A 55,561-nucleotide genomic window follows, 5' to 3' on the forward strand; every position below is an offset into this window, starting at 1 on the left:
GTATTTCCCGCCCCGCGCAATTACCCCCCCCCGCGGGCTTTTGCGGCGGGGGGTCCGGGGCGGACCCCCCGGGCACCGGGCGAAGGGGGGGGCGGGGAGACGAACCCCCCGCCCCGCCCCCCCCGGCGGGTCGGCTACTTCGCCGAGGCCCGCTTCGACGCGCGCGCCGGCTTGGCGGCGGCCGGCTTCTCCGCCGGAGCCTCCGCCTCGGAAGGCGCCGCCTCGGCAGCCGGCGCCGGAGTCTCCGTCGACAGCCGGGAGACGCCGAACTTCAGGGACGCCTCGTACGTGTTGTCCGGGTCCAGCCGGCGGAGCTCCTCCGCCAGCAGCTCGGCCGTGTCACGCCGCTTCAGCGCCACCGCACGGTCCGGCTGCCCCGGCATGCACAGCGTGGCCAGCGAGCCGTCCGCGCGGTCCAGGACGATCGAGCCGTCCTTGGTCTCCATGCGCACGGCGGTCAGCCCCGGCCCCCCTGACAGGGTCCGGTTGACCGGGACCCCGAGACGGTCCGCCAGCCACATGGCCAGCAGCTCGCAGCTCGGGTTCTCGTCCTCGCCCTCGACGGTCGCCGAGACGACCGGCGACAGCGTCACCTGGTCCAGCGCGGCGGCCAGCATCGAGCGCCACGGCGTGATCCGGGTCCAGGACAGGTCCGTGTCACCCGGGGCGTACGCCTCCGCCCGGGCACCGAGCGCGTTGATCGGGTGCTCGGAGGAGTAGGTGTCCGTGATCCGGCGCTGCCCCAGCGCGCCCAGCGGATCGCCCGCCAGGTCCACCGGAGCGCCCTCCGGCCACCAGACCACCACGGGGGCGTCCGGCAGCAGCAGGGGCAGTACGACGGACTGGGCGTGGTCGACCAGTTCGCCGTGCAGGCGCAGTACGACGGTTTCGCCGGTACCGGAGTCCGCCCCGACACGGATCTCCGCGTCGAGCCGGGCTTCGCGGCGGCTGCGCGGGGAGCGGCTGACCCGCTTGACCACGACGACGATCCGCGAAGGGTGTTCGTGGGAGGCGTCGTTCGCCGACTTGAGCGCGTCGTACGCGTTCTCTTCGTCGGTCACGATCACCAGCGTGAGGACCATGCCGATGGCCGGCGTGCCGATGTCCCGGCGCGCCTGCACCAAGGCGGCGTTGATCTTGCTGGAGGTGGTCTCCGTGAGGTCGATCTTCATGGCCGGCGCCAGCTCCGTCCGTCTCGTGCGAGCATCTCGTCCGCCTCGACCGGCCCCCACGTGCCCGCCGGGTACTGCGCGGGCTTGCCGTGCTTGTCCCAGTACTCCTCGATCGGGTCGAGGATGTTCCAGGACAGCTCGACTTCCTGGTGACGCGGGAAGAGGTTCGCGTCGCCGAGGAGGACGTCGAGGATGAGCCGCTCGTAGGCCTCGGGGCTGGACTCCGTGAAGGACTCGCCGTAGGCGAAGTCCATCGTGACGTCCCGGACCTCCATGGAGGTGCCGGGCACCTTGGAGCCGAAACGGACCGTCACGCCCTCGTCCGGCTGGACCCGGATGACCAGGGCGTTCTGCCCCAGCTCCTCGGTCGCGCCCGATTCGAACGGCAGGTACGGCGCCCGCTTGAAGACCACCGCGATCTCGGTCACCCGGCGGCCCAGGCGCTTGCCCGTGCGCAGGTAGAACGGGACGCCCGCCCAGCGGCGGTTGTTGATCTCCAGGCGGATGGCCGCGTAGGTGTCGGTCTTGGAGTTCGGGTTGATCCCGTCCTCCTCCAGGTACCCCTTGACCTTCTCGCCGCCCTGCCAGGCCGCCGAGTACTGGCCGCGCACGGTGTGCTTGCCCAGGTCCTCGGGGATCTCGACGGCGCTGAGCACCTTCAGCTTCTCCGCCACCAGGGCCTTGGGGTGGAAGGAGCCGGGCTCCTCCATCGCCGTGAGCGCCAGCAGCTGGAGCAGGTGGTTCTGGATGACGTCACGGGCGGCGCCGATGCCGTCGTAGTACCCGGCCCGGCCGCCGATGCCGATGTCCTCCGCCATGGTGATCTGCACGTGGTCGACGTACGACCGGTTCCAGATCGGCTCGAACATGGTGTTGGCGAAGCGGAGCGCCAGGATGTTCTGGACGGTCTCCTTGCCGAGGTAGTGGTCGATCCGGAAGACCTCGTCCCGGGGGAAGACCTCGTGGACGACCTGGTTGAGCTCCTCGGCGCTCTTGAGGTCGTGGCCGAAGGGCTTCTCGATGACGGCACGCCGCCAGGAGCCCTCCTTCTGCGCCAGCCCGTGGTTCTTGAGCTGCTGGACCACCTTGGGGAAGAACTTCGGCGGCACCGAGAGGTAGAAGGCGAAGTTGCCGCCCGTGCCCTGGGCCTTGTCGAGTTCGTCGATCGTCTGCTTGAGCGTCTCGAAGGCCGCGTCGTCGTCGAACTCGCCCTGGACGAACCGGCAGCCCTGCACCAGCTGCTGCCAGACCTCCTCCCGGAAGGGGGTGCGCGAGTGCTGCTTGACGGCCTCGTACACCTCCTGGGCGAAGTCCTCGTCCTGCCACTCGCGGCGGGCGAAACCGATCAGCGAGAAGCCCGGGGGCAGCAGGCCGCGGTTGGCGAGGTCGTAGACGGCGGGCATGAGCTTCTTGCGCGACAGGTCACCCGTAACGCCGAAAATCACCAGGCCGGACGGTCCCGCGATGCGCGGGAGCCGCCGGTCCTGTGCGTCACGAAGCGGGTTCGCTCCGTTCACCGACAAAATACTCAGTCCTCCGCGGGGGTGAGGCGCTTGAGCTCCGCCTCGGTCGACTTCAGCAGGTCGTTCCAGGCCGCCTCGAACTTCTCGACGCCCTCGTCCTCGAGCAGCTGCACCACATCGTCGTACGAGATGCCCAGCTTCGCGACCGCTTCGAGCTCGGCGCGCGCCTGCTCGTACGTGCCGCGGATGGTGTCCCCGGTGACCTCGCCGTGGTCGGCGGTGGCCTCCAGGGTCGCCTCGGGCATGGTGTTGACGGTGCCGGGGGCGACCAGGTCCACCACGTACAGGGTGTCCTTGTACGCCGGGTCCTTGACGCCGGTGGAGGCCCACAGGGGGCGCTGCTTGTTGGCGTGCGCCCGGTCCAGGGCCGCCCAGCGGTCGGAGGAGAAGACCTCCTCGTACGCCTCGTAGGCCAGACGGGCGTTGGCGAGGGCCGCCTTGCCCTTCAGGGCCTTGGCCTCGTCGGTGCCGACGGAGTCCAGGCGCTTGTCGATCTCGGTGTCCACGCGGGACACGAAGAACGAAGCGACCGAGTGGATCAGGGAGAGGTCCAGGCCGGCGGCCTTGGCCTTCTCCAGGCCCGCGAGGTAGGCGTCCATGACCTCGCGGTAGCGCTCCAGCGAGAAGATCAGCGTCACGTTGACGCTGATGCCCCGGCCGATGACCTCGGTGATCGCCGGCAGGCCGGCCTTGGTCGCCGGGATCTTGATGAGCGTGTTCGGGCGGTCCACCAGCCAGGCGAGCTGCTTGGCCTCGGCGACGGTCGCCGTGGTGTCGTGCGCCAGGCGCGGGTCGACCTCGATCGAGACCCGGCCGTCCTGACCCTCGGTGGAGTCGTAGAGGGGGCGCAGGATGTCGGCGGCGTCGCGGACGTCCGCCGTGGTGATCATGCGGATGGCCTCGTCGACGGTGACCTTGCGGGCGGCGAGGTCGGCGAGCTGCTGCTCGTAGCCGTCACCGCTGCTGATGGCCTTCTGGAAGATCGACGGGTTGGTGGTGACACCGACCACGTGCTGCTGGTCGATCAGCTCGGCGAGGTTGCCGGACGTGATGCGCTTGCGGGACAGGTCGTCCAGCCAGATCGCCACGCCCTCGTCGGAGAGGCGCTTGAGTGCGTCTGTCATCGGAATTGCATCTCCTACTGGTTTTTGTACCGGGTCAGCGCGCAGCGGCGTTGAGGGAGTCCTTCGCGGCTGCGGTCACGGCTTCGGCGGTGAGGCCGAACTCGCGGAACAGCACGGCGCCGTCCGCCGAGGCACCGAAGTGCTCCAGCGAGACGATCCGGCCCGCGTCCCCGACGTAACGGTGCCAGGTCAGGCCGATGCCGGCCTCGACCGCGACTCGCGCCTTGACGGAAGGCGGCAGGACGCCGTCCTTGTACTCCTGGGACTGCTCCTCGAACCACTCGACGCAGGGCATCGAGACGACCCGGGCGGGCACGCCCTCGGCCTGCAGCGCCTCGCGCGCGGCGACGGCGAGCTGGACCTCGGAGCCGGTGCCGATCAGGACGACCTGGGCGGGGCCGCCCTCGGCCTCGAACAGCACGTAGCCGCCCTTGGCCGCGTCCTCGTTGCGCTCGTAGGTCGGCACGCCCTGGCGGGTGAGGGCCAGGCCGTGCGGGGCGCCCTTGCCGAACACCTTGGTGTGGCGGCGCAGGACCTCGCGCCAGGCGATGGCGGTCTCGTTGGCGTCGGCCGGGCGGATCACGTTGAGGCCCGGGATGGCGCGCAGCGAGGCGACGTGCTCGACCGGCTGGTGGGTCGGGCCGTCCTCGCCGAGGCCGATGGAGTCGTGCGTCCACACGTACGTCACCGGCAGGTGCATTAGGGAGGACAGGCGGACGGCGTTGCGCATGTAGTCGGAGAACACCAGGAAGGTGCCGCCGTAGATGCGGGTGTGGCCGTGCAGCGCGATGCCGTTCATCACGGCGGCCATCGCGTGCTCGCGGATGCCGTAGTGGACGGTGCGGCCGTAGGGGTCGGCCTCCGGCAGCGGGTTGCCCACCGGCAGGAACGAGGAGTTCTTGTCGATGGTGGTGTTGTTGGAGCCGGCCAGGTCGGCCGAGCCGCCCCACAGCTCCGGGATGACCGCGCCGAGCGCCTCCAGGACCTTGCCGGAGGCCGCGCGGGTGGCGACGCCCTTGCCGGTCTCGAAGACGGGGAGCTTGTCCTCCCAGCCCTCGGGAAGCTCGTTGGACTCGATGCGGTCGAAGGAGGCGGCGCGCTCCGGGTTGGCGGTGCGCCAGGCGGAGAAGTCCTTCTCCCAGGCGGCGCGGGCCTCGCGGCCGCGGTCGGCCAGGGCGCGGGTGTGGGCGAGGACCTCGTCGGAGACCTCGAAGGTCTTCTCCGGGTCGAAGCCGAGCACGCGCTTGGTGGCGGCGACCTCGTCGTTGCCGAGGGCCGAGCCGTGGGCGGCCTCGGTGTTCTGGGCGTGCGGCGCGGGCCAGGCGATGATCGAGCGGGCCGCGATGAAGGACGGGCGCCCGGTCTCGGCCTTGGCGGCCTGGAGGGCGGCGAAGAGGGCCTTCGGGTCGAGGTCGCCGTTGGCCTGCTGCTCGACGCGCTGGACGTGCCAGCCGTACGCCTCGTAGCGCTTCATGGTGTCCTCGGAGACGGCCGTCTCCGTGTCACCCTCGATGGAGATGTGGTTGTCGTCCCACAGCAGCACCAGGTTGCCGAGCTTCTGGTGGCCGGCCAGCGCGGACGCCTCGTGGGAGATGCCCTCCTGCAGGCAGCCGTCACCCGCGATCGCGTAGACCATGTGGTCGAACGGGGAGGCGCCCGTGGCGGCCTCCGGGTCGAACAGGCCGCGCTCGTAGCGGGCGGCCATGGCCATGCCCACCGCGTTCGCGACGCCCTGGCCCAGCGGGCCGGTGGTGGTCTCGACGCCGGCGGTGTGGCCGTACTCCGGGTGGCCGGGGGTCTTGGAGCCCCAGGTGCGGAAGGACTCGAGGTCCTCCAGCTCCAGGCCGAACCCGCCGAGGTAGAGCTGGGTGTAAAGGGTGAGGGACGAGTGCCCCGCGGAGAGCACGAAACGGTCGCGGCCGACCCACTGCGGGTCGGACGGGTCGTGCCGCATGACCTTCTGGAAAAGCGTGTACGCGGCGGGGGCCAGGCTCATCGCCGTACCGGGGTGTCCGTTCCCGACCTTCTGGACCGCGTCGGCGGCCAGGATGCGGGCGGTGTCGACGGCCCGCTGGTCCAGTTCGGTCCACTCGAGCTCTGGGGTGGTCGGCTTGGTGCTCACCTGTGCAGGGCTCCTCTCCACATGTTGTTTTCCCGGTGACGAACGGTGACACCGGGGCGATTCCGAGCCTACCCCCGCCAGCGCGTGCGGCTATTCGAGTGCAGGCAGTGCGTCGCCCTCCCGGTGTCCGGTGTTCACCTGGGATCCGCCGCCGATGATCTTGCCGGCGGTCCGATCGGCTCAACACGAGGCGACCCCCGCGCAGGGCGGGGCAAGAGCTACGTCTACAGTGGCGTGGTACGCGCAAGCCTTTACCGAGCCTTCATTTACTGGAGGCATCGCTTCGGAAGCTTGCTGGATTCTCTCTCAGGGGTGTGCGTGACGGCCGTCGAATCCCGTCCAGCGGGGGTGCTCGGGACGAGCCCCGGTCACCGGCCGTTCGGGGCCCGGGCCATGGCTTTCGTGGCTTTGACCAAGCCGCGGATCATCGAACTTCTGCTGATCACCACAGTGCCGGTGATGTTCCTCGCCGAGCAGGGCGTGCCGTCGCTGTGGCTGGTGCTCGCCACCTGCTTCGGCGGCTACCTGTCGGCGGGCGGCGCCAACGCGCTCAACATGTACATCGACCGCGACATCGACGCCCTGATGGACCGTACGTCGCAGCGGCCGCTGGTGACCGGCATGGTGAGCCCGCGCGAGTGCCTGGTCTTCGGCATCACGCTCGGGGTCGTGTCGACCCTGTTCTTCGGCCTGCTGATCAACTGGCTGTCGGCCGCGCTCGCCCTCGGCGCGCTCCTCTTCTACGTGGTCGTCTACACGATGCTGCTGAAGCGGCGGACCGCGCAGAACATCGTCTGGGGCGGGATCGCCGGCTGCATGCCGGTGCTCATCGGCTGGTCGGCCGTGCGCAACGAGGTCTCCTGGGCCGCCGTCATCCTCTTCCTCGTCATCTTCTTCTGGACGCCGCCGCACTACTGGCCGCTGTCCATGAAGGTGAAGGACGACTACGCGCGGGTCGGCGTGCCGATGCTGCCGGTCGTCGCGGGCAACAAGGCCGTGGCGCGCCAGATCGTCATCTACAGCTGGGTGATGGTCGCCGTCTCGCTGCTGCTGACGCCGCTGCACTACACCGGCTGGTTCTACACCTCCGTCGCGCTGCTGGCGGGCGGCTGGTGGCTGTGGGAGGCGCACGCGCTGAACGCACGGGCCAAGGCCGGGATCACGGGCGCGAAGCTCAAGGAGATGCGGCTGTTCCACTGGTCGATCACCTATGTGTCGCTGCTGTTCGTGGCCGTGGCCGTGGATCCCTTCCTCCGTTGACGCTTCCTCCCTTGATTACCCGCCGGTAGCATGCGGTCCATGGCAGACACCGCAGACACCGCACAGACCGCAGAGGCCGCGGACAAGAAGCACAGCCGCACGGCGGCGAAGCTGGCCCGGCAGATCGGCGCGTTCGCCAAGCAGCACGGCGGCGCCGAGGGCCAGCTCGCGCACATCGGCCAGGCCGGCACCCGGATCGTCCTCGTGGGCACCGACGGCGGCTGGGGCGACCTGGTGGCCCCCACGTACGCCGTGGCGCAGCTCGCCGCCGAGAAGGCCGGGCTGACCCTCCACGAGGACTTCGACGGAGAGCTCGCCGCGCGCGTGAAGACCGGTCCGTACGAGTGGACCCGCATGGCCGGGATCCAGGTGGGCGGACCGGCCAACCCGACCGCCTGAACCGGCCGGTCAACGACCGGGGCAATACTTCATACCCCGCTCACCCGTTAGGACGTGTGGAAGCCGCTTCCTCACGTCCGCAACGGGATGACCGGATGATCGAAACGCCGCCCCTGGTGGACCAGCACTGCCACGGAGTCCTCCGCACGGAGCTCGGACTCGCCACCTTCGAGGCCCAGCTGGTCCGCTCGGCCGGCCCGCCCGCCGCTGGCACCACCTTCTTCGACACCCAGGCCGGCTTCGCCGTACGCCGCTGGTGCCCGCCCCTGCTGGGCCTGGAGCCGCACTGCGCGCCCGCCCGCTACCTGGCCCGGCGGCGCGAGCTCGGGGCCGCCGAGAGCGCGCGCAGACTGCTGCGGGGCTCCGGGGTGGGTGCGTACCTGGTCGACACGGGAGCACCCGGGGACGACCTCACCGGGCCCAAGGAGCTGGCCCTCGCGGGGGACGCCGAGGCCTTCGAGGTGGTCCGGCTGGAATCGCTCGCCGAGCGGGCCGCCGACACCTCGGAGACCGTCGCCGCCTTCCTCGCCAACCTCGCCGGAGCCGTCCACCACGCCGCCTCGGGCGCCGTCGCCTTCGGCTGCGGGCCCCACGCCGGGTACGCCGCCGCGCTGGCCGCGCACCCGCAGCCGCCCGGCCCCGGCGAGGTCCGCGGGGCGGCCGGGCGGTGGCTGGCCGCGCGGGCCGGGGGAGGGCCGGTACGGGACCCCGTGCTGCTGCGGCACCTGCTGTGGAGCGCGGTGACCTGCGGGCTGCCGCTCCAGCTGCACACCGGCGGGGCCGCACCGGAGGCGCTGACCGGGGTCGTCCGGGCCACGGCGGGCCCGGGGTCACGGCTCGTCCTGCTCGCGGGGTACCCGCACCACCGGCACACGGCGCGGCTCGCCGCGGCGTACCCGCACGTCCACGCCGACCTCGGGCCCGCCCTCGCCCGCACGGGGGCGCGGGCGGCGGCCGTGCTGGCCGAGCTGCTGGAGCTCGCGCCCTTCGGGAAGCTGCTGTTCTCCAGCGGCGGTCGAGGCCTGCCCGAGCTGCACGCGGTCGGCGCCCTGGTGTTCCGCGAGGCGCTCGGCCGGGTGCTGGGCGGCTGGGTGGCGGAAGGGGCCTGGTCCTGGCGGGACGCCGACCGGGTCGCGGCCATGCTCGCGGCGGGCAACGCCCGCCGCGTCTACCGGCTGGACGAGGGGGGCTAGGGGGACGCCCCCTAGACCGCCGAGAGCTGTGCGTCGTCGCGGGCCGGGGCGTCCGCCTGTTCGTCCGAGCGCTCGCGCAGGCTCAGGGCCAGGCGCAGCACGGAGACCCACACCAGGCAGGAGCCGAGCATGTGGGCGGCGACCAGGGCCTCGGGCAGCGAGGTGAAGAACTGCACGTAGCCGATGGCGCCCTGGGCGAGCAGCACGACCAGCAGGTCCCGGGCGCGCGCCCGGGTGTCGGCGGGGGCGTCGACCACCCGCAGCACCAGCCACATCGCCACGCCCAGCGCGCACACCAGCCAGGCGGCGATCGCGTGGACGTGGGCGGTGGTCGCCCAGTCGAACGGCATCCGCTTGATCTCGCTCTTGTCGCCGGCGTGCGGCCCGGAGCCGGTCACGACCGTGCCCGCCGCGATCAGCACCAGGGTGGTGGCGATCAGGGCCCACGACAGCTTGCGCACCGGACCCGGCACGCGCGGGCGGGGGGCGCCGTCACCCTCGCGGGTGCGCTGCCAGGTGATCGTCGTGACCGCGAGCAGGGTGGTCGCCAGCAGGAAGTGCCCGGCCACGCTGTACGGGTTCAGACCCGTCAGCACGGTGATGCCGCCGAGGACGGCGTTGCCCATGACGAGGGCGAACTGGGTCCAGCCGAGCTTCGTCAGGGAGCGCCGCCACGGCTTGGCGGAGCGGGCCGTGAGGATCACGCCGCCGACCGCCGCGCAGAGCACGTACGTGAGCATCCGGTTGCCGAACTCGATGGCGCCGTGGAAGCCCTGCGCCTCGGTCACGATCAGGCTGTCGTCCGTGCACTTGGGCCAGGTGTCGCAGCCGAGACCGGAACCGGTCAGCCGTACCGCACCGCCGGTGACGACGATGACGACGCTCATCAGGACCGCGATGGCGGCGGCACGCTGGACGATCCGGGGTGACGGGGTCCAGCGGGCGGCGAGGTATGCGAATGGGTTCAACACGGCGCCTATCGTATGCGCCGCTTTGTGCAAACTTTCACGAGGGGGTGGCTGCGGGTGCGTCGGGCCCGACGACCAGGCGGAACCTGGCTCCGGCCGGGTCGCCCTCCTCGTGCCACCACACCCGTACCCGCCACAGGGCGGCGTCGCCGGGGTACTGCGGGGAGGCCATGAAGCCCCGCACCACCTCCGTCCCCACCTCCTCGGCGGTGCGCTGCCGCACCTCCGCCGAGCCCCGCCAGGGGGCGGGCACCACGGCCCACAGCCCGTCGGCGCCGCGCACCTCGACGCGCCACACCGCACGCCAGGGGGTGACCTCCAGCATGGTGGCGACCTGCTCGGCCTCCAGCCCCAGCCGGGCGGCCACGTCCTCCTCGGACGCCCCCTGGATCCGCGCGGCCACCACCGCCTGCGGGAGCAGCCGCTCGGGCAGCAGCCCGCCGGTCCGCAGCCCGGCCAGGGAGTCGAACGACAGGTAGCGCAGCCGCAGCTCCAGCTGGCGGCCGATGTGGTCGAGGGCCTCCTCCGCCTCCTGGGCCTCCTCGGGCCCGGGGGAGGCGAGCAGCAGCCGGCGGAACCCGGCCTCGGCGTCCACCGCCCAGGCGACGGCGTCGGCGGCGAGGCCCAGCTCCGCCAGGCGGTCGCCGAGGAACACCTTGGCCTGGGCGAGCCCGCGCCGGTTGACGGGGTCGTCCTGGTCGAGCCCGGCCCACACCTCGACGGCGGCCCGGGTCAGGTCACGGGCCCGCTCGCCGGCCGCCCGTTCCATCGCGCCCGGGCCCTCCTCCGCGGCCTCGCCGAGCGGATGCCGGGGCAGGCGGGCGGCGTCGCTCAGCGGCCAGGCCAGCCAGACCCCCTGGTTGATCAGCCCCCGGGCGTACCACCGGGCGTACTCGGGCGCGTGCCCCGCGGCCTGCTGCGCGTGCCGCAGGCCCTCCTCGATGGCGGCCAGCGCCCCCGCCCGGTCCCCGGCGGCGAACCGGCGCCCGGCGAGGTCGCCGAGGCGCAGCCCCAGCCGGGCCGCGCACTCCGGATCGGTCCGGGCGGGCTCGCGCAGCGCCCCGATCAGCTCGCCGAGCAGCCGGTCCGCCTCGCCGGGATCCGCCTGCGCGGCCCCCGAACGGATCCGCGCCCACTGCCCGTCCAGCCGTAGTACGGCCTCCCGCTGCACCATGCTCGTCGTCCCCCGGCGTCGCCCGTCCGCTTCCCGTGGAGGTGGTCGGCCTCCCGCACGCCCAACGACCCGCGGCGGTGATTCACTCCCGCCGGACGGGCCGCGGGGCGGAGAGCATCGTCACCCCGTCCCGGCGGAACCGGGGGCCGCCGACGCGGCGTCGGTTCCGCTCGGGGGCGGCTGTGCCCTACTCCCAGCGGAACCACTTCGCGGCCGCGCCCAGCCCCAGGACCGCCCAGCCGGCCAGTACCGCCACGTCGCCCATCGGGAGCCCGGACCCGTGCCGGAGCACCTCGCGCAGCCCGTCGGACAGCGCCGAGACCGGCAGCAGCCCGAGGACGGCCTGGGCCGCGCCGGGGAACTTCTCCAGCGGCACGATCACCCCGCCGCCGACCAGCAGCAGCAGGAACACCAGGTTGGCGGCGGCCAGCGTCACCTCGGCCTTGAGGGTGCCCGCCATCAGCAGCCCGAGTCCGGAGAAGGCGGCGGTACCCAGCAGCACGAGGGCCGCCACCGCGAGCGGGTTCCCGTGCGGGGACCAGCCCAGCGCGAGGGCGATCACCGTCAGCAGGGCGATCTGGAGCACCTCGGTGACCAGCACCGACAGGGTCTTCGCGGCCATCAGCGCCCAGCGCGGCAGCGGGGAGGCCCCGAGCCGCTTGAGGACCCCGTAGCGGCGGTCGAAGCCGGTGGCGATGGCCTGGCCGGTGAAGGCGGTGGACATCACGGCGAGCGCGAGCACGCCCGGCGCGAGGAAGTCCACGGACTTCCCCTCCCCCGTGTCGACGATGTCGACGGCGGAGAACAGGGTCAGCAGCAGCGCCGGGATGATCACGGTGAGCAGCAGCTGCTCACCGTTGCGCAGCAGCATCCGGGTCTCCAGCGCGGTCTGCGCCCAGATCATCCGGGTGACCGGCGCGGCCCCCGGCCGCGGGGTGAACGTACCGGCGCTCATGCGCGCAGCTCCTTACCGGTCAGTTCGAGGAAGACGTCCTCGAGGGTGTGCCGTTCCACCGTGAGGCTGCTGGGCATCACCCCGTGCTGGGCGCACCAGGAGGTGACGGTGGCCAGCAGCTGCGGGTCCACGTCGCCGGTGACCCGGTAGGAGCCGGGGGTGAGCTCGGCGGCCTCGGTGCCGTCGGGCAGGGCCTTGAGGAGGGAGGCGAGGTCGAGGGCGGGGCGGCCGGAGAAGCGCAGGGTGTTCTCGGCGCCGCCGCGGCAGAGCTGCTCGGGGCTGCCGTGGGCGATGACCTTGCCGGCGTCCACGATGGCCACCTCGTCGGCGAGCTGCTCGGCCTCGTCCATGTGGTGGGTGGTGAGGACGACGGCGACCCCGTCGGCGCGCAGCTCCCGTACGAGGTCCCAGGTGGCGCGGCGGGCCTGCGGGTCCAGGCCGGCGGTGGGCTCGTCCAGGAAGACCAGCTCGGGGCGGCCGACGACGGCCATGGCCAGGGAGAGCCGCTGCTGCTGGCCGCCGGAGAGCCGGCGGTAGGGGGTGCGGCCGCAGCCGCCGAGGCCGAGGCGCTCGACCAGGGCGTCGACGTCCAGCGGGTCGGCGTACAGCTTCGCCATGTGGCGCAGCATCTCGACGGCGCGGGCACCGGAGTAGACGCCGCCGGACTGGAGCATCACGCCGATCCGCGGGCGCAGGGCCTCCGCCCGGGCCACCGGGTCGAGGCCCAGGACGCGGACGGTGCCGGCGTCGGGGCGGCGGTAGCCCTCGCAGGTCTCGATCGTGGTGGTCTTGCCCGCGCCGTTGGGGCCGAGGACCGCGGTGACCGCGCCGCCGGGGACGGTGAGGTCCAGGCCGTCGACGGCCGTCTTCGATCCGTACCGTTTCACCAGTCCGCGGATCTCCACGGCGGGGTCGTTGCTCATGCGGGTGAGTCTACGGAGCGGTAGGGGCTCCCACGGGTGCCGGGGGAAGGTTCCCCCTTCCCCTGCATCGCCGCTGGCCAGGGGCGGTGGAGCCGACCCCTTTCGATCACTCTCCGTGGACAGATTAGGTAACCCTTAGTGATGGAGGACACCAGCAGTGGCGTCCGTCACGGCTTGTCGGGGCTCCGGTAATTACGCAACAATGGCGTTGTGAAATACGGCGAACGGACGAGCGAGGCCCCCCAGGGGGAGCTCGCGACCGGAGAGCGGTCAACCCGCAACCGGGTCGCGAGGTCCATCCTGGACCACGGTCCCTCCACCGTCGCCGACCTCGCGCAGCGTCTCGGCCTCACCCAGGCCGCCGTCCGCCGCCACCTCGACACGCTCGTCGCCGACGACGTGGTCGCACCCCGTGAGCAGCGTGTGTACGGCGCACGCACCCGGGGCCGGCCCGCCAAGGTCTTCGCGCTCACCGACTGCGGGCGCGACGCCTTCGACCAGTCCTACGACACGCTCGCCGCGGACGCCCTGCGCTGGATCGCGCAGTCCGTGGGCGGCGGGGAGAAGGGCGAGGCGGCCGTGGCCGCCTTCGCGCGGGCGAGGATGGCCTCACAGGCGGAGACCTACCGGGAAGCCGTCGAGGCGGCCGCGCCCGCGGACCGCACCGAGGCCCTCGCGAAGGCGTTGACCGTGGACGGGTACGCTGCTACGGCGAAGAGCGCTCCCGGTCCGCACAGCGGTGAACAGCTCTGTCAGCACCACTGCCCGGTCGCGCACGTCGCCGAGCAGTTCCCGCAGCTCTGCGAGGCGGAGACCGAGGTCTTCTCCCGCCTGCTCGGGACGCATGTGCAGCGCCTCGCCACGATCGCCCACGGCGACGGGGTGTGCACCACGTTCATCCCGCGAAGCGCGGCACAGCACGACACATCAGCATCTGCAAGTACGGCCGGGAGGAACCCCGCATGACCACGGAGACTGCTCACCCTGAGCTCGATGGCCTGGGCAACTACGAATACGGCTGGGCCGACTCCGACGCGGCCGGCGCCGCTGCCAAGCGGGGTCTGTCCGAGGAGGTCGTCCGCGACATCTCGGCGAAGAAGTCCGAGCCGGAGTGGATGCTGAACCTCCGCCTCAAGGGCCTCAAGCTGTTCGGCAAGAAGCCCATGCCGAAGTGGGGCTCCGACCTGTCGGGCATCGACTTCGACAACATCAAGTACTTCGTGCGCTCCACCGAGAAGCAGGCCGAGTCCTGGGAGGACCTGCCGGAGGACATCAAGAACACGTACGACAAGCTCGGCATCCCGGAGGCGGAGAAGCAGCGCCTCGTCGCCGGTGTCGCGGCCCAGTACGAGTCCGAGGTCGTCTACCACCAGATCCGCGAGGACCTGGAGCAGCAGGGCGTCATCTTCCTCGACACCGACACCGCGCTCAAGGAGCACCCGGAGCTCTTCCAGGAGTACTTCGGCACGGTCATCCCGGTCGGCGACAACAAGTTCGCCTCGCTGAACACCGCCGTGTGGTCGGGCGGCTCCTTCATCTACGTCCCCAAGGGTGTCCACGTGGACATCCCGCTCCAGGCCTACTTCCGCATCAACACGGAGAACATGGGCCAGTTCGAGCGGACGCTGATCATCGTCGACGAGGACGCCTACGTCCACTACGTCGAGGGCTGCACCGCCCCGATCTACTCCTCGGACTCGCTGCACAGCGCCGTGGTCGAGATCATCGTCAAGAAGGGCGGCCGCTGCCGCTACACGACCATCCAGAACTGGTCGAACAACGTCTACAACCTGGTCACCAAGCGCGCCGTGGCGTACGAGGGCGCGACCATGGAGTGGATCGACGGCAACATCGGTTCCAAGGTCACCATGAAGTACCCGGCCGTCTACCTGATGGGCGAGCACGCCAAGGGCGAGACCCTGTCCATCGCCTTCGCGGGCGAGGGCCAGCACCAGGACGCCGGCTCCAAGATGGTCCACATGGCGCCGAACACCTCCTCGAACATCGTCTCCAAGTCGGTGGCGCGAGGCGGCGGCCGCACCTCCTACCGCGGCCTGGTGGAGATCGGCGAGGGCGCCGCGGGCTCCAAGTCCAACGTGCTGTGCGACGCGCTCCTGGTCGACACCATCTCCCGCTCGGACACCTACCCCTACGTCGACGTCCGCGAGGACGACGTGACGATGGGCCACGAGGCCACCGTCTCCAAGGTCTCCGACGACCAGCTGTTCTACCTCATGCAGCGCGGCCTCACCGAGTTCGAGGCCATGGCGATGATCGTGCGCGGCTTCGTCGAGCCGATCGCCAAGGAGCTGCCGATGGAGTACGCGCTGGAGCTGAACCGGCTGATCGAGCTGCAGATGGAGGGCTCGGTCGGCTAGTCCCGACCGTCCCGTCCCCTCCGCAGCACATTCTTTGACGCAGGAAGAGAGCAGAACGACAGCCATGGCTGAGGCTCAGAACATCGCCGCGGGCTCCACGACCGCCGGCGCGATCGCGGTGGCCGCCGAGTCCACCGTCGCCACCCGGATGAGCGCGCCCCCGTCCTTCGACGTGGCCGACTTCCCGGTCCCGCACGGCCGCGAGGAGGAGTGGCGGTTCACCCCGCTCGCCCGCCTCAAGGGCCTGCACGACGGCACCGCGGTCGCCAACGGAACCATGAAGGCCCAGATCGACGCCCCCGAGGGCGTCACCGTCGAGTCCGTCGAGCGCGGCGACGAGCGGATCGGCAAGGCCGGCACCCCCGTCGACCGCGTCGCCGCCCAGGCCTTCTCCTCGTTCGCCAAGGCCACGGTCGTCACCGTGCCCAAGGAGACCGTGCTCGCCGAGCCCATCCGGGTCGCCCTGCACGGCGAGGGCGGCACGACCTTCGGGCACACCGTCTTCGACATCAAGCCCTTCGCCGAGGCGATCATCGTGATCGACCACACCGGTGACGGCGTGCGCGCCGCCAACGTCGACATCCTCGTCGGCGACGGCGCCAAGGTGACGTTCGTGTCCGTCCAGGACTGGGACGACACCGCGGTCCACACCTCGCAGCACAACGCCCTCATCGGCCGCGACGCCAGCTTCAAGTCCGTCGTCGTGACCTTCGGCGGCGACCTCGTCCGCCTGCACCCGCGCGTCACCTACGCGGGCCCCGGCGCCGAGGCCGAGATGCTCGGCCTGTACTTCACGGACGCCGGCCAGCACCAGGAGCACCGCCTCCTGGTCACGCACGACGCCCCGCACTGCAAGTCCAACGTGGTCTACAAGGGTGCGCTCCAGGGCCAGGACGCCCACGCGGTCTGGATCGGCGACGTCCTGATCGAGAAGTCCGCCGAGGGCACCGACACCTACGAGATGAACCGCAACCTCGTCCTCACGGACGGCGCGCGCGTCGACTCGGTGCCGAACCTGGAGATCGAGACGGGCGAGATCGTCGGCGCCGGCCACGCCTCGGCCACCGGCCGCTTCGACGACGAGCAGCTGTTCTACCTGCAGGCCCGCGGCATCCCCGCCGACGAGGCCCGCCGTCTGGTCGTGCGCGGCTTCTTCGCCGAGCTCGTCCAGCAGATCGGTGTCGCGGACATCGAGGAGCGCCTCATCGCGAAGATCGAGGCCGAGCTGGCGGCGGCCGTCTGATGACGTACGTCAAGGCCTGCGCGCTGAGCGAGCTGGAGGAGAACACCCCCAAGCGGGTGGAACTCGACGGCACGCCGGTGTCCATCGTCTCCACCGAGGGGGAGGTGTTCGCGATCAACGACATCTGCTCGCACGCGAACGTCTCGCTCTCGGAGGGTGAGGTCGAGGACTGCATGATCGAGTGCTGGCTGCACGGGTCGGCCTTCGACCTGCGCACCGGCAAGCCCTCCGGTCTGCCCGCGACGCGCCCCGTCCCCGTTTACCCCGTAAAGATCGAAGGGGACGACGTGCTCGTCTCCCTCACCCAGGAGTCCTGAGGTACCCATGGCAACGCTTGAAATCCACGACCTGCACGTCTCCGTCGAGGCCGAGAACGGCGCCCGCGAGATCCTCAAGGGTGTCGACCTGACGGTCAAGCAGGGTGAGACGCACGCCATCATGGGCCCCAACGGCTCCGGCAAGTCCACCCTGGCGTACTCCCTCGCCGGTCACCCGAAGTACACCATCACCGGTGGCACCGTGACCCTCGACGGCGAGGACGTCCTGGAGATGTCCGTCGACGAGCGCGCCCGCGCCGGCGTCTTCCTCGCCATGCAGTACCCGGTCGAGGTCCCCGGCGTCTCGGTCTCCAACTTCCTGCGCACCTCCGCCACCGCCATCCGCGGCGAGGCCCCCAAGCTGCGCACCTGGGTGAAGGAGGTCAAGTCCGCCATGGAGCAGCTCCAGATGGACCCGGCCTTCGCCGAGCGCAACGTCAACGAGGGCTTCTCCGGCGGTGAGAAGAAGCGCCACGAGATCCTCCAGCTGGAGCTCCTCAAGCCGAAGATCGCGATCCTCGACGAGACCGACTCCGGCCTCGACGTCGACGCCCTGCGCATCGTCTCCGAGGGCGTCAACCGCGTCCGCGAGACCGGTGAGGTCGGCACCCTGCTGATCACCCACTACACGCGCATCCTGCGCTACATCAAGCCCGACTTCGTGCACGTGTTCGCGAACGGCCGCATCGCCGAGTCCGGCGGCGCCGAGCTCGCCGACCAGCTGGAGAACGAGGGCTACGACAAGTACGTGAAGGGTGGCGCGACCGCGTGACACAGCTGCCTGGCCTCCTCGACATCGAGGCGATCCGCAAGGACTTCCCCCTGCTGGATCGTGTGGTCCACGACGGGAAGAAGATCGTTTACCTGGACAACGCGGCGACCTCGCAGAAGCCGCGCCAGGTGCTCGACGCGCTGAACGAGTACTACGAGCGGCACAACGCCAACGTCCACCGCGGCGTGCACGTGCTCGCCGAGGAGGCCACGGCGCTGTACGAGGGCGCCCGCGACAAGGTCGCCGCCTTCGTCAACGCGCCGAGCCGCGACGAGGTGATCTTCACCAAGAACGCCTCGGAGTCGCTCAACCTGGTCGCGAACATGCTCGGCTGGGCCGACGAGCCCTACCGGGTCGACCGCGACACCGAGATCGCCATCACGGAGATGGAGCACCACTCCAACATCGTGCCGTGGCAGCTGCTCGCGCAGCGCACGGGCGCGAAGCTGAAGTGGTTCGGCCTCACCGACGACGGCCGGCTCGACCTGTCCAACATCGAAGAGGTCATCACGGAGAAGACGAAGATCGTCTCCTTCACGCTGGTCTCCAACATCATGGGCACGATCAACCCGGTCGACGCGATCGTCCGGCGCGCGCAGGAGGTCGGCGCGCTGGTGCTGATCGACGCCTCGCAGGCCGCTCCGCACATGCCGCTGGACGTGCAGGCGCTCGGCGCCGACTTCGTGGCCTTCACCGGCCACAAGATGTGCGGCCCGACCGGCATCGGCGTCCTGTGGGGCCGCCAGGAGCTCCTGGAGGACCTGCCCCCGTTCCTCGGCGGCGGCGAGATGATCGAGACCGTGTCGATGCACGCCTCGACGTACGCCCCGGCGCCCCACAAGTTCGAGGCGGGCACGCCCCCGATCGCCCAGGCCGTCGGCCTCGGTGCGGCCGTGGACTACCTGACCTCGATCGGCATGGACAAGATCGCGGCGCACGAGCACGCGATCACCGAGTACGCGGTCAAGCGCCTCCTGGAGGTCCCCGACCTGCGGATCATCGGCCCCACCACGGCCGAGGACCGCGGCGCGGCGATCTCGTTCACCCTCGGTGACATCCACCCGCACGACGTGGGCCAGGTCCTGGACGAGCAGGGCATCGCGGTCCGCGTGGGACACCACTGCGCGCGCCCGGTCTGCCTGCGCTACGGAATTCCGGCGACCACGCGGGCGTCTTTCTACCTGTACTCCTCTCCCGCCGATGTCGACGCGCTGATCGACGGGCTGGAGCACGTACGGAACTTCTTCGGATGACGACGAGTCGGACGACAAGAGGCTGACGAGGACGCTGTGAAGCTGGATTCGATGTACCAGGAACTGATCCTGGACCACTACAAGCACCCGCACGGGCGTGGCCTGCGCGACGGTGACGCCGAGGTGCACCACGTCAACCCGACGTGCGGCGACGAGATCACCCTGCGCGTGAAGTACGACGGGGAGACGCTCACCGACGTCTCCTACGAGGGCCAGGGCTGCTCCATCAGCCAGGCCAGCGCGTCCGTGCTGAACGAGCTGCTGGTCGGCAAGCAGCTGACCGAGGCGCAGAAGATCCAGGACACGTTCCTGGAGCTGATGCAGTCCAAGGGCAAGATCGAGCCGGACGAGGAGATGGAGGAGGTGCTGGAGGACGCGGTCGCGTTCGCCGGCGTCTCCAAGTATCCGGCGCGTGTGAAGTGTGCTCTGCTGAGCTGGATGGCGTGGAAGGACGCGACCGCCCAGGTACTGGGTGACGCGGAGAGGAAGACGGCATGACCGAGAACGCGACGCCCGAGGCGTCGATCAAGCCGGCCACCGAGGAGGAGGTCCGCGAGGCCCTCTACGACGTGGTCGACCCCGAGCTGGGCATCGACGTCGTCAACCTGGGCCTGATCTACGGCATCCACATCGACGACGCGAACATCGCCACCCTCGACATGACCCTCACCTCGGCGGCCTGCCCGCTGACGGACGTCATCGAGGACCAGGCGAAGTCGGCGACGGAGGGCATCGTCAACGAGCTCCGCATCAACTGGGTCTGGATGCCCCCGTGGGGCCCGGACAAGATCACGGACGACGGCCGTGAGCAGCTGCGCGCGCTCGGCTTCAACGTCTGACCCACGCGGTCACAGGAGGGCCCCCGGCACGGTCGTGCCGGGGGCCCTCCCTGCTTCCACGGGCCCTGCCCGTTCTTCCGGGTTCTTCCGGCGGACGGACGCAGTGCACCGGAAGTTGGTCATGGTGGCCGAATCTTCTCGACGGCCGTCACGGTGTGGCGCCCCGAGGGAGAGGACGTCACCTTGAAGAAGAAGCAGCAGCTCGGCATCGCGGGTACCGCGGGCATCGCCGCACTGATCGTCGCCGCGACGGTCGTGCCCGCGCACGCGGTCACCTACGGCACCCCGACCATCACGCTGTCCGCCGGCTACCTGTCGGGCTCCGTGAACGGGGTCGGCGACCAGACCGTCGACGTCACCGTCGGGCAGAGCGGCGCCGACGTCTCCGCGCTGACCGTCAGCGCCTCCGCCTCCAGCAAGACCTCCGTCGCCGGCACCGGCGACGTCATGGTCACCGGCTCCGGGGCGGTGCGCCGACTGGCCGTCGCCGCCCACGGCCGCGGCTACACCAACCTGACGATCAAGGTCACCGGGCTCGGCGGCAAGACCGCCACCAAGACCCTCTCCTACGCCGCCTCCGCCGCCGTCCAGAACCCGGCCGACGCCCGCTACTTCAGCGGCGCCTCGGACTCCTCGGCCGCCGTGGACGTCGGCGGCGGCTTCACCGTGGTCGCCGACGACGAGAACAACGTGCTGCGCCTGTACGACCGTTCCCGCTCCGACGCCCCCGTGCGCACCTGGGACTTCAGCTCCCAGCTCGGCGTCACCAAGGAGGTGGACATCGAGGGTGCCACCCGGATCGGCAACACCGTCTACTGGACCGGGTCGCTCGGCAACAACAAGGACGGCGAGTACAAGGCCCCCCGCAACACGGTGTTCACCACCACCGTCAGCGGCTCCGGCTCCGCCACGCAGCTCGCGTACGGGCGCTCGTACAAGCACCTGCGCGAGGACCTCGTCGCCTGGGACGCGGCGAACGGGAACCGCTACGGCTTCGCGGCGGGCACGGCGACGGGCCAGGCACCCAAGCAGATCGACGGCTTCAACGTGGAGGGCCTGGAGTTCGCCCCGGGTTCCACCACCACCGCCTACGTGGGCTTCCGCGCCCCGCTCGCCCCGGCGGTGCCCGGCGGCAAGGCGCTGCTGGTCCCCGTCACCAACTTCGACAAGGTCCTCTCCAACGGGTCGGCGGCGACGTTCGGTTCCGCGGTCGAGCTGGACCTCGGCGGGCTGTCGGTCCGTGACATCCGCAAGAACGCGCAGGACCAGTACCTGATCCTGGCCGGCTCCTGGGCGGCCGACGACAACTCCGACCCCTACGCGCTCTACCAGTGGGACGGCGTCGCCGGCCACGCCCCCGTCAAGCGGGCCGACCTGCCGACCACCGACCCGGGCGGCTGGGAGGCCATCGTCGAGGTCCCGGACCTGTCGGTACCGGGCGCGCGCGTCCAGCTGATCACCGACAGCGGCTCGGCCGACCTCTACGGGGACGGCATCGAGGCCAAGGACCTCACGCACCCGGAGTTCAAGAAGTCCCGCGCCGCCTGGTTCACCCTCTCCTAGGGTCTGCGCGAGGTCAGGCGTCCGCCGCGAACGCCTCCGCGAGGTGTTCGCGGCGGATCCGCCGGTCCACGTAGAGCAGGCCGGCCGGCAGCTGCGGGAAGGCCGGCAGCAGCACCAGCGCCGACAGGGCGCCCGGCAGCCCGAGCCACAGCAGCAGCCCGTACGCCGCCGCCCCGGTGAACACCACCGCCGGGGCGGTCACGGCCAGGGCCCGCCACCACGCGCCGCGCACCAGCTGCGCCGAGCGCCGCAGCGCCGCCACCGGGCCGAGCCGCTCGTACCCGGCGGCGGTCGGCGCCAGCGAGGACAGCACCCCGAGCCACAGCGCGACGGGGAGCAGGGGGAGCACCGCCAGGGGCGGCACCCCCAGCGCGAGCAGCACCGCGAGCGGTCCCGCCGCGGCCAGCAGGGCCAGCAGCTGGGCACCGAGCACCGCGGGGGTGCGGGGCAGCGCGGCGAGCAGCAGCCCCGGCGCGGTCACGGGGCGGCCGAGCACCGCCGGGCGCAGCAGGGCGGCGATCAGGGCGGTGGCGAGGGCGCAGGTGAACAGCAGGAACAGGCCCGCCGCCGGGAACAGGGTCCAGACGAAGATCCGGCTGCCCGACCTCGGGCTGAGCGAGGCCAGGGTGGCCGCGCCGGCCGCGGCGGTGACCAGCAGCCCCGCCATCAGCTGCCCCAGCAGCAGCGCGCCGCACAGCGTGCCGCCGTAACGGCGCAGGGCGGTGAGGGCGCCGCCGAGGATGTCCGAGGTGCCGAGCGGGCGCAGGGGCACCACCCCCGGCCCGGGCCGGTGCGGGGGCAGCAGGCCGCCGCCCCGGTGGGTCCCATGATGCATCGCCATGAGCGGCCCCCTGTCCCCTGCGTGGGGACACCGTAGCTCCGATGCGCGCCGGTGTCCCGGGGTCTGCGTGTGTACATGTGTACGCATCGATGCGTACAGTCGTACGCATGCCGTACGTACTGCTTGCCCTGGCCATAGTCTCCGAGGTCGCCGGGACCACCGCGATGAAGTACAGCGAGGGCTTCACCCGGCTGTGGCCCTCCCTGGGCACCCTGCTGGGCTACGTCATCGCCTTCACCCTGCTCGCCCAGACCCTCAAGTCGATGTCGGTGGGCACGGCGTACGCGATCTGGGCCGGGGTCGGCACCGCCGCCATCGCGGCGATCGGCATGGTGTTCATGGGCGAGGCCGCCACCGCCGCGAAGATCGCCGGGATCGCGCTGGTCATCGCCGGGGTGGTCCTGCTCAACCTGGGCGGGGCGACCCACTGATGGCCGCCCCGGTGCGCCGGTACGACCCCGAGCGCCGGCAGCGGATCGTCGACGCCGCGATCCGGGTGGTCGGGGCCAAGGGGATCGCCGGCCTGAGCCACCGCAGCGTGGCGGCGGAGGCGGACGTACCGCTGGGCTCGACGACGTACCACTTCAAGACCCTGGACGACCTGCTGGTGGCGGCCCTGCGGCAGGCCGGCGCGGCGTACGCGCCGGAGCTGGTGCTGCGCCCGGGGGAGGACCTGGTGGGGGCGCTGACCCGCCTGCTGGGCGGGCTGCTGGGCACGGACCGGACCCGGGCGGAGCTGGAGTACGAGCTCTACCTGGAGGCCCTGCGGCGCCCGGCGCTGCGGCCGGTCGCCGCCGAGTGGTGCGAGGCGGTCGTCGCGGCGCTGGCGGACCACGCCGACGAGGTGACGGCGCGGGCGCTGGTGGCGGTGATGGACGGCATCACCCTCCAGGCCCTCCTGACGGACACGCCGTACGACGCCGAGTACGCCCGCGAGATCCTGGCCCGGGTCCTGCGTCCGGCCTAGCCGTTTTTACAGCCCCGCCGGCGTTTGAGGCGCGGGGTCCGGGGCGGAGCCCCGGGAAACGGTGAAAGGGCGGGGCGGGGAGACTGCCCCGCGCAGCGGCCCCCTAGCCCGCGGAGCGGACCGCGGCCAGTGCGGCGGCCACGCTCGCCTCGATGTCCCGGACCGGGTAGAACACCTCCCGCACCACCCGCTCCCGGTCCAGCACCAGCGTCAACCGCTTGATCCGGCTCACCCCCGCCGCGCGGAACGTCGGCAGCCGCAGGGCCGTGACCAGCCCCAGGTCCGCGTCCGACAGCAGGGGGAACCGCAGTCGCTCCGCCTCCGCGAACTCCCGCTGCTCGTCCGGCCGCTGCGTCGAGACCCCGTGCACGGTGGCGCCCGCCGCGGTGAACTCCGCCAGCTGGTCCCGGAAGGTGCAGGACTCCAGCGTGCAGCCCCGCGCGCCCGGGATCCCGCCCCAGCCGGGCGGGTAGGACTCGGCGCGGGCGTACGCGCCGGGGAAGCAGTACAGGACGGTGAACGGGGTGTCCGCCACCGGGTCGCGCAGCTCGCCGGAGCGGTCCGGCAGCAGCAGCTCCGGCAGCCGGGTGCCGCGCAGCGCGTGGACCCGTGCCGCTTCCTTCGAGGACTCCTCCGTCGTCGCGGTCATCTCTCCCTCTCCCAGGACCCAGGTGTCACCCCAGTCCTGGAGGGCCACCAGGACCGGCAGCAGCCCCCGCCCGCGCGGGGTCAGCCGGTACTCGTGCCGCACCGGGCGCTCCTGGTACGGCTCGCGCGTCAGCACCCCGGCCTCGACCAGCAGCTTCAGCCGCTCGGCGAGCACCTTCCGGGACACCCCCAGCTCCCGCTGGAGCTCCTCGAAGCGGTACAGCCCGCGCGCGGTGTCGCGCACGATCAACAGCGTCCACCAGTCGCCCACGACGTCGAGGGCCTGGGCGATGGAGCAGTCCGCGTCGCCGAGGTGCGTGCGCTGGGCCATGGGAACTCCTTTGTCCGTTGACCCCAGGCTGTCATGCTGACATAGTCCGTTCCCAAAAGGAACTTACTCCGTCGCGACAAGGGGGACACGGGTGTGCTGCAGGGGTTCAAGGACGTACCGCGGGTCGTGTGGCTGCTGGCTGCGGGGGTGTTCGTCAACGCCGTCGTCAGCTTCACCTTCGTCTTCGTCTTCCTCTACCTGACCGGCCCGCGCGGCCTCGGCGCCGCGCAGGCCGGCGTGGTCACCGGCATCGGCGGCATCGGCCTGGTGGCGGGCAACTTCACCGGCGGCTGGTACGGCGACCGCTTCGGCCACCGCCGCGTGCTGCTCGCCGCCTCCGCGCTCGGCGGGCTGACCCTGACGACCCTGCCGCTGCTGCCCACGCCGCTGCTGTACGTGGTGCTGCCGCTGGCGCAGTACGCGAACGGCGTGGTGCGGGCGGCCAACTCCGCGCTGGTGGCCGTCACCGTCCCCGAGGGGGCCCGCCGGCAGGCCTACGCCGTCGTCCGGTGCGTGTCCAACGGCGGCTTCACGCTCGGCCCGCCGCTGGGGGCCCTGGTCGCGGCCGGGCTCTCGTACGACTGGCTGTTCCTCGCGGACGGCCTCGGCACCCTGTTCTTCGCCCTCTGGACCGCCCGCGTCGTCCCGGCGCGCGGTGCCGCCCGCACCCCCGCCCCGGCCCCGGACGGGGGTCGGGGCCGCGGCGGGGTGTGGGCCGAACTGCGGGCGCGGCCCGCCGTCCTGGTGCTCCTCGGCGCGATCCTCGTCACGGACACCGTGTACCGGCAGCAGTACTTCACCTTCCCGGTCTTCCTCGCCGACCACGGCCTCGACGTGCGCGCCTTCGGGCTGGTCATCGCCCTCAACGGGGCCGTGATCCTGCTCCTCGAACTGCCCGCCGCCGTCGCCCTGCGCTCCAGGCCGCCGCTCGCGGTCACCGGCACCGGGCTGCTCCTGGTCGGCGCCGGGTACGCCGCGCTGACGGCCGGCGCGGGAGTGGCCACCGCCGTCGCCATGATGCTGCTGGTCAGCCTCGGCGAGATCCTCTACAAGACCACCGCCACCGCCTACGTGGCCGACGAGGCCCCCGAGCACGCCGTCGGCCGGTTCCAGAGCCTGTACGCCGGCGTCTCGGTCAGCGGGACCGTCCTCGCCCCGCCGGCCGGCGGAGCCCTCTACGCCGCGGCGCCCTGGCTGCTGTGGCCCCTGTGCGCCATGCTGGCCGCCGGGGCGGGGGCGGTGCTGATCCGCCTGTCGCGGCGGCAGGGCCGCGCAGCGGGGGCGGCCGGCGCCGGAGCCGCCCGGCAGGGCGCGCGGGAAGCGGCCCGGGAGGACGCCGGGGCGGCCGCCCCGGAAGCCGCCCGGGAGGCCGCCCGGCCAGCGGCCCGGGAGCCCGTCGCGGATCCCGTCGTGCGGGTCGGCGGGTCCGGGTCCGGGGCCGGGTCCGTCGCCCCCGGCGCGGGGCGGGGGTCGCGCGACGCGCGCCCGGCACATGAGACCGGTTCGCGGCCGCGGCCCGTCGCCGGTTAGGTTTCGGGCATGACTGCTACGCGTACCACCGGCGCCGTCGCCGCCGGACTTGCCACCCTCGCCGCCGACGGCACCGTCCTCGACACCTGGTTCCCCGCCCCCGAGCTCTCCGCCGAGCCCGGCCCGGCCGGCACCGAGCGCCTCACCGCCGAACAGGCCGTGGAGCTCCTCGGCGCCGCCGCGGCCAAGGCCATCCGCTCGGACGCGGTCCGCGGGGTCGAGGTCGTAGCCGTCCGCACCGTGATCGCCTCCCTGGAGGACAAGCCGCTCGACGCGCACGACGCGTACCTGCGCCTGCACCTGCTCAGCCACCGCCTGGTCAAGCCGCACGGCCAGAACCTGGACGGCGTCTTCGGCCTCCTGGCGAACGTCGCCTGGACCTCGCTGGGCCCGGTCCCCGTCGACCAGGTCGAGACCGTCCGGCTGAACGCCCGCGCCGAGGGCCTGCACCTCCAGGTCACCTCGATCGACAAGTTCCCCCGCATGACCGACTACGTCGCCCCCAAGGGCGTGCGCATCGCCGACGCCGACCGCGTCCGCCTCGGCGCGCACCTCGCCGAGGGCACCACCGTCATGCACGAGGGCTTCGTCAACTTCAACGCCGGCACCCTGGGCACCTCCATGGTCGAGGGCCGCATCTCCGCGGGCGTCGTCGTCGGCGACGGTTCCGACATCGGCGGCGGCGCGTCCACCATGGGCACCCTCTCGGGCGGCGGCAAGCAGATCATCTCGATCGGCGAGCGCACCCTGATCGGCGCCGAGGCGGGTATCGGCATCGCGCTCGGCGACGAGTGCGTCGTCGAGGCCGGCCTCTACGTCACCGCCGGCACCCGGGTGACCCTCCCGGACGGCCAGGTCGTCAAGGCCCTGGAGCTCTCCGGCGCCGACAACATCCTCTTCCGCCGCAACTCGGTCACCGGCGCCGTCGAGGCCCGCCCGTACAAGGCGAACTGGGGCGGCCTCAACGAGGTCCTGCACAGCCACAACTGACCCGCGCGGGGCCGCCGGCCCCGTCCGTCAGCGCCGAGTGCCCTCCCGGTCCGCCGGGAGGGCACTCGTGCGTCCGGGGCCGTTCAGCCGGGCTGGAGCGTCCAGCGGCGCGAGGGGTGCGTGTCGCAGGTGAACTGGACGAGTTCGAGGTTGTTGTCGCTCAGGGTGCCCCCGGCGACGGTGGCGCACTTGTCGGTCTGCATGTTGACGATCTGGTAGGACTCGCCGTCGAAGTTGGCGAGGCGCCAGCGGCGCGAGGGGTGCGAATCGCAGTCGAACTGGACGAGCTTCAGGTTGTTCTCGGTGGAGGTCCCGCCGGCGACGGTCATGCACTTCGCCGTCTTGCGGTTGACGATCTGGTAGGACTCGCCGTTCCAGTTGGTGATGCGCCAGCTGCGCGAGCGGTCCCCGTCGCAGTCGAACTGCACGAGCGGCACGTTGTTGTCGGTCGAGGTGCCGCCGGCGACGGTGGCGCACTTGTCGGTCTGGAGGTTGACGAGCTGGAAGACGCCCTGGATCGGTCCCGCCGGGATGCCGGGCGACGCCGGCCGCGCCATCGCGGGGGCGGGCAGCAGCATGAGGCCGCCGGCGGCACAGACCGCCGACGAGGTCAGGAAGCGGCGTGCCGGAGTGTTCTTGCGCATGGGAGGGCTCCCTCCTGCACTGCGGAGGAGGTGGGGGAAGGGGGGTGACAGCGCGGGACCGGAGGTCGGCTCCACGCTCCGGCGCCGCGAAGGCGGGCCGCCGCCGGGCCGTCGGCCGGGACGCGGCTGCCCCTCCCACTATCGGCGCACCCGATCGGGCCCGCAACCGAGGTCGCCGCGGCCGCGCGCGGGGCGCGGGGCGCGGGGCGCGGTCAGTGCAGCGGGATCGTCCGGATCAGGCCCGCGAAGGCCTCCTGCTCCGCCTGGGTCAGTTCCACCGACTCCATCGGGTGGGCGGACGCCGTGCGCTGGGACGGGATGACCGGCAGGCCCTCGTAGGCGTCCGGCTCCGGGTGGTGGAAGCGGCTGTCCCACAGCATGTGGCCCAGGCCGAGCACCCAGACGAGGGCGGCCACGAGCAGGACGGCGACGCCGATTTCCTGGGCGAGGGAGATGGAGGGGAACACACGGCCTCCAGGAGCGGGCGGTACAACAAGGACAAGATCGGGCGTGAGGGACACTCAACACCACAACCCACCCATATGGGCACCGGTGTGTCCAGCATCACGCCAGGGCCGAAAGTCCCCAACCTCCCCGCCGGGGTCCGCCCAGGGTTCCGCCGCGGCCGGAGGGCGGGAGAGGGGCCCGGCCGTGGCGGCGGCCGGGCCCCTCTCCGGGGGTGTTACGGGCGGAAGCGGAGCACCTGCGGGTCGTGGTCGCTGTTCTGGACCGAGAACTCGGCGTTGATGTGCACGCTGTCGTAGGCGTAGTTCTTGATCGCCGGGCTGACGAGGATCTGGTCCAGCACCTGCGCGTTGCCCTGGTAGACGTAGGAGTAACGTTCCGCCTTCGGCAGCGACTTGATCGCCGAGTACAGGACCCCGCCGTCCTCCAGCGCCTTCGCCGTGTTCGAGAACTCGAAGTCGTTGATGTCGCCGAGGGCGAGGACGTCCGCGTTCTTGTCGGCCGCGAGGATCTCCTTGACGAAGGTGTTCACCGCCTGCGCCTGGAGCAGCCGCTTGTCCTCCGACTTGCGCACCGGGGGCTGGTGCTGCGAGGTCAGGCCTTCGTCGCCGCCCTTCGAGCTGAAGTGGTTGGCGATCACGAAGACCGTGCGGCCGCGGAAGACGAACTCGCCGGCCAGCGGCTTGCGGCTGTCGGCCCACGCCGGGTTCGCCGGGTCGATCCGGCCGGGGGAGTGGGTCAGGGCGGCCTTGCCGTTCTCCTTGGCCACGCCGGTCGCGGTCACCGCGTCGCCCGCCGCGCGGTCGGTGAAGGAGACCCGGGCGGGGTTGAAGAGGAACACCTGGCGGATGTTGCCGCCGGGCTCGCCGCCGTCCTTGTTGTTCTCGGGGCTGATGGAGCGCCACTGGTAGGCCGGGCCGCCCGCCGCCGCGATCGCCGCGGTGAACTTCTCGATGGTCTCCTCGGCCGAGACGGTGCCGTCGTTCTTGGCGCCGTTGTCGTCCTGGATCTCCTCCAGGGCGACGATGTCGGGCGAGGCCAGGTTCTGGACGACCGCCTTGGCCAGGTTGTCGAACTTCTCCTGCGGGTCGCTCGGGTCGAGGTTCTCCACGTTGTACGTGGCCACCGCGAGCTCGCCCGGCGACTGGGCCTTGGTCTTCTCGGGCGCGAGGGTGCCCGCCTTGACCGTGCCGAGGGTGCGGGCCGCGAGGGTGTAGCCGCCGAACTGGTTGAAGTCCAGCGGGCCCTCGGTGGTGCCGGTCAGCCGGTCGCCGACGTTGGCCACCGGGAACGGCTGCTGCGCGAGCGGCGCGAGCTGCTGGACCTGGAGGCGGCCGGTGTTCTGGGACTCGTACGAGCCGTAGAGCGTGCCGCCGCGCTTGAGGGTGTTCTCCCAGCCCTTCACCGTCACCCACATCTCCGCGTACGGGTCGGTGGCGCCGACCACGCGGGAGTTGCCGATGCGGACGTTCATGCCCTCGAGGGACTCGTAGTAGTCCAGGGCGTAGCGCGAGGGCTCCAGGGTGAGGCCGTTGATGCTGCCGCCGGCGGCCGGGTCGCCCGCCGGGGCGTACTCCGCCGGGACGGAGTACTCGTTGACGACGGTGGCCTCGGGCAGCGCGTTGCCGGAGGAGAGCACGGTCACGGTCGGCTTGGCGATCTGGGTGACCGACTGGTTGCCGGAGGCGGCGCCGCCGGGGACGTACTCGCCGACCGTGCCCGAGACCTTGACGGCGTCGCCGACGGCCACGGTCGGGGCGGAGCTGGTGAAGACGAAGATGCCCTCGCTGGTGGCGGGGTTGTCGTCGGCGTCGGGGTCCTGGATCCAGAAGCCGCGCGAGCCGTAGGTGCGCACGCCGATGACGATGCCCTGCACGTCGGCGACGGCCTTGCCGTTCAGCGGCGATATCCGGGTGGTGCCCTGGATGTCGTGGATGCGTACCGGATCGGCGGACACGGCGCCTTCGGCCGCGTCGGCCGTGCCCGCGAGCAGGCCGGAGGCCAGCGCGGCGGCGACGAGGGCGGCGACGGCGGCGGAACGGGGATGCGATGAGCGCATGTGAGGGAACTCCGGTGTGTGGAGGAAGAGGGGGGTGGGATTTGACGGTCCCTTAACGTCTACGCGCGTCAATCTCCTGCGTGACCAGCGAAGTTGTCAAGGTCTCCAGGAAATACGACAGCTGACTGTGGGATGAACTGACGGTTCCGCTCCGCCGGGGCCGCTCCGGATGCGTCTACGCTGGATCGCCGCAACCGGTCTGACGGTCCCTCCGTGACCGCCCCGACCACTGCCGCTGCCGTTCCGCTCCACCCCGTTCAGTTCTGTTCCACCCCGCTCCGTGCAGATCCGCCCCGTCCGTCCCGCGCGCACCCGTCCGAGGAGAACCACCCCATGTCCGCAGAGCCGCACTCCACGCTGCCGCCGGTACGGCTGCATTCCGATGCGGAGCTGGCCCGCGACGCCCTCGTCGCCCCGCTGTTCGCCCGCGCCGTACGCCTCGCCCGCTGGGCCGGCCCCGGCATCCGTGTCGACGTCGGGGGCGAACTCGTCGCCGACCAGCTGCCGGGGGCGGCCGAGGTGCTCGGCCTCGATCCCGCCGACGAGGACTCCCCGGTGTACGCGAGCCAGGCCTGGCGGGTGGCCGTGGACACCGGCCTGGTCGACGTGACCGAGCCGGAGGAGGACGGCGGGGACGGCGCGGACGGCGCCGAACCCGAGTACGGCACGGCCGCCCCCGGGGAGGACCTCCCGCTGCTGGCCGGCGGGGCCCCCGCCGACGTGCTCGACCTGTGGCTGGCGGCCATGGACTCGGTCCTCGCGGACGCCGCCGTGCCGGATCTGGACGACCTGGTCGACGCCATGGACGCGGGCGGCGACATCGACTTCGACCGGCTCGACTGGAACCCGCAGCGCGAGGCGGACTTCCTCGACGGGGTGCTCGCCAACCTCTACCTGCTCAGCGTCTCCGAGGGCGCCCCGGGCGACGGCCGGGTGCCGCTGCCCGTGCTCGCCGCCTCGATGATCATTCCGGACGACGCGGGAGAGCCGACCGACGCCGTCCTGGAGCAGGTCTCGGACGCGATGATGCGGCTGGACGACCAGTTCCGGCAGCTGGAGCCGATCGGACTGGTCGACTACCAGCCCGTCGACGAGGCCCTGATGGCGGAGGCCGACGACCTCACCGATGCCGATGCCGATGCCGATGCCGAAGGCGGCGCCGGGGGCCCGGGGCGGGTGGAGGACGACGAGGACATCACCCGGTACGGGATGGTGCGCCTGACCCCGCTCGGGCTCTACGGCGTCCGCGCCCGGATGCTGGAGGCCGGGGTCGAGGCCCCCGCCATCGGGGAGCTGGCGGGCAAGGGCGCCGACGCGCTGCTCGACGCCGTCTCCTTCTACCCCGAGGACGCCGCGCAGTCCGAGATCGAGCAGTGGCTGGCGGGCCGGGACCTCCCCGCCGCCGTCGCCGAACTGCTCGCCGCGGCCCGCGGTGACGACGAGGCCGCGCCGCTGCGCCGGCTGCGCTGCCAGCAGGCCCTCACCCCGGCCGGGCCGGAGGCCGAGCCGGCGGTGCGGGCCGTGCTGGACGACGCGCAGCTGGGCGGGCTGGCCCGGGTCTGGCTGGCGGAGCACGGGGCGGCGGACGTGCCGGCCCCGGACCAGGAGATGGTGTTCTGGCTGACGGTGGACACCATCGCGGCGCAGCTCGCCGCCGACGGGGAGACCGAGGAGCTGCCCCTGCTGATGGGGAGCCTGACGGCGCACCACACCGGTTTCTTCGACCAGGTGTGGCGGGTGGAGCACCCGGCGACGGCCTACGTGCTGGAGGCCATGGGGCGGCTGCATCCGGACAAGAAGGCCGCGAAGGATGCCCGGAAGGCCGCGTTCAAGGCCCGGTCCCGGCAGCCCTGACCTGAGCGACGACTTGGGGGAGGGGCCGTAACAGGCCTTTCGCGCGGCCGGAGTTCGCCATTCCGGCCGGTGGCAAGGGGCCGGTCCGCGTTCGGGGGTAGTTCAGCCGCCGTTCACGTACGGCCGGGAGCGTGTGCGCCGACGACCGTACGTCAGGCGCACCACCTCCCCACCCCAGGAGACCCGATGCCCCTCAGTCGCAGAGACTTCACCGCCCGCACCGCCCTCGCCGGTGCGGGCGTCGCCCTCACCGGAACGGTGGGCGCCCTCGCCACCGCCCCCGGGGCGCTGGCCGCGGACGACCCGGGCCCCGGCGCGGCCGACGCGGCGCAGGGGCACGGCCACCCGGCCGCGCCGGGCTACGGCCCGCTCCTGCCGGACCCCGCCGGACTGCTCGCGCTGCCCGCCGGGTTCGGCTACCGCGTCATCACCCGCAGCGGTGTCACCACCCTCGACTCGGGTGAGAGCACCCCGTCCAACCACGACGGCACCGCCGCCTTCGAGGGGGCCCGCGGGGTCACCCTCCTCGTCAACAACCACGAGCTGAAGGGTCCGCGGGCGGGCTGGGCCCACCCCGTCCCGCTGGCCGAGGGCCTCGTCTACGACCCGGCCGCGTCCGGCGGCTGCACGGTCGTGGAGGTCCGGCGCGGCGGCGAGGTCGCCGAATGGGTGGGCATCGCGGGCACCTCCACCAACTGCGCGGGCGGGGCCACCCCGTGGGGCACCTGGCTGACCTGCGAGGAGACCGAGGACCTGGCCGGCAAGAACGGCATGACCAAGGACCACGGCTACGTCTTCGAGGTGGACCCGCACGACCGGCGCGCCAACCGCGACCCGCGGCCGGTCAAGGCCTTCGGACGGTACGCGCACGAGGCCGTCGTCATCGACCCGCGCCAGGGCCACGTCTACCTGACCGAGGACGCCTCCGGGCCCAACGGACTGCTCTACCGCTGGACCCCGCCGCAGGGCTTCCGGCACGGGCGCGGCCGGCTGCGCACCCTCGCCGCCGATGCCGGGGTGCTGGCCGCCGCCAAGTGCTTCGACAAGGCCGGGCAGTTCGTGGACGACCTCTCGCGCGCCACGAAGACCGGGACCGTGTACGGGGTCGACTGGGTCGAGGTCACCGACCGCGACGCGCGGAGCCTGTCGGTCCGCAAGCAGTTCGCGGCGGGCGCCATCACCCGGGCGCGCAAGCTGGAGGGCATGTGGTGGGCCGACGGCGGGGCCTACTTCGTCTCCTCCTACGCGCGCGAGGAGAGCCCGGGCGCCGCGCACGACGGGCAGGTGTGGTTCTACGACCCCAAGCGGCGCACGATCCGCCTCGTCGTCCTCATCGGGGTGAACGCCGACCCCGGGGCCGAGGGCGGATACGACGGCCCCGACAACATCACCGTCTCCCCGTACGGGGGCCTGGTCATCGCCGAGGACGGCAACGGGCTGCAGCACCTGCTCGGGGCCACCGAGTCGGGCCGGGTCTATCCGCTGGCGCGCAACGAGCTGAACATCGGGACCCCCGAGAAGCCCGAGTACTCGGAGTTCACCGGGGTCTGCTTCTCCCCGGACGGGCGCACCCTGTACGCCAACATCCAGGAGCCGGGCATCATGCTCGCGATCACCGGGCCCTGGCGGCGCTCCCCGCGCTGACGGCGCCTCACCGCACGCGCTGTCGGGCTCCTGCCGGGCTGTGCGGGGGTCCTGCCGGGCGGCGCTAGAGGGCCGTGGCCATCTCCTCGCGGGAAGCCGCGGCCCACTCCTCCAGGAGGAACTCGTACGCCTCCGACGGCCACTCCCCGTCCGCCCAGGTCTCGACGAGGAGCCGTATCGCCTCGTTCGCCTCGGCGGCGGACGGGCGAGCGGGACCCGCGGGACGGAGTGAAGTCTGCATGCCTCCAAGGCTACGGGTGAGCACTGACAGCCACCTCCGGATTACGCGTGGCATCGGTCACCCGGGCCGCCGCGGCCCGGGCGACCGGTGGCCGCATATGCCCGCCCACCTGCTCAGAGTGCCTCGGCGGCCGGCTTGACCATCCCGCGCACTGTGCGGGACTTCACAAAGTCGCCCATGGCGGTCATCTCCCATTCGCCGGAGAACTGCCGGATCAGCTTGGCCATCATGACGCCGGTCTGCGGTTCGGCGCCGGTCAGGTCGAAGCGCACGAGCTCCTCGTCGGTCGCCGCGTCGATGAGCCGGCAGTAGGCCTTGGCGACCTCGGTGAACTTCTGGCCGGAGAAGGAGTTGACGGTGAAGACCAGCCCGCTGATCTCGGCGGGCAGTCGGCCGAGGTCCACGACGATCACCTCGTCGTCCCCGGCGCCCTCACCGGTCAGGTTGTCGCCCGAGTGCTTGACCGAGCCGCCCAGGATCGACAGCTTGCCGAAGTAGCAGGCGTCGACGAAGTTGCGCTGCGGCCCGTAGGCGATGACGGACGCGTCGAGGTCGATGTCGCGGCCGCCGAACGCGGGCTCCCAGCCGAGGCCCATCTTGACCTGCGACAGCAGCGGGCGGCCGCCCTTGACGAGGGAGACGGTCTGGTTCTTCTGCAGGCTGACCCGGCCCTTGTCCAGGTTGATCTTCCCCGAGGCGGCGGCGGGCGCGGCAGCCGGGGCCGGGGCCGGGGGAGCGGCGGGGGCCGGGGGAGCGGCGGGGGCGGCCGGGGGCGCCGAGGGCATGGGCGGGGCGGCGACGGGGGCCGGGGCCGGCGGTGCGACCGCGGCGGGGGCGGCCGGCTCCTCGTCGACGGAGACCCCGAAGTCGGTGGCGATGCCCGCCAGCCCGTTGGCGTAGCCCTGGCCGACCGCGCGCACCTTCCACACGCCGCCGCGCTGGTAGACCTCCACGACCACCAGGGCGGTCTCCGTCCCGAGCCGGGGCGGGGTGAAGGTGGCGATCACCGCTCCGCCGGCCGCGTCCCGCACGGTGGCGGTGGGCTCGATGCCCTGGAAGCTCTGGCCCGCGGCGTCCGGGCTGGCCGTGACCACGATCCGCTCGATACCGGGGGGCAGCGCGCCCGTGTCCACGGTGATCGAGTCCGGTGCCGTCCCGCCGCCGGACCGGTAGCTGACGCCGGGCCCGGTGGGCTGGTTGTAGAAGATGAAGTCGGCGTCGGAGCGCACCTTGCCGTCCGCCGCGAGCAGCAGGCCCGACACGTCGAGCCGTACCGGAGCGGCCACGTCCACCGTCACGCGGGTGGTGTTGAGCGGCAGGTTGGAACCAGGGGTCATAGCGGTCATGCCGGGAGAACGACCGGCGCCGCTTTGCCGTTCCCTTACCCTCGGCGGATTTCAGCGCCGGTTGCGGGGGTGGTCGCGGGCCGTGCGCTCGTTGCCGAACTTGTAGGAGCCGGTCCAGCGGGCCATCACCAGCTGGGCGTCGCCCGACTCCACCTCCGCGAGGAACTTCCCCGCCCGCCCGCCCCGCAGGGTGGCCGCGGCGCGGCCCCGGTGCGTGATGACGACCGTGCCGTCGCCGTGTGCTGCGTACGAGAATCCCTGTGGCCGGCTCATGGGGCGCAGCCTGCCCCGGCGGGGGCGGGGCGGCAACGGATTTACCGCCCCCCGCCCCCCGCCCCCGCCCGGCGCCCCGCCCCCTTGTGCGGGGCCGGCTCAGGCGCCGGTGACCCGGCGCGGGAGGCCCAGCGGGTTGTCCTCGCGCAGCTCCGGCGGGAGCAGCGGGTCCGGCACCGACTGGTACGCCACCGGGCGCAGCCAGCGCTCGATCGCCGTGCCGCCGACGGAGGTGGAGTGCGAGGTGGCCGCCGGGTAGGGGCCGCCGTGGTGCTGGGCCGGGGCCACCGCGACGCCGGTGGGCCAGCCGTTCACCACGATCCGCCCCGCGAGCCCCGTGACCTGCGCGATCAGCGCGGCGGCCGGGCCCGGGGCGCCTTCGGTCTCGGCCCGTGACAGCTGGAGCGTGGCGCTCAGGTTCCCGCCGAGCCGGCCCAGCACGGCGGCGGCCTCCTCCGCGCCGGAGTAGCGGACGACGACGGTCACCGGGCCGAAGCACTCCTCCAGGAGCAGCTCGTACGGGCCGCCCTCCAGCAGGCGCGCCGCGGCGACGTCCAGGTACCCGGCGCCGACGGAGTGCTCCCCGCCGGGCCCGGCGGGGACGGGGGCGGTGACCCCGGGGAGGGCGGCCCGCTCGCGGACCCCGGTGACGAAGTTCTCCCGCATCCGGTGGTCGAGCAGTACCCCCGGGCCGGTCTGCCCGAGCTGCTTGGCGAGCGCGGTGGTGAGCAGGTCCCCGTCCGCTCCCTCGGGGACCAGGACCAGGCCGGGCTTCACGCAGAACTGGCCGACGCCCAGGGTCACGGAGGCGGCGAGTCCGGAGCCGATCTCCTCGGCCCGCTCCGCGGCGGCCGCCGGGGTGACCACGACGGGGTTGAGGGAGCCGAGCTCGCCGTGGAAGGGGATGGGCACCGGCCGGGCGGCGGCCGCGTCGAACAGGGCCCGTCCGCCCCGGATGGAACCGGTGAACCCGGCGGCGGAGACCAGCGGGTGGCGGATCAGCTCCAGACCGGCGTCGAACCCGTGGACCACCGTCACCACGTCGGCCGGCAGCCCGCCCGCCACGGCCGCCCGGCGCAGCAGCTCCGCGCACAGCTCGGAGGTGGCCGGGTGGTCCGGGTGCGCCTTGACGACGACCGGGCAGCCCGCGGCCAGGGCGCTCGCGGTGTCCCCGCCGGGCACGGAGAAGGCGAGCGGGAAGTTGGAGGCGGCGTAGACGGCGACCACCCCCAGCGGGACCTTGTAGCGGCGCAGTTCGGGGCGCGGCGGGGTGAGGGAGGGGTCGGCCCGGTCGATCCGGACGTCGAGGTGGGCGCCCTCCTCGACCACGTCGGCGAAGGCCCGCAGCTGGCCGGTGGTGCGGGCGAGCTCGCCGGTGAGGCGGGCGCCGCCCAGCGCCGTCTCGGCGTCGGCGGTCGCCACGACCTGGGTGGCGGCCCCGTCGAGCAGGTCGGCGGCGGCCCGCAGGAAGGCGGCGCGGGCGCCCGCGTCCGCCAGGGCGCCGCGCGCGGCGTGGGCCGCCCGCACGGCCCGGTCCACGTCCGGGGCTGTGGCCTCCACCGCAACCCGTTCGCTCTGCTTCCCGGTGCGGGGGTCCACACTCCAGACTGGATTCGCCGTCATGGCCCGCTCCTCCCCGGATCGTTCAGTATTCTGAACGCCGTTCCGGTGAATGAATGATCACTTCTGCTGCGGACTCTAGGTTCCGCGTCCACCGGGTGACAAGAGGCGATCGGGCCGACCAGAGGGGAAGCAGGCGCATGACGACAGCCGACGCGGCCGGGACGGCCGGACCACCGGCACCGGAACCTGAACCGGCAACCGCACCGGAACCGGCGACCGCAGCAGCACCGGCGACCGCACCGGCACCGGCGACCGCGCCCGCCGAGCCGGGACTCCCCGCCGCGGCGCCGCCGGTGAAGTCGGCGGTGCGCACGGTCCTGCTGTTGGAGCACTTCGCGGCCCATCCGGGACTGCACAGCCTCGCCGACATCCAGAGCGACCTCTCCCTGCCCAAGTCCAGCCTCTACATGCTGCTGCGCACCCTGGTGAACCTGGGCTGGGTGGAGACGGACGCGACCGGCACCCGCTACGGCATCGGCGTCCGGGCCCTGCTCGTCGGCAGCTCCTACATCGACGGGGACGAGGTGGTCGCCGCCGCCCGGCCGAGCCTGGACCGGCTCTCCGACGACACCACCGAGACCATCCACCTGGCCCGCCTCGACGGGACCAGCGTCGTCTACCTCGCGACCCGGCCCTCGCGGCACTACCTGCGCCCCTTCACCCGGGTCGGCCGGCGGCTGCCCGTCCACTCGACCGCCCTCGGCAAGGCGCTGCTGGCCACGCACACCGACGAGGAGGTGCGCCGGATGCTCCCGAAGCGGCTGGAGGCCGTCACCGAGCACACCATCACCGATCGGGAACGGCTGGTGGAGGAGCTGGCACTGGTGCGGGAGCAGGGGTACGCGGTGGACCGGGAGGAGAACACCCTCGGGCTGCGCTGCTTCGGGGTGGCCGTCCCGTACCGGACGCCGGCCCGGGACGCGGTGAGCTGCTCGGTGCCGGTGGCCCGGCTGACGGAGGACCACGAGCGGACCATCAAGGCGGCCCTGTTCGAGGCGCGTGACCGGCTGTCGGTGGTGACGCGGCGCATGTGAGGCGGTGGATCGGGGGGCGGCGCATGTGGGGCGGTACATGTGGGGCGGTGGCCGCGGGAGTTCCTCCCCCGCGCGGGGGAGGCGGTTCACCTTCGTGGGGGAGGTGGCGCGGCGGCGCGCACGGGACCGTTGACCCATGAGCACACGAGCCGTCCCCGTGACGCATCCGATGAGCATCACCCGGCCGTCCGTACCCCGCCTGGGGACCGGGCGGCGGATCCTGCGGGCCGCGGCCCTGGCCGCCACCTTGCCGTACCTGACCCTCAAGGCCGCCTGGCTGGCCGGGAGCCGGGCCGGGATACCGGACGGCAGCATCCTGCTGAGCGGCGGGACGGCCCTGACCGTGGGCAACGCGGTGACGCTCGCGATGGACGCCTGCGTGATCCTGCTCGTGCTCGTGCTCACCCGCCCCTGGGGGATGCGCGTGCCCGGCCCGCTGCTGACCCTGCCGGTCTTCGTCGCCACCGGGCTGCTCACCCCGATCGTCCTCGGGTACCCGGCCCAGCTCCTCGTCAAGGCCCTGGGCCTGGGCGCCGGCGAGGCGGCCCGGGCCGCCCGTGAACCCTTCCTCGACCCCTGGGTGTTCGCCGTCGTCTACGGCGGTTTCATCATCCAGGCGATCGCCCTGGCCGGACTGTTCGTCCCCTATGCGCGGGAGCGCTGGGGCGGGCGCCGGCCGGGGGCGCCCGGGCGGCCGCTCCCGTCCCCCACGGGGGTGGTGGCGGGAGCGGCCGCGCTGGCGGGCGCCGTCGCGGGCGCGGTGCAGCTGTACTGGGCCTTCGGCGGGACCGGGTGGCTGCCCGCCGAGCGGGCCGCGGCGTACTCGGCGGAGTCGGGCGTGGTCTCCGGGGCGCACGCGCTGTGCGCCTTCGCCGCGGCGGCCGGGGCGCTGCTGCTGGCCCGGGGCGGAAGACGGGCGGCGCGGTGGCCGCTGGCCCTGGCCTGGACCGGCGGGGCGGCGGCGCTGAGCTGGGGGGCGTGGACCCTCATAGCCGTCCTGGGGGTCAACCTGGGCGAGGGCGAACCCTCCACCGCCGGCTTCTTCCTGGCCTACGCTGACCAGATGATCACCGGACTGCTGACCGGGGCGGTGCTCGTCGGCCACTTCCGCGCCCGGAGGGAGGGCTGAGCCGGGGGCGGCCACGGCCGGGCGGGCGGGGAGCCGACGGCGGGGAGCCGGCGGCGGGGAAGCGGAGCGAGGGGGAAGGCCGTGAGCGGCAGCGTGCGCGGCTTCGGCGGGGGCCGGGTCGCCGGGGCGGTGGCCGGGGCGGTGCGGCGGTGGCCCGGGCTGCTGCTGGGGCGGCGGGCCCGGCTGCGCTGGGTGCACCTGATACTCGGCGGGGCCCTGCTGATGCCCTACTTCCTGCTCACCCAGGTGGTGGTGGGCACGGCGGCCGGCGGGGTCAACGTGATGGCCTCCCTCCCGCTGGCCCTGCTCGCCTACGTGGCCTCCTTGCCGCTGATCGCCCTGACGGGGCTGTTCGGGCTGGTCCGGCCGCTGTCGGCGATCGCCGCCCGGACCATGACCGCCGTGCCGGGCGACCGGCTGGCGGACGGCCCGGCCCGGTCCTGGGCGGCCCGCTGGCGGGCCTCGGCCTGGTGGACCCTGCACCTGGGCATAGGCGCGGTGGTCAGCGGGATGAGCCTGGCGGTACCGCCCATGGGCGTGGTGATGATCGTCATGCCGTTCTCCGGGACCCTGCGCGCCTCCATGTGGGGCGCGGCCTGGTTCGGCGAGGAGGCGGAGCCCTACGTCTCCCCGTTCATCGGCGTCGTACTGCTGGCCGCGCTCGCCGCCGTCTGCGCCGGGGCGGGGGCGCTGCTGGCCCGGCTCGCCCCCGTGCTCCTCGGGCCGACCGCGGCGGACCGGCTGGCCGCCGCCGAGGAGCGGGCCGCCGACCTCGCGGTGCGCAACCGGCTGGCCCGCGAACTGCACGACGCCGTGGGGCACGCCCTCAGCGCCGTCACCCTCCAGGCGGGGGCGGCCCGGCGGGTGCTCGACAGCGACCCGGCGTTCGTCCGCGAGGCGCTCGCCGCGATCGAGGAGACCACCCGGCGCACCGTGGGCGAGCTGGACGCGGTCCTCGGCCTGCTCCGGGACGGGGACCCGGCCCGGGCCGACGCCATGCCCGCCCCGACCCTGGCCGGGGACCTCGACGGGCTGCTGGCCCGCACCCGGGCCGGCGGCACCGTCCTCACCGCCGAGCAGGATCCCGGCTCGGCGGGGGACTGGGCCCAGCTCCCGGCGATCGCCTCCCGCGAGGCGTACCGGATCGTCCAGGAGGGCCTGAGCAACGCCCTGCGCCACGGCACCGGCCCCGTCAGCCTGCTGATCCGCGTCCACACGTCCGACGGCTCCCGTGAACTGGAGATCACCATGACCAACCCGCCCGCCCAGGACCCGCCCGCCCCCGACGGAGGCGCGGCGCGCCGCACGGGGGGCCGCGGGCTGCGCGGCGCCGCCGAACGGGCCGCCCTGCTCGGCGGCCGCGTCGAAGCCGGACCGCACGCGGGGGCCTGGCGGCTGCGCGCGGTCCTGCCGCTCGCCGCCCCCGCCACGGGCGGCGGGCGATGAGCCGGCCGCCGCTGCGCGTGGTCGTCGCCGACGACGAGCGGATGGTCCGCACCGCCCTGCGGGTCATCCTCGACGCCGAAGCGGGCCTGGAGGTCGTCGGAGAGGCCGCCACCGGCGCCGAGGCCGTCTCCGTGGTCCGCTCCCTGGCCCCCGACGTCGTCCTGATGGACGTGCGGATGCCCGAGATCGACGGCATCCGCGCCACCGAGCAGATCCTCGCCACCATGGCCGACCCGCCCCGGATCGTCGTCGTCACCACCTTCGAGAACGACGCCTACGTCTACGACGCGCTGCGCGCGGGCGCGTCCGGTTTCCTCCTCAAGCGCGCCGACCCCGAGGAGCTGATCGGCGCGGTCCGGCTGGTCGCCCGCGGCGACTCCCTGCTCTTCCCGGCGGCCGTCCGCACCCTGGCCGCCGCCCACACCTCCGCACCCCCGCCCGCGCCCCCGGCCTGGGCGGGGCGGCTCACGGACCGGGAGGCCGACGTCCTGCGCCTGATGGCCACCGGACTGTCCAACCAGGAGGTGAGCGAGCGGCTGGGGGTGGGCCCGCAGACCGTCAAGACGCATGTGGCCGCCGTCCTCGCCAAGACCGGCTCCCGCGACCGCACCCAGGCGGTCATCGCCGCCTACGAAGGGGGCTTCCTGATGAAGAAGGACTGAGAAACCGGCCACAATCGGGGCGCAGCGGAACGTACGGGCCCGGCGGAACGTCCTTCTGTGGGATGAACAAAACGATCAGGCGTGCGTCGGTCTTCTGTCTGCTTCTGGTGCTGGCCCTTTTGGTGCGGGTCACCTGGGTGCAGGCGTACCAAGGCCAGGCCCTCGCAGACAACAAGAACAACCGCCGCAACCTCATCGGGCAGTACGAGAACCCGCTGGGCAACATCATCGTCGGCGGAACGGCGATCACCGGATCGGAGAAGACGAGCGGCAAGGACTTCGGCTACAAGCGCACGTACACGGACGGCCCCCTGTACGCGCCGATCACCGGCTACAGCTCCCAGGCCTTCGGCACGAGCATGCTGGAGGGCGTCTACAAGAACGTCCTCAACGGCTCGGACAGCCGCCTGAAGACGGTGATGGACATCCTCACCAACAAGCGGGCCTCCCCGGGCAACGTCCTGACCACCATCGACAAGGACGTCCAGAAGGCCGCCTACGACGCCCTCGACGGCAAGCAGGGCGCCGCCGTGGCCATGGACCCGTCGACCGGTGAGATCCTCGCCGTGGTCAACAACCCCTCCTACGACCCGGGCCGGATCTCCGGGGCCGGTGACCAGGCCGCCTGGGACCAGCTGTCCGCCGACAAGGGCAAGGCCATGGAGAACGTGGCGCTGCGCAAGCCCCAGGCCCCCGGCTCCACCTTCAAGCTGGTGACCCTGGCCGCGGCCATCGAGAACGGGCTGGTCTCCAGCATCGACCAGCCGACCGGCGTCCCCGGCAACTACGTGATCCCCGGCACCCGGACGAAGCTGCCCAGCGAGGCGGGCGACGAGGCCTGCAACAACGTCTCCGCCCGTACCGCCCTCAAGCTGTCCTGCAACAACGTCTTCGCGGAGCTGGCCTCCAAGCTCGGCCAGGACAAGATGCGGGCCATGGCGGAGAAGCTCGGCTTCAACACGCAGATCGACACCCCGGTCCGCACCAACCCGCCGAGCAAGTACCCGACGAAGAAGCTGTCGGTCGACCAGGTCGCGCAGACGGGTATCGGCCAGTTCGACGTCCAGGCGACTCCGCTGCAGATGGCGATGGTGACCTCCGCCATCGAGAACGGCGGCAAGCTCGTCGCCCCGCACATGGTCTCGGAGGTGACCGACTCCGGCGGCTCGGTACTGGAGAGCTCCAAGGAGCCGAAGACCCAGCAGGTGCTGACCGCCAAGACCGCCTCGATGCTCCAGGACGCCATGCGCACCGTCGCCACCGAGGGCGGCGGCAAGCCCGCGCAGGTGGCGGGCGCCGAGGTCGGCGGCAAGACGGGCACCGCCCAGCGCGGCGTGAACAACAACATCCCGCCCCTCGCCTGGTTCACCTCCTACGGCAAGAAGGGCGGCAAGCAGATCGCCGTGGCCGTCATGATCGAGAACTCGGACACCGACCGCTCCGAGATCGGCGGCGGCAAGCTGGCCGCGCCGATCGCGCAGAAGATGATGGCGGCGTGGCTGAAGAAGTAGCCACCGCCTGAGGGATCCGTACGCGCCGGGAACCGACGGGGTTTCCGGCGCGTTCCCTCTCCCATGATCAGGACCGCACTCCTCGAAGACCTGGACGCCATCGCCGCCCTGCACAGCCGGGCGCGCGCCACCTACTACCGGGGCCGCGTCCCCGAGCAGGCCTACGCGGGGGAGGCCGAGCTGGTCCGCTCCCGCGAGGGCTGGTCCCGTGCGGTGAGACGGACCGAGGCCGAGGGCCGGGTGTTCTGCGCCGAGCGGGACGGGCAGATCACCGGGGTCGCCGCCTTCCTCACCGCCGACGGCGAGACCACCCTCACCCAGCTGCACGTGGACCCCGTCCACTGGCGCCGGGGCACCGGGGCCGCCCTGCACGCGGCCTGCGTCACCGCCTGGCGCCGGGCCGGTGTCGAACGGGTCCGGTTGGAGGTCTACGAACACAACGTCCGGGCCCAGGCCTTCTACGCCTCCCACGGCTGGCGCCCCGACCCCTCGGCCGTCCCCTCCGGCTCCCACCGCACCCTGTGGCTGGAGGTGGCCGAGGCGGCCCAGGCGTCCGGGGAATGAGACGGGACGGCGAATGGTTGAACCTCTAACCAACCCCCACCCGGAATCCGGAGAGAAGAAGGATCATGCGCGTCGAGATCTGGAGCGACATCGCCTGCCCCTGGTGCTACATCGGCAAGGCCCGCTTCACCAAGGGCCTGGCCGAGTTCGCGCACCGCGACGAGGTGGAGGTCGTCTACCGCTCGTTCGAGCTCGACCCGCACGGCGCCAAGGGCGTCACCGCCCCCGTCCTGGAGATGCTCGCCCGCAAGTACGGCCGCACCCTGGAGGAGGCCCGCGGCATGGAGGAGCACGTCGCCGCGAGCGCCCGCGCCGAGGGGCTGGAGTACCGCACCGACGGCCGCGACCACGGCAACACCTTCGACATCCACCGCCTCCTCCACCTGGCCGCCGCCCGCGGCCGCCAGGTGGAACTCCTCGACCTCGCCTTCCGCGCGAACTTCGCCGAGGAGCGGTCGGTGTTCGACCCCGAGGTGCTGCTCGCCCTCGCGGTGGAGGCCGGGCTGGACGAGGCGGAGGCCCGCGCGGTCCTCGCCGACGACTCCGCCTACGCCGCCGAGGTCCGCGCGGACGAGCGCGAGGCCGCCGAACTGGGCGCCAGCGCCGTCCCGTTCTTCGTCCTCGACCGCCGCTACGGGATCTCCGGCGGCCAGCCCGCAGAGGTGTTCACCCAGGCACTGGAGCAGGCCTGGGCCGGCCGCGAGCTGCCCGAGCCGGCCGCCGGCGCCGAGGCCTGCGAGCCCGACGGCTCCTGCGCCGTGCCCCAGGCCTGACCCACGCCGCCCCGCACCCGGGGCGCCCCGCCCACCTCCCGGGCCGGGCGCCCCGGACGCCGCCGTCCACCCCACTGGCCATAAGGCTTACTTTGAGCCCGCATGGGAAATTCGACAATGGACTTTGAGTAGGCTCTCGCGCAGAGTGGACGCCATGGAACTCCCGCTCTCCGCATTCGCCCACTCCACCACCTACCTCGACACCGCCGGCGCCGGGGTGCTCCCCCGCTGCGCCGTCGCCGCGGTACGGGAGCTGGCCGAGGCGGCCGGAGCCGGACTGCCCGCCGGGGCGGGCGACTTCGGCGTCGTCGAGCGGGTGCGGTCCTCCTTCGCCCGGCTGGTCTCGGTCGACCCGCGCCGCGTCGCCGTCGGATCGACCGTCGCCACCCACGTGGGCCTGATCGCGGCCTCCCTGCCCGCCGGAGCCGAAGTCCTCGTGCCCGAACGGGAATTCGCCTCCGTCGTCAACCCCTTCGTGCTCCGCGGCGACCTCGGCGTCCGCTTCGCCCCGCTGGACTCCCTCGCCGGAGCCGTCCGCCCGCACACCGCCCTGGTCGCACTGTCCGCCGTGCAGTCCGCCGACGGCCGGGCGGCGGACCTCGCCGCCGTCCGCGCGGCGACCGCCGCACACGGGGCGCGGATGCTCGTGGACGCCACCCAGGCCGCCGGGTGGCTGCCCTTCGACGCCTCGCCCTACGACTACACGGTCACCGGCGGCTACAAGTGGCTGCTCGGCGGCCGCGGCGCCTCCTACCTGACGGTCTCGCGGGAAGCCCAGTCCGGGCTGACGCCGCTGCACGCGGGCTGGGTGGCGGCCGAGTCCAAATGGGACGCCGTCTACGGTCCGATGCGGCAACTGGCCACCGACGCCCGCCGCTTCGACGAGTCGGCGGCCTTCCTCCCGTACTACGCCGCCGAACCCTCCCTGGCCCTGCTGGAGCGGATCGGCGTCGAGGCCGTCCACGCCCACGACACCGCCCTCGCCGCCCGCTACCGGACCGGCCTCGCCCGCCTCGGCCACCGGCCGGTGCCCGGCGACTCCGCGATCGTCTCCGTCCCGGGCCTGGCCCACCGGCAGCCCGCCCTCGAGGCCGCGGGCATCCGCACCTCCGCCCGCGACGGAGCGCTGCGGGCCTCGTTCCACCTCTACAACACCGAGGCGGATGTGGACCGGCTGCTGGACGCCCTGACCGGCTGACGCCGCCACCGCGCAGAACCGCCGGGCGGCCGCCGGGGCCGACGGCCAGGGCCCCGGCCACCACCCACCGCGCGCCGTCCCGGCAGCCGCTCGCCGCCGGGGCGGACCGGGGCGGACCGCCGCCCCAGCCGACCGGGCCGAGGGCCAGGGCCCCGGCCATCCGCCGCGCGCCGACCGCCGCCCGCTCGCCGCCGAGGCGGGACCGGGCCTCGGGGCCGACGGCAAGGGCCACCGCCGCCACCCGTTTGCCGCCCCGGCACCCGCTCGCCGCCGGGGCGGACCGAGGCGGACCGCCGCCCCGGCCGACCGGGCCGACGGCCAGGGCCCCGGCCATCCGCCGCGCGTCGGCCGGCAGTCGCCGTGCGTCGGCCGGCAGCCGCTTGCCGCCGGGGCGGGACCGGGTCCGGCCCGGTGGTGCGCCCCCTACCAGGCCGCCGAAGCCGCCTCCACGGCCGCGTCCGGCGTCACCGACAGGGCCGACGCCAGGGCGCGCAGCGACGCCGTGACCGCCTCCGGCGAGGCCGCCGGGCCGTAGTGGTTGACCCGGACCATCTCCTGCGCCAGCGCCCCGCCGCCCGCCGCCAGCGGGGCCGACGCCTCCGCCGCCAGGGCCCGGGCCACCACCGCCGACGCGTCCGGCACCCGCAGCGTCGTCGCCACCGGGGCCGCCTGCGCCGGGTCCCCGACCCACGGGGCCAGGCCGAGCGCGGCCGCGCCCGCGCGGGTGGCCCGGGCGGCCGCCGCGTGCCGGCCGAGGACGCCCTCCAGGCCCTCCTCCGCGATCCGGTCCAGGCAGGCCTCCAGCGCCAGCATCTCCAGCTGCGCCGGAGCGTGCAGCAGCGTCCGGCGGCCCCCGTCGATCCAGCGCTCCTTCCAGTCCAGCAGGGAGAGGTACGAGCGCCGGGGCGCGGCCGGGTTGGCCGCGAACCGCTCCCACGCCCGCTCGCTCACCGACACCGCCGAGACCCCCGCCGGCCCGCCCATCGCCTTCTGCCCGCCGATCACGCACAGGTCCACGCCCCACGCGTCCGGCAGCAGCGGCTCGGCGCCCACCGAGGCCACCGCGTCCAGCATGAACAGCGCCCCGTGCGCCCGTACGGCCTCGCCGATCTCCGCGACCGGGTTGGTGTTCCCGGTGGCCGCCTCGGCGTGCACCAGCGAGACGAAGTCGATCTCCGGGTGCTCCTCCAGCGCGCGGGCCACCTGCTCCCCGCTCACCGCCGTGTCGAAGGGCACCGCCAGGTCCACCACCTTCGCCCCGGCGTCGCGCAGCCAGTTGCCGAACGTGGTCCCGTACGGGCCGGTGACGACGTTCAGCGCCGTCGAACCCGGCCGCGCCCCCGAGCGGATGCAGCCCTCCAGCGGCAGCAGCGCCTCGCCCTGGGTGATCACCACGTCGTGCCGGGTGTCCAGCAGCCGTGCGACGCCCCGCTCGACGGCGGCGAAGCGCTCGGCGGTCAGCGGCGGAAGGTCCAGCAGGGGGTGGGTCACGGCGGTGCTCTCTTCGTCCGGGGTCTCCGGCCGAGCCTACCCAGCGCGCACGTACAGTGCGGGCATGAGTGATCACAGCGGTGTGCTCCATGTGAAGGGACGCGTGCTCGCCGGGCCCCACGAGGTCCACGACGAGCTCTGGGTCGTCGGCGGACGGATCACCTACGAGCGGCCGACCGCCGCCCGCGAGGTCACCACCGTCACCGGCTGGGTCCTGCCGGGCCTGGTCGACGCCCACTGCCACGTCGGCCTCGACGCCCACGGCCCGGTCGACGCCGCGACCGCCGAACAGCAGGCCCTCACCGACCGGGACGCCGGCGCGCTGCTCATCCGTGACGCGGGCTCCCCCTCCGACACCCGCTGGATCGACGACCGCGAGGACCTCCCGAAGGTCATCCGGGCCGGCCGGCACATCGCCCGCACCCGCCGCTACATCCGCAACTACGCGCACGAGATCGAGCCGCCCCAGCTCGTCGAGTACGTCGGCCGGGAGGCCCGGCGCGGCGACGGCTGGGTCAAGCTGGTCGGCGACTGGATCGACCGCGAGGCGGGCGACCTGACGGCCTGCTGGCCGCGCGCCGAGGTGGAGGCGGCCATCGCCGAGGCCCACCGGCTGGGCGCCCGGGTCACCGCGCACTGCTTCGCGGAGGACTCGCTGCGCGACCTGGTCGAGGCGGGCATCGACTGCGTCGAGCACGCCACCGGGCTGACCGAGGACACCATCCCCCTCTTCGCCGAGCGCGGTGTCGCGATCGTCCCCACCCTCGTCAACATCGCCACCTTCCCGAAGCTGGCGGCGGGCGGCGAGGCCAAGTTCCCCCGCTGGTCGGCACACATGCGCAGGCTCCACGAGCGGCGCTACGACACCGTGCGCGCCGCCTGGGACGCGGGCATCGGGGTGTACGTCGGCACCGACGCGGGCGGCTCCCTGCCGCACGGCCTGGTCGCCGCCGAGGTGCAGGAGCTCGTCAAGGCCGGGATCCCGGCGCTCGACGCCCTCTCGGCGACGGCCTGGGCGGCCCGCGAGTGGCTCGGCAGGCCCGGGCTGACCGAGGGCGCCCCCGCCGACCTGGTGGTCTACGGCTCCGACCCGCGCGAGGACGTACGCGTGCTGGCCCGGCCGGAGCGCGTCGTCGTGAACGGGACGGTCCGCGCCTGAGCGGCGACGGCGCCGTGTCGGCGCGGGGTTGACGCGTCGTAACGCGTCCGCCCCGGCTGTCGTTATCGCTGTCCGAAACCGGCGGTTCCACCGGCCGGGGCGGTGCGTGAGGGAACTCGTGTGCCGTATGAGGCGCCACAAATCGAATACACGCATGGAAACCACCCGTTGGGGTGAACTCACGCCAGGTGGCTGCCCGTTCACTCACAGTGCGTAAAGATTTCGAGCGTCGAAGCCGTCGGCGCGTGCGATGTCCCCCATTGGCGCCCGCGACGGCACCCAACTCCCCGGGGGTTCCACCACCTTGAACAGCAACACCTTCCGTCTGCCCGCGGCCGTTCTGCTCGCCACGGGGGCGGTGGCCCTGCTCGCCGCACCGCCCGCCCTCGCCACGGACGGCGGCAACGGCGGCGGCGGCCAGGGCACTTCCGGCGCCGTCGTCCTGCGGACCGGACTGGAGGTCGGCCTCCTCAACAAGACCGTGGACATCCCGCTGAAGGCCACCCTCAACGAGGTCAGCGCCCCGGCCACGGCCGAGAAGACGGCCCTCACCGTGACCCTCGACGGGGCCGAGCAGGGCCGCCCGGTGAACGTGCTCACGGCGGACGTCGCCACCGCCAAGGCGACCGCCGACCGCAACGGCGCCCGCGCCGAGGCGAACCTCGCCCACGCCCGCGTCCACGTCCCGGGCCTGCCGGCGCTCTCCCTCGTCGAGGTCGAGAAGGTCACGTCCAAGGCCGACTGCGAGGCCGGCGCGAAGCCGGTCGCCACCAGCAACGTCCTCGGCACCGTCACCGCCCTCGGCAAGAAGGTCACCCTGACCGCCGGCGGCCCCACCAAGATCGAGGTCCCGGGCGTGGGCTCGGTCTCCCTGGAGCTCTCCGGCACGCAGACCACCTCCACCACCGCCGCGGCCGCCGCGCTCCGCCTCAAGGTGTCGGTGAACCCGCTGAACCTCAACGTGGCCCAGGTCGAGGGCGAGGTGGTCCTGGCCGAGGCGCACTGCGAGTCCCCGAAGACGGCCGCGACCCCCGCCGCCAAGCCGGACGCCAAGCCGGACGCCAAGCCGGACGCCAAGCCGGACGCCAAGCCGGACGTCAAGCCCCAGACCGCCCTGACGGGCTCCACCCAGGGCAACCTCGCCGAGACCGGCGCCGCTTCGGTCACCCCGTGGGTCGCGGGCGGCGCGCTGCTCCTGCTCGGCGCCGGCGCGGGCGCCCTCGTCCTGACCCGGCGCGGCCGCAGCTCGTGACCCCGCAGGCCGTCAGCGGGTCGCGTGCGTCAGCCCCTGGCCGGCCGCGCCACGCGACAGCACGGCCGAGGTGACCTCCTGGTCCACCCGGGCGGACACGACCTGCTCGGCGGCCGGCACCCCGCCGCCGTCGCCGCCCCCTGCCGCGCAGGAGGTGCGGACGGCGCGGCCGGGTCCTGCCGGGCCGGCCCCCCACCGCCCTGCCTCCCCCGGTCACCGCGGGGAGGTGCCATCGGCGCGGGCCGGAATGCGCGGCGCGCGATCCGGCCGCGGCCGACGCCGGGCCGCGCCGGGACCCCGCCCCCTGTTACGGCGCGGCCAGCGCGAGGGCGTGGTCCAGGGCCTGGAGCAGGCGGCCCGTCGTCGCCCGGTCGCGGACGGCCAGGCGCAGCCACGAGCCGTCCAGCCCCGGGAACGTGTCGCCCCGCCGCACCGCGAAGCCCAGGGCCCGCAGGCGGGTCCGGACCTCCGTCGCACCGGGGACGCGGACCAGGACGAACGGGCCCTCGGCCACCCCGCAGACGGTGACCTCCTCGAACTCCGCCAGCCCCGCCAGCAGGTGCGCCCGGTCCACCGTGATCCGGCGGGCCGCCGCCTCCGCCTCCTCCAGCGCCTCCGGTGCCACACACGCCTCCGCCGCCACCAGCGCCGGGGTCGACACCGGCCACAGCGGCTGCGCCGCCGCCAGCTTCGCGATCACCTCCGGCTCGGCCAGCACGTAGCCGATCCGCAGCCCCGCCAGCCCCCACGTCTTCGTCAGGCTCCGCAGCACCACCAGCCCCGGCACGTCCATCCGCCCCGCCAGTGCCTCCCGTTCGCCCGGGACGGCGTCCATGAAGGCCTCGTCCACCACCAGGGTCCGCCCCGGCCGGGCCAGCGCGGCCAGCGTCGCCGCCGGGTGCAGGACCGACGTCGGGTTGGTGGGGTTGCCCACCACCACCAGGTCCGCCTCCTCCGGCACCGCCCCCGGGTCCAGCCGGAACCCGTCCTCGGGCCGCAGCAGCACCCGCTCCACCCGGTGCCCGGCGTCCCGCAGGGCCGCCTCCGGCTCGGTGAACTGCGGGTGCACCACCACCGGCCGCTCCGCGTCCAGCGCCCGCGCGATCAGCACGAACGCCTCCGCCGCCCCCGCCGTCAGCAGGACCCGTTCGACCGGCAGCCCGTGCCGCCGCGCCACCGCCGCCCGGGCCGCCCGGCCGTCCGGGTAGGCGGCGAGCTCCCCGAGGGAGGCCGCGATCCGCCGCTTGAGCCACTCCGGCGGGGTGTCCGAGCGCACGTTCACCGCGAGGTCCACGAGCCCGTCGCCCGCGTCGGCCACCTCCGCGTCCCCGTGGTGGCGCAGGTCGTGCTCCTCGACGGTGGCCACCGCGCAGGTCGCCGCCACCGAACGCCGCTTGGGCACGAGGAGCTCCCCGCCGCCCGCCAGCGCCGCCGCCTCCGCCACCGAGGCGGTCCCCGCCGCCTCGCGCACGGCCGGCGAGGGGTGCGGGACGGGGATCCGCGCGAGCTCCTCGGCGGGATAGCCCACCAACGGCACGCCGAAACGTTCCGCCGCACCCGCGATCCCGGGCTCCCGGATCTTCGAGTCCACCGTGGCCAGCGCCGTCACCGCCGCGGCGGACAGCCCGGCCCCGCGCAGGGTCTCCTCGACCAGCGCGCAGACCTCCGCCACGGAAACCCCCGCGCGTCCGCCGACCCCGACCACCAGCCGCGTCACGTACTCGCCCACCGGGGTCCTCCCTCCGTACTGGTGTCCGTCGTCTGTCGTCTGTCGTCATCACGGTGACGTCCGCCACCCGCGCGGCGGAAGTGCGCGCGGCGCCGCCAGTCGGTATCCAGGGGCACATGGCGGTGATCGTGGCTCTGGGCGCGTTCCTGATGACGCTGGCGGGCGGCTGGACGGCGCAACGCGTCACCGACCGCCGCCACCTGGTCCTCGGCCTGGCCGGCGGGCTGATGCTCGGCGTCGTGGGCCTGGACCTGCTCCCGGAGGCCCTGCACGCCGCCGGCCGGGACGTCTTCGGGGTCCCGCTCGCCCTGCTGCTGTTCGTGGCCGGGTTCCTCGCCGCCCATCTGGTGGAACGCCTGCTCGCCGTCCGGCAGGCCTCGCACGGCGGGAGCAACGGCGCAGGTCACGGGCACGACCACGGCGGCCGCGTGCCGCAGGTCGGGCTCACCGCCGCCGCGGCTATGGTCGGCCACAGCCTCGCCGACGGCGTGGCCCTCGGCGTCGCCTTCCAGGTCGGCGGCGGGATGGGCGTGGCCGTCGCGCTGGCCGTCATCACGCACGACTTCGCCGACGGGTTCAACACCTACACCCTCACCACGCTGTACGGGAACGCCCGTCGCAAGGCGCTGATGATGCTCTTCGCGGACGCCGCGGCGCCCGTCGTGGGCGCCGCGTCCACCGCGCTGTTCACCCTTCCGGAGGAACCGCTGGGGGCGTATCTCGGGTTCTTCGGAGGGGCGCTGCTGTACCTGGCGGCCGCCGAGATCCTGCCCGAGGCGCACCACGAGCACCCCGCCCTGTCCACGCTGATGTGCACGGTGGGCGGGGTGGCCGGGATCTGGCTCGTGGTCGGCCTCGCGGACTGACCGGACCGGTCCGGCGGTCGTCACCGGCCGGCTGCCGCGAAGCCCGCGGCGGCCGCCGCGAACCGCGACGCCACGGACGGCTGCGCCGCCCAGTGCGTGTGCAGGTAGCTGGCGTGCACGCCGCCCTGGACGAAGCCCTCGACACGGCGCTCGGGATGCGTGAACCCCCAGGCCGGAGCCGGTCCGGCGGCGGGCTCGACCAGCGTCCGGTGGAACTCGTGGCCCCGCAGCCGGGTGCCGGCCGCCGCGAGCGGGCTGTCCGACACCGCCACCGCCTCCCGGTAGCCGAGCGTGAGCCGCTCCGACATCCGGGCGTCGGCGTCGAGCACCCCGCACATGGGCTTCCCGTCCAGGGAACGCGCCAGGTACAGCAGCCCGGCGCACTCCGCCGCGACCGGCCCGCCGGCCGCGGCGAAGGCGGCGACGGCCGCGCGGAGCGGGGCGTTCTCCGAGAGCTCCGGGGCGTACACCTCGGGGAAGCCGCCGCCGATCACGAGGCCGGCGGTGCCGGGCGGCAGGGCCTCGTCCTTGAGCGGGTCGAACGTGACGACGTCCGCCCCGGCGGCGCGCAGCAGCTCGGCGTGCTCGGCGTAGGAGAAGGTGAACGCGGGGCCTCCGGCGACGGCGATGAGGGGGCGGCCGTACGGACCGGGTCCGGGCAGCGCCCGGTTTCGGGAAGGGGCGGGGTGGGGGAGTGCAGCCGCCTCCGGCGACCACGGCTCGCACGCAAGCGCCGGGGCGGACCGGGCCAGCGCCAGCAGGGCGTCCAGGTCGCAGCCCGCGCGGACCTGGTCCGCCAGGGCCGCCACCGACGCCAGTGCGTCGGCCCGCCGTTCCGCCACCGGGACCAGGCCCAGGTGCCGGGACGGGGTCGCCACCTGCGGAGCCCGCCGCAGGACGCCGAGGACCGGCATGCCGGCCTCCTCCAGGGCCTCCCGCAGCATGACCTCGTGCCGGTCGGAGCCGACCTTGTTCAGGATCACCCCGCCCAGGCGCACCTGGGGGTCGAACGAGGCGAAGCCGTGCACCAGCGCCGCCACCGACCGGGACTGCGAGGAGGCGTCGACCACCAGCACCACCGGCGCCCGCAGCAGCTTCGCCACCTGCGCCGTCGACGCCAGCTCGCCCCGCCCGGCCGCCCCGTCGTAGAGCCCCATCACGCCCTCGACCACCGCGAGGTCGCACCCGGCGGCCCCGTGCGCGAACAGCGGGGCCACCAGCTCCGGCCCGCACATGAACGCGTCGAGGTTGCGCCCCGGCCGGCCCGTGGCCAGCGCGTGGTAGCCGGGGTCGATGTAGTCGGGCCCGGCCTTGTGCGGGGACACGGCCAGGCCGCGCTCCGCGAAGGCCGCCATCAGGCCCGTCGCCACGGTGGTCTTGCCGCTGCCGGAGGACGGCGCGGCGATGACCAGCCGCGGCACAGTGGACGAGGTCACCACTCGATGCCCTTCTGGCCCTTCTGGCCGGCGTCCATCGGGTGCTTGACCTTGGTCATCTCGGTGACCAGGTCCGCGAACTCCAGCAGCTTCTCGGGGGCGTTGCGGCCGGTGATGACCACGTGCTGGGTACCGGGCCGGTTCCGGAGCACCTCGATCACCTCGTCCACGTCGATCCAGCCCCAGTGCATCGGGTAGGCGAACTCGTCCAGCACGTACAGCTTGTGCGTCTCGGCGGCCAGGTCGCGCTTGACCTGCTCCCAGCCCTCCTTGGCCGCCTGCTCGTTGTCGAGCTGCGCGTCGCGCTGGACCCAGGACCAGCCCTCGCCCATCTTGTGCCAGACGACGGAGCCGCCCTCACCGGAGGCGCCCAGCACCTTCAGCGCGTTCTCCTCGCCGACCTTCCACTTCGCCGACTTGACGAACTGGAACACCCCGATCGGCCAGCCCTGGTTCCAGGCGCGCAGCGCCAGCCCGAACGCGGCCGTCGACTTGCCCTTGCCCGGGCCGGTGTGGACGAAGACGAGCGGACGGTTGCGGCGCTGGCGCGTCGTGAGCCCGTCGTCGGGAACGGTGGTCGGCTGTCCCTGCGGCATCAGGCGGCCCTCCTTGAGGTTTCGTGGGTACGTACGTTCTTGACGAGCCCGGCCAGCGAGTCGGCCCGCAGTCCGTCGAGGGTCACGGCGGTCGCGCCCAGATCGGCGGCCAGCGCCCCCGCGAGCCCCAGCCGCACCGGCCCCGACTCGCAGTCCACGACCACCGAGGCGACGCCCTCGGCGGCCAGCAGCCGGGCGCTGCGCCCCGACAGCTCGCGCGGGTCGCCGCCGACGGCCCCGGCCGAGGTGGCCCGCCCGTCGGTGACGACCACCAGCAGCGGACGCCGGGAGGGGTCCCGCAGCCGCTCGATGCGCAGCACCTCGTGCGCCTTGAGCAGGCCCGGGCCGAGCGGGGTGCGGCCGCCGGTCGGCAGCTTCTCCAGCCGGGCGGCGGCCGCGTCCACCGAGGAGGTGGGCGGGAGCGCCAGTTCGGCGCCGGCCCCGCGGAAGGTGACCAGGCCGACCTTGTCCCGGCGCTGGTAGGCGTCCAGCAGCAGCGACAGCACCGCGCCCTTGACCGCGCTCATGCGCTGCCGGGCGGCCATCGAGCCGGAGGCGTCGACGCAGAACAGCACGAGGTTGCCCTCGCGGCCCTCCCGGGTCGCCTGGCGCAGGTCGTCCTTGCGCACGACGAGGCCGGGGCCGGAGCGGCCGCGCGCCTTCTGGTGCGGGGCGGCGGCGTGCACGGTGGCCGCCAGGTGCAGCTTCGTCAGCTGGCCGCGGGGGCGCTGGGCGCCGGTGGTGCGGCCGTGCGCGGTACGGGCCCGCGAGCGCCGGCCCGCCGCGCCCTCGCCGAGGCCGGGCACGCTCAGCATCTTGGTGCGGAACGGCTCGGCGGCCGCCACGGCGGCCTGTTCGGCCCCGCCCGCTCCGCCCCGGGGGGCGGAGGGCTGGGCCTCGGGGGCCTCCTGCGGCTCCGGAGCTTCGGGCGCGTCGGGCGCGTGCCCGGTCTCGGGACCGCCGCCCTGCGGGGGCACTCCGCCGCCGTCGCCCCCGCCCCCGCCGTCGCCGTCCGGGCCGCCCCCGCCGTCGCCGTCCGGGCCCTCCGGCTCCGGGTCGGGCTCCGGCTCCTCGTCGGGGAAGCCGTCCAGGATCTCGTCGAGCTTGTCCTCGTCCAGGCCGGGCGCGTCGAACGGGTTGCGGCGGCGCCGGTGCGGCAGCGCGAGCAGCGCCGCCTGCCGGACGTCCTCCTTGAGGACGCAGGTCCGTCCGGCCCAGGCCGCCAGGGCGGTCGCCGTACGGGCCATCACGATGTCGGCGCGCATCCCGTCGACCTCGAAGCCGGCGCAGGTGGCGGCGATCTGGAGCAGCGCGGTGTCCCCGAGCGCCACCTGCGGGAGCAGCGCCCGCGCGGCCACCACCCGGGCGCGCACCTCGCTCTCGTCCCCGGCCCAGCGGGCGGCGAAGCCGGCGGGGTCGTCCTCGTACGCGAGCCGGCGGCGCACCACCTCGACGCGCTGCGCGGGCTCCCGGGAGGCCGCGACCTCGACGGTCAGCCCGAACCGGTCGAGGAGCTGCGGGCGCAGCTCGCCCTCCTCGGGGTTCATGGTGCCGACGAGGAGGAAGCGGGCGGCGTGCCGCACGGAGACGCCCTCGCGCTCCACGTACGAGGCGCCCATCGCGGCGGCGTCGAGGAGCAGGTCGATCAGGTGGTCGTGGAGGAGGTTGACCTCGTCCACGTAGAGGATCCCGCGGTGCGCGTCGGCGAGCAGGCCCGGCTCGAAGGCCTTCACGCCCTCGGCGAGGGCCCGTTCGATGTCGAGGGCGCCGACGAGGCGGTCCTCGGAGGCGCCGACGGGCAGTTCGACCATCCGCGCCGGGCGGTCGGTGCCGGGGCCGCTCTCGTGCGGGCCGTCCGGGCAGGCCGGGTCCGGGGCGGCGGGCGCGCACGAGAACCGGCAGCCGGGGACGACGTCCACGTGGGGGAGCAGGGCGGACAGCGCGCGGACGGCGGTGGACTTGGCGGTGCCCTTCTCACCGCGCACGAGCACACCGCCGACCGCCGGGCTCACGGCGTTGAGCAGGAGCGCCAGCCGCAGGTCGGACTGGCCGACCACTGCGGTGAACGGGTAGGGGGTGCT

Annotated in this window: 50 protein-coding genes and 1 pseudogene; 29 read left to right on the forward strand and 22 right to left on the reverse strand. The window is 73.4% G+C overall.

The genetic code is table 11. The annotated features are described in order from the left end of the window. Positions 1-134 precede the first annotated feature (134 nt). Genes opcA through tkt form a run of 4 tightly spaced genes read right to left on the reverse strand, consistent with a single transcriptional unit; the run spans position 135 to position 5,941 of the window. Positions 135-1,172 carry a glucose-6-phosphate dehydrogenase assembly protein OpcA gene (gene opcA, locus ACFVXK_RS10950; protein ID WP_389611187.1) on the reverse strand — a complete coding sequence of 346 codons (1,038 nt, stop codon included), beginning with the start codon at positions 1,170-1,172 and terminating at the stop codon, positions 135-137. Next, positions 1,169-2,698 (reverse strand): glucose-6-phosphate dehydrogenase, encoded by a 1,530-nt coding sequence (zwf, locus tag ACFVXK_RS10955; protein ID WP_358893199.1) that lies wholly within the window; start codon positions 2,696-2,698, stop codon positions 1,169-1,171. Before zwf ends, opcA begins: the two co-directional genes overlap by 4 nt. Before the next feature lie 2 nt (positions 2,699-2,700). After that, positions 2,701-3,819 carry a transaldolase gene (gene tal, locus ACFVXK_RS10960; protein WP_389611188.1) on the reverse strand — a complete coding sequence of 373 codons (1,119 nt, stop codon included), beginning with the start codon at positions 3,817-3,819 and terminating at the stop codon, positions 2,701-2,703. 34 nt (positions 3,820-3,853) lie between these two features. Next, positions 3,854-5,941 (reverse strand): transketolase, encoded by a 2,088-nt coding sequence (gene tkt, locus ACFVXK_RS10965; RefSeq protein ID WP_389611189.1) that lies wholly within the window; start codon positions 5,939-5,941, stop codon positions 3,854-3,856. 318 nt (positions 5,942-6,259) lie between these two features. On the opposite strand from tkt, the gene ACFVXK_RS10970 reads away from it, so the two are divergent. From ACFVXK_RS10970 to ACFVXK_RS10980, 3 genes are all read left to right on the forward strand, one after another. After that, a complete protein-coding gene (locus ACFVXK_RS10970) occupies positions 6,260-7,201 on the forward strand; it encodes a heme o synthase (RefSeq protein WP_389611190.1) in 942 nt (313 codons plus the stop codon). A gap of 39 nt (positions 7,202-7,240) precedes the next feature. Further along, positions 7,241-7,600, forward strand: coding sequence for a hypothetical protein (locus ACFVXK_RS10975; protein WP_389611191.1), 360 nt, complete (start codon positions 7,241-7,243; stop codon positions 7,598-7,600). A gap of 95 nt (positions 7,601-7,695) precedes the next feature. Continuing rightward, entirely contained in the window at positions 7,696-8,793 is a 1,098-nt protein-coding gene (locus ACFVXK_RS10980; protein ID WP_389611192.1) for an amidohydrolase, read from the forward strand. A gap of 11 nt (positions 8,794-8,804) precedes the next feature. Here ACFVXK_RS10980 and ACFVXK_RS10985 read toward each other — a convergent pair whose 3' ends face one another. The 4 genes from ACFVXK_RS10985 to ACFVXK_RS11000 all read right to left on the reverse strand — a co-directional run bounded on the left by ACFVXK_RS10985 (position 8,805) and on the right by ACFVXK_RS11000 (position 12,813). After that, positions 8,805-9,794 (reverse strand): heme A synthase, encoded by a 990-nt coding sequence (locus ACFVXK_RS10985; protein ID WP_389611193.1) that lies wholly within the window; start codon positions 9,792-9,794, stop codon positions 8,805-8,807. A 4-nt stretch (positions 9,795-9,798) separates the two neighbouring features. Then, a complete protein-coding gene (locus ACFVXK_RS10990) occupies positions 9,799-10,935 on the reverse strand; it encodes a hypothetical protein (RefSeq protein WP_389611194.1) in 1,137 nt (378 codons plus the stop codon). Between the two features lie 187 nt (positions 10,936-11,122). Beyond that, positions 11,123-11,890 (reverse strand): ABC transporter permease, encoded by a 768-nt coding sequence (locus tag ACFVXK_RS10995; protein ID WP_389611195.1) that lies wholly within the window; start codon positions 11,888-11,890, stop codon positions 11,123-11,125. After that, positions 11,887-12,813, reverse strand: a complete 927-nt coding sequence (locus ACFVXK_RS11000; RefSeq protein ID WP_389611196.1) for an ABC transporter ATP-binding protein — start codon at positions 12,811-12,813, stop codon at positions 11,887-11,889. The genes ACFVXK_RS10995 and ACFVXK_RS11000 overlap by 4 nt, the downstream gene beginning before the upstream one ends. Before the next feature lie 210 nt (positions 12,814-13,023). Here ACFVXK_RS11000 and ACFVXK_RS11005 point away from each other — a divergent pair, with 210 nt between their 5' ends. The 9 genes from ACFVXK_RS11005 to ACFVXK_RS11045 all read left to right on the forward strand — a co-directional run bounded on the left by ACFVXK_RS11005 (position 13,024) and on the right by ACFVXK_RS11045 (position 21,178). After that, a complete protein-coding gene (locus ACFVXK_RS11005; RefSeq protein WP_389611197.1) occupies positions 13,024-13,779 on the forward strand; it encodes a helix-turn-helix transcriptional regulator in 756 nt (251 codons plus the stop codon). Beyond that, positions 13,776-15,191 (forward strand): Fe-S cluster assembly protein SufB, encoded by a 1,416-nt coding sequence (gene sufB / locus ACFVXK_RS11010; RefSeq protein WP_389611198.1) that lies wholly within the window; start codon positions 13,776-13,778, stop codon positions 15,189-15,191. The genes ACFVXK_RS11005 and sufB overlap by 4 nt, the downstream gene beginning before the upstream one ends. A 64-nt stretch (positions 15,192-15,255) precedes the next feature. Beyond that, positions 15,256-16,434: a Fe-S cluster assembly protein SufD gene (sufD, locus tag ACFVXK_RS11015; RefSeq protein ID WP_389611199.1), complete on the forward strand. Its 1,179-nt coding sequence runs from the start codon at positions 15,256-15,258 to the stop codon at positions 16,432-16,434. After that, positions 16,434-16,751, forward strand: a complete 318-nt coding sequence (locus tag ACFVXK_RS11020) for a bifunctional 3-phenylpropionate/cinnamic acid dioxygenase ferredoxin subunit (protein WP_042820167.1) — start codon at positions 16,434-16,436, stop codon at positions 16,749-16,751. The genes sufD and ACFVXK_RS11020 overlap by 1 nt, the downstream gene beginning before the upstream one ends. Before the next feature lie 7 nt (positions 16,752-16,758). Then, positions 16,759-17,523, forward strand: a complete 765-nt coding sequence (sufC, locus tag ACFVXK_RS11025) for a Fe-S cluster assembly ATPase SufC (protein ID WP_030846240.1) — start codon at positions 16,759-16,761, stop codon at positions 17,521-17,523. Further along, positions 17,520-18,776, forward strand: a complete 1,257-nt coding sequence (locus tag ACFVXK_RS11030) for a cysteine desulfurase (RefSeq protein ID WP_389611200.1) — start codon at positions 17,520-17,522, stop codon at positions 18,774-18,776. The genes sufC and ACFVXK_RS11030 overlap by 4 nt, the downstream gene beginning before the upstream one ends. A 36-nt stretch (positions 18,777-18,812) precedes the next feature. Next, entirely contained in the window at positions 18,813-19,274 is a 462-nt protein-coding gene (sufU, locus tag ACFVXK_RS11035; protein WP_389611201.1) for a Fe-S cluster assembly sulfur transfer protein SufU, read from the forward strand. Beyond that, complete coding sequence (locus ACFVXK_RS11040; RefSeq protein WP_007263433.1) at positions 19,271-19,615, forward strand: metal-sulfur cluster assembly factor; 345 nt, start codon at positions 19,271-19,273, stop codon at positions 19,613-19,615. The genes sufU and ACFVXK_RS11040 overlap by 4 nt, the downstream gene beginning before the upstream one ends. Positions 19,616-19,840: 225 nt before the next feature. Beyond that, complete coding sequence (locus tag ACFVXK_RS11045) at positions 19,841-21,178, forward strand: DUF3616 domain-containing protein (protein WP_389611232.1); 1,338 nt, start codon at positions 19,841-19,843, stop codon at positions 21,176-21,178. A 13-nt stretch (positions 21,179-21,191) separates the two neighbouring features. Here ACFVXK_RS11045 and ACFVXK_RS11050 read toward each other — a convergent pair whose 3' ends face one another. Next, positions 21,192-22,019 (reverse strand): hypothetical protein, encoded by an 828-nt coding sequence (locus tag ACFVXK_RS11050; protein ID WP_389611202.1) that lies wholly within the window; start codon positions 22,017-22,019, stop codon positions 21,192-21,194. Positions 22,020-22,126: 107 nt separating this feature from the next. On the opposite strand from ACFVXK_RS11050, the gene ACFVXK_RS11055 reads away from it, so the two are divergent. Beyond that, on the forward strand, positions 22,127-22,450 hold the full coding sequence (locus ACFVXK_RS11055; RefSeq protein ID WP_389611203.1) for a DMT family transporter: 324 nt from the start codon (positions 22,127-22,129) through the stop codon (positions 22,448-22,450). Next, positions 22,450-22,986: a TetR/AcrR family transcriptional regulator gene (locus ACFVXK_RS11060; protein WP_389611204.1), complete on the forward strand. Its 537-nt coding sequence runs from the start codon at positions 22,450-22,452 to the stop codon at positions 22,984-22,986. Before ACFVXK_RS11055 ends, ACFVXK_RS11060 begins: the two co-directional genes overlap by 1 nt. Before the next feature lie 103 nt (positions 22,987-23,089). Here ACFVXK_RS11060 and ACFVXK_RS11065 read toward each other — a convergent pair whose 3' ends face one another. Beyond that, a complete protein-coding gene (locus ACFVXK_RS11065; protein ID WP_389611206.1) occupies positions 23,090-23,965 on the reverse strand; it encodes a winged helix-turn-helix transcriptional regulator in 876 nt (291 codons plus the stop codon). A 93-nt stretch (positions 23,966-24,058) separates the two neighbouring features. On the opposite strand from ACFVXK_RS11065, the gene ACFVXK_RS11070 reads away from it, so the two are divergent. Together ACFVXK_RS11070 and dapD are read left to right on the forward strand one after the other, a co-directional pair. Then, positions 24,059-25,495 (forward strand): MFS transporter, encoded by a 1,437-nt coding sequence (locus tag ACFVXK_RS11070; RefSeq protein ID WP_389611208.1) that lies wholly within the window; start codon positions 24,059-24,061, stop codon positions 25,493-25,495. Between the two features lie 9 nt (positions 25,496-25,504). Further along, positions 25,505-26,485, forward strand: coding sequence for a 2,3,4,5-tetrahydropyridine-2,6-dicarboxylate N-succinyltransferase (gene dapD, locus ACFVXK_RS11075; RefSeq protein WP_389611209.1), 981 nt, complete (start codon positions 25,505-25,507; stop codon positions 26,483-26,485). An 83-nt stretch (positions 26,486-26,568) separates the two neighbouring features. Here dapD and ACFVXK_RS11080 read toward each other — a convergent pair whose 3' ends face one another. The 3 genes from ACFVXK_RS11080 to ACFVXK_RS11090 all read right to left on the reverse strand — a co-directional run bounded on the left by ACFVXK_RS11080 (position 26,569) and on the right by ACFVXK_RS11090 (position 29,653). Continuing rightward, positions 26,569-27,129 (reverse strand): RICIN domain-containing protein, encoded by a 561-nt coding sequence (locus ACFVXK_RS11080; protein ID WP_389611210.1) that lies wholly within the window; start codon positions 27,127-27,129, stop codon positions 26,569-26,571. 212 nt (positions 27,130-27,341) lie between these two features. Next, entirely contained in the window at positions 27,342-27,596 is a 255-nt protein-coding gene (locus ACFVXK_RS11085; RefSeq protein ID WP_389611211.1) for a hypothetical protein, read from the reverse strand. A 215-nt stretch (positions 27,597-27,811) separates the two neighbouring features. Next, positions 27,812-29,653 carry an endonuclease/exonuclease/phosphatase family protein gene (locus ACFVXK_RS11090; RefSeq protein WP_389611212.1) on the reverse strand — a complete coding sequence of 614 codons (1,842 nt, stop codon included), beginning with the start codon at positions 29,651-29,653 and terminating at the stop codon, positions 27,812-27,814. A 333-nt stretch (positions 29,654-29,986) separates the two neighbouring features. Between ACFVXK_RS11090 and ACFVXK_RS11095 the strand changes: the two genes are divergently transcribed. Both ACFVXK_RS11095 and ACFVXK_RS11100 read left to right on the forward strand, forming a co-directional pair. Further along, entirely contained in the window at positions 29,987-31,507 is a 1,521-nt protein-coding gene (locus ACFVXK_RS11095) for a hypothetical protein (protein ID WP_389611213.1), read from the forward strand. Between the two features lie 186 nt (positions 31,508-31,693). Continuing rightward, positions 31,694-33,151, forward strand: a complete 1,458-nt coding sequence (locus ACFVXK_RS11100) for an alkaline phosphatase PhoX (protein ID WP_389611214.1) — start codon at positions 31,694-31,696, stop codon at positions 33,149-33,151. Positions 33,152-33,215: 64 nt separating this feature from the next. Here ACFVXK_RS11100 and ACFVXK_RS11105 read toward each other — a convergent pair whose 3' ends face one another. The 4 genes from ACFVXK_RS11105 to ACFVXK_RS11120 form a co-directional block, all read right to left on the reverse strand. After that, complete coding sequence (locus tag ACFVXK_RS11105; RefSeq protein WP_389611215.1) at positions 33,216-33,392, reverse strand: hypothetical protein; 177 nt, start codon at positions 33,390-33,392, stop codon at positions 33,216-33,218. Positions 33,393-33,505: 113 nt separating this feature from the next. Continuing rightward, on the reverse strand, positions 33,506-34,738 hold the full coding sequence (locus ACFVXK_RS11110; protein ID WP_389611216.1) for a TerD family protein: 1,233 nt from the start codon (positions 34,736-34,738) through the stop codon (positions 33,506-33,508). A gap of 51 nt (positions 34,739-34,789) precedes the next feature. Then, positions 34,790-35,011: a hypothetical protein gene (locus ACFVXK_RS11115; RefSeq protein ID WP_389611217.1), complete on the reverse strand. Its 222-nt coding sequence runs from the start codon at positions 35,009-35,011 to the stop codon at positions 34,790-34,792. A 99-nt stretch (positions 35,012-35,110) separates the two neighbouring features. Continuing rightward, positions 35,111-36,634 (reverse strand): aldehyde dehydrogenase (NADP(+)), encoded by a 1,524-nt coding sequence (locus ACFVXK_RS11120; RefSeq protein ID WP_389611218.1) that lies wholly within the window; start codon positions 36,632-36,634, stop codon positions 35,111-35,113. 137 nt (positions 36,635-36,771) lie between these two features. On the opposite strand from ACFVXK_RS11120, the gene ACFVXK_RS11125 reads away from it, so the two are divergent. The 8 genes and pseudogenes from ACFVXK_RS11125 to ACFVXK_RS11160 all read left to right on the forward strand — a co-directional run bounded on the left by ACFVXK_RS11125 (position 36,772) and on the right by ACFVXK_RS11160 (position 44,951). After that, entirely contained in the window at positions 36,772-37,668 is an 897-nt protein-coding gene (locus ACFVXK_RS11125) for an IclR family transcriptional regulator (protein WP_389611219.1), read from the forward strand. A gap of 136 nt (positions 37,669-37,804) precedes the next feature. After that, a complete protein-coding gene (locus ACFVXK_RS11130; protein WP_389611220.1) occupies positions 37,805-38,797 on the forward strand; it encodes a hypothetical protein in 993 nt (330 codons plus the stop codon). Between the two features lie 141 nt (positions 38,798-38,938). Continuing rightward, positions 38,939-40,243 (forward strand): sensor histidine kinase, encoded by a 1,305-nt coding sequence (locus ACFVXK_RS11135; protein WP_389611233.1) that lies wholly within the window; start codon positions 38,939-38,941, stop codon positions 40,241-40,243. Next, positions 40,240-40,905 (forward strand): response regulator, encoded by a 666-nt coding sequence (locus ACFVXK_RS11140; protein ID WP_389611221.1) that lies wholly within the window; start codon positions 40,240-40,242, stop codon positions 40,903-40,905. Before ACFVXK_RS11135 ends, ACFVXK_RS11140 begins: the two co-directional genes overlap by 4 nt. Before the next feature lie 62 nt (positions 40,906-40,967). Beyond that, on the forward strand, positions 40,968-42,416 hold the full coding sequence (locus tag ACFVXK_RS11145; RefSeq protein WP_389611222.1) for a peptidoglycan D,D-transpeptidase FtsI family protein: 1,449 nt from the start codon (positions 40,968-40,970) through the stop codon (positions 42,414-42,416). Positions 42,417-42,449: 33 nt separating this feature from the next. Next, positions 42,450-42,980 (forward strand): annotated as a pseudogene (locus tag ACFVXK_RS11150) (GNAT family N-acetyltransferase); the annotation flags it as partial. A 65-nt stretch (positions 42,981-43,045) separates the two neighbouring features. Next, positions 43,046-43,753: a DsbA family oxidoreductase gene (locus tag ACFVXK_RS11155; RefSeq protein WP_389611223.1), complete on the forward strand. Its 708-nt coding sequence runs from the start codon at positions 43,046-43,048 to the stop codon at positions 43,751-43,753. Between the two features lie 154 nt (positions 43,754-43,907). Further along, positions 43,908-44,951, forward strand: coding sequence for an aminotransferase class V-fold PLP-dependent enzyme (locus ACFVXK_RS11160; protein ID WP_389611224.1), 1,044 nt, complete (start codon positions 43,908-43,910; stop codon positions 44,949-44,951). A 423-nt stretch (positions 44,952-45,374) separates the two neighbouring features. Here the strand turns inward: ACFVXK_RS11160 and ACFVXK_RS11165 are convergent, their stop codons facing one another. After that, positions 45,375-46,442 (reverse strand): pyridoxal-phosphate-dependent aminotransferase family protein, encoded by a 1,068-nt coding sequence (locus ACFVXK_RS11165; protein ID WP_389611225.1) that lies wholly within the window; start codon positions 46,440-46,442, stop codon positions 45,375-45,377. Between the two features lie 64 nt (positions 46,443-46,506). Here ACFVXK_RS11165 and ACFVXK_RS11170 point away from each other — a divergent pair, with 64 nt between their 5' ends. Together ACFVXK_RS11170 and ACFVXK_RS11175 are read left to right on the forward strand one after the other, a co-directional pair. Continuing rightward, a complete protein-coding gene (locus tag ACFVXK_RS11170; protein ID WP_389611226.1) occupies positions 46,507-47,601 on the forward strand; it encodes an amidohydrolase family protein in 1,095 nt (364 codons plus the stop codon). 304 nt (positions 47,602-47,905) lie between these two features. Beyond that, positions 47,906-48,853: an SCO1860 family LAETG-anchored protein gene (locus ACFVXK_RS11175; RefSeq protein WP_389611227.1), complete on the forward strand. Its 948-nt coding sequence runs from the start codon at positions 47,906-47,908 to the stop codon at positions 48,851-48,853. 307 nt (positions 48,854-49,160) lie between these two features. On the opposite strand, the gene cobC is transcribed toward ACFVXK_RS11175, so the two are convergent. After that, positions 49,161-50,570, reverse strand: coding sequence for an Rv2231c family pyridoxal phosphate-dependent protein CobC (cobC, locus tag ACFVXK_RS11180; RefSeq protein WP_389611234.1), 1,410 nt, complete (start codon positions 50,568-50,570; stop codon positions 49,161-49,163). Between the two features lie 128 nt (positions 50,571-50,698). On the opposite strand from cobC, the gene ACFVXK_RS11185 reads away from it, so the two are divergent. Next, a complete protein-coding gene (locus ACFVXK_RS11185; RefSeq protein WP_389611228.1) occupies positions 50,699-51,448 on the forward strand; it encodes a ZIP family metal transporter in 750 nt (249 codons plus the stop codon). A 20-nt stretch (positions 51,449-51,468) separates the two neighbouring features. Here the strand turns inward: ACFVXK_RS11185 and ACFVXK_RS11190 are convergent, their stop codons facing one another. From ACFVXK_RS11190 to ACFVXK_RS11200, 3 genes are all read right to left on the reverse strand, one after another. Further along, on the reverse strand, positions 51,469-52,887 hold the full coding sequence (locus ACFVXK_RS11190; protein ID WP_389611229.1) for a cobyrinate a,c-diamide synthase: 1,419 nt from the start codon (positions 52,885-52,887) through the stop codon (positions 51,469-51,471). Next, positions 52,881-53,480 carry a cob(I)yrinic acid a,c-diamide adenosyltransferase gene (gene cobO, locus ACFVXK_RS11195; RefSeq protein WP_389611230.1) on the reverse strand — a complete coding sequence of 200 codons (600 nt, stop codon included), beginning with the start codon at positions 53,478-53,480 and terminating at the stop codon, positions 52,881-52,883. The genes ACFVXK_RS11190 and cobO overlap by 7 nt, the downstream gene beginning before the upstream one ends. Further along, on the reverse strand, positions 53,480-55,561 hold a 2,082-nt coding region (locus tag ACFVXK_RS11200; RefSeq protein WP_389611231.1), incomplete at its 5' end, for a putative cobaltochelatase. The genes cobO and ACFVXK_RS11200, both read right to left, overlap by 1 nt.

It is taken from the genome of Streptomyces sp. NPDC058157, from assembly GCF_042884105.1.
In the GTDB taxonomy this organism is placed as follows: Bacteria; Actinomycetota; Actinomycetes; order Streptomycetales; family Streptomycetaceae; genus Streptomyces.

What these genes read in the sequence shown, in the direction of transcription:
- ACFVXK_RS11125 (WP_389611219.1), top strand. Translation starts at nt 36,772, where the DNA reads ATGACGACAGCCGACGCGGCCGGGACGGCCGGACCACCGGCACCGGAA.
- ACFVXK_RS11140 (WP_389611221.1), top strand. Translation starts at nt 40,240, where the DNA reads ATGAGCCGGCCGCCGCTGCGCGTGGTCGTCGCCGACGACGAGCGGATG.
- ACFVXK_RS11170 (WP_389611226.1), top strand. Translation starts at nt 46,507, where the DNA reads ATGAGTGATCACAGCGGTGTGCTCCATGTGAAGGGACGCGTGCTCGCC.
- ACFVXK_RS11065 (WP_389611206.1), bottom strand. Translation starts at nt 23,965, where the DNA reads ATGGCCCAGCGCACGCACCTCGGCGACGCGGACTGCTCCATCGCCCAG.
- ACFVXK_RS11145 (WP_389611222.1), top strand. Translation starts at nt 40,968, where the DNA reads ATGAACAAAACGATCAGGCGTGCGTCGGTCTTCTGTCTGCTTCTGGTG.
- sufB (WP_389611198.1), top strand. Translation starts at nt 13,776, where the DNA reads ATGACCACGGAGACTGCTCACCCTGAGCTCGATGGCCTGGGCAACTAC.
- ACFVXK_RS11115 (WP_389611217.1), bottom strand. Translation starts at nt 35,011, where the DNA reads ATGAGCCGGCCACAGGGATTCTCGTACGCAGCACACGGCGACGGCACG.
- ACFVXK_RS11090 (WP_389611212.1), bottom strand. Translation starts at nt 29,653, where the DNA reads ATGCGCTCATCGCATCCCCGTTCCGCCGCCGTCGCCGCCCTCGTCGCC.
- ACFVXK_RS11080 (WP_389611210.1), bottom strand. Translation starts at nt 27,129, where the DNA reads ATGCGCAAGAACACTCCGGCACGCCGCTTCCTGACCTCGTCGGCGGTC.
- sufC (WP_030846240.1), top strand. Translation starts at nt 16,759, where the DNA reads ATGGCAACGCTTGAAATCCACGACCTGCACGTCTCCGTCGAGGCCGAG.
- dapD (WP_389611209.1), top strand. Translation starts at nt 25,505, where the DNA reads ATGACTGCTACGCGTACCACCGGCGCCGTCGCCGCCGGACTTGCCACC.
- ACFVXK_RS11185 (WP_389611228.1), top strand. Translation starts at nt 50,699, where the DNA reads ATGGCGGTGATCGTGGCTCTGGGCGCGTTCCTGATGACGCTGGCGGGC.
- ACFVXK_RS11120 (WP_389611218.1), bottom strand. Translation starts at nt 36,634, where the DNA reads ATGACGGCGAATCCAGTCTGGAGTGTGGACCCCCGCACCGGGAAGCAG.
- ACFVXK_RS11000 (WP_389611196.1), bottom strand. Translation starts at nt 12,813, where the DNA reads ATGAGCAACGACCCCGCCGTGGAGATCCGCGGACTGGTGAAACGGTAC.
- sufD (WP_389611199.1), top strand. Translation starts at nt 15,256, where the DNA reads ATGGCTGAGGCTCAGAACATCGCCGCGGGCTCCACGACCGCCGGCGCG.
- ACFVXK_RS11020 (WP_042820167.1), top strand. Translation starts at nt 16,434, where the DNA reads ATGACGTACGTCAAGGCCTGCGCGCTGAGCGAGCTGGAGGAGAACACC.
- cobO (WP_389611230.1), bottom strand. Translation starts at nt 53,480, where the DNA reads ATGCCGCAGGGACAGCCGACCACCGTTCCCGACGACGGGCTCACGACG.
- ACFVXK_RS11160 (WP_389611224.1), top strand. Translation starts at nt 43,908, where the DNA reads ATGGAACTCCCGCTCTCCGCATTCGCCCACTCCACCACCTACCTCGAC.
- ACFVXK_RS11040 (WP_007263433.1), top strand. Translation starts at nt 19,271, where the DNA reads ATGACCGAGAACGCGACGCCCGAGGCGTCGATCAAGCCGGCCACCGAG.
- ACFVXK_RS10975 (WP_389611191.1), top strand. Translation starts at nt 7,241, where the DNA reads ATGGCAGACACCGCAGACACCGCACAGACCGCAGAGGCCGCGGACAAG.
- ACFVXK_RS10995 (WP_389611195.1), bottom strand. Translation starts at nt 11,890, where the DNA reads ATGAGCGCCGGTACGTTCACCCCGCGGCCGGGGGCCGCGCCGGTCACC.
- opcA (WP_389611187.1), bottom strand. Translation starts at nt 1,172, where the DNA reads ATGAAGATCGACCTCACGGAGACCACCTCCAGCAAGATCAACGCCGCC.
- ACFVXK_RS11110 (WP_389611216.1), bottom strand. Translation starts at nt 34,738, where the DNA reads ATGACCGCTATGACCCCTGGTTCCAACCTGCCGCTCAACACCACCCGC.
- ACFVXK_RS10980 (WP_389611192.1), top strand. Translation starts at nt 7,696, where the DNA reads ATGATCGAAACGCCGCCCCTGGTGGACCAGCACTGCCACGGAGTCCTC.
- ACFVXK_RS11105 (WP_389611215.1), bottom strand. Translation starts at nt 33,392, where the DNA reads ATGCAGACTTCACTCCGTCCCGCGGGTCCCGCTCGCCCGTCCGCCGCC.
- ACFVXK_RS11050 (WP_389611202.1), bottom strand. Translation starts at nt 22,019, where the DNA reads ATGGCGATGCATCATGGGACCCACCGGGGCGGCGGCCTGCTGCCCCCG.
- ACFVXK_RS11055 (WP_389611203.1), top strand. Translation starts at nt 22,127, where the DNA reads ATGCCGTACGTACTGCTTGCCCTGGCCATAGTCTCCGAGGTCGCCGGG.
- ACFVXK_RS11130 (WP_389611220.1), top strand. Translation starts at nt 37,805, where the DNA reads ATGAGCACACGAGCCGTCCCCGTGACGCATCCGATGAGCATCACCCGG.
- ACFVXK_RS11100 (WP_389611214.1), top strand. Translation starts at nt 31,694, where the DNA reads ATGCCCCTCAGTCGCAGAGACTTCACCGCCCGCACCGCCCTCGCCGGT.
- tal (WP_389611188.1), bottom strand. Translation starts at nt 3,819, where the DNA reads ATGACAGACGCACTCAAGCGCCTCTCCGACGAGGGCGTGGCGATCTGG.
- ACFVXK_RS11095 (WP_389611213.1), top strand. Translation starts at nt 29,987, where the DNA reads ATGTCCGCAGAGCCGCACTCCACGCTGCCGCCGGTACGGCTGCATTCC.
- ACFVXK_RS11060 (WP_389611204.1), top strand. Translation starts at nt 22,450, where the DNA reads ATGGCCGCCCCGGTGCGCCGGTACGACCCCGAGCGCCGGCAGCGGATC.
- ACFVXK_RS10990 (WP_389611194.1), bottom strand. Translation starts at nt 10,935, where the DNA reads ATGGTGCAGCGGGAGGCCGTACTACGGCTGGACGGGCAGTGGGCGCGG.
- ACFVXK_RS11155 (WP_389611223.1), top strand. Translation starts at nt 43,046, where the DNA reads ATGCGCGTCGAGATCTGGAGCGACATCGCCTGCCCCTGGTGCTACATC.